A 57,671-nucleotide genomic window follows, 5' to 3' on the forward strand; every position below is an offset into this window, starting at 1 on the left:
CCCAGCCATACACAGATACACCCCTCTCATACGAGAAGTAGATTACCATATTTCGGTATTAGTGGGATAGGTTCGGTGTATACACAAGTCAAATTACCCCCCTTAATCCTCCCGATGCATTGGAGGGAAACCGGAAAATCTAGTTTCCTCCCCAATACATACGGGGAGGGTTAGGGAGGGGTAATTCAATGACTGGTAGTGATTCCATAACTTGTGTGTACACTGTAGCCATTTACGAGCATCGAACAGCGTCTTTGTCAAGCAATAGCCTCTTGCTTAGGCTTTCGCACCGGACGTTTGCGTTCGCTTCGACGAACGCCCCCCGCCATTTTGTACTCATCGCTATTCTTGCCATACTTTGCAGCTACACTGAGTAACATGTGTTCTGTTAGTTCCATCAGCGACTTTTCGGCAACTTCTAAGGCTCCCTGAGTCATATCCACGGTGGAGAGGCTTGAGTTATAAGCTTCCAACTTGTCTTGCGTTGTTTTGAATGACGGCTGCAAAAGAGTCAATTGTTACCCCATTGCCTAAGTCTAAGGTAGGACTGATCGATTTCAAAGCCGCAATCCGACGCTGTGCTTTATCAATTACTTTAAACCCGCGTTTTGGACGTGACATAAATCACTTTCTTGTTATTAATAATGCGTCAGGATAAAAACTGACTTCTACCCTGAACTGTACAGCACTAGGATAAACAGATTTAGGGTTATTTGACACCCGCATAATTCAGTATGCGTTGATTTATTTATGACAAATATATTGAATGGATTTATGTAAATTACCGGGGGTTGTCTAAATTCAATAAACGGCTACCCGAATTCAATAAACGACTGCCCGAATTCAATAAACGGCTACCCGAATTCAATAAACGACTGCCCGAATTCAATAAACGGCTACCCGAATTCAATAAACAACTGCCCGAATTCAATAAACGACTGCCCGAATTCAATTAACAACTGCACAAATCCAAAATTCGCCCACCCTGCGGGATCTTGCTACATCCCCCAACCCCTTCTCCCAATTTTGGGAGAAGGGGAGCCAAATTTAAAGTCCCTCTCCCAAGCTTGGGAGAGGGATTTAGGGTGAGGGCAAGGGATTCATGCAAGAAGTCTAATGTGAAGAATATGCTTTAGATGTGTTTTTAAGCAAAGACATCTAAGTAAATACGGTAGTATATGGTTAGTGTTAGGTTATTTAGGTATTCTGTATTTTCAAGGTAGATATGCACACAGAATTTCTCAGAACGAGGGTATAAAAATCTCATTATTTCTCAGTAGTTAACTATTGACTTGAATTTACACCCTGATTAATTTGTACAGTGCCATTCGACTTAGATAGGTTGAGAAAAAATCAGTACTACTGAAAAGCCTTTTCATAGGGTAAATCTTTGATAAATATTACTGCTCCTAATTCTTAAGGTATACGTCAACTTCGGTAAGTATTTTGTGCCCGAAAACAGCACTAAATTCAAGGTTGAGAACTGAAATTACTGAAAAAATGGAATCAGGTAGGTAAAAATTATGGCAAATATTATTGGAACCGACGGCTACGATTTACTACAAGGTAGTACTGGGAATGATACTCTCATTGGTGGTCAGGGGAATGATTATTTAACTGGTGGCGGTGGCAAGGATAAATTTGTTTACAACTTGGGTGATGGCACTGATACAATCACTGATTTCGGTGGCATAGGTAAAGGAACCAACCCGACAGCAGCAGTTATTGCTGAAGTGGATACCATCAAATTCCAGGGTGCAGGATTAACTGCTCAAAATTTATTGCTGATTCAGAATGGCAACGATCTAGAAATTACCTTTGAGGGGAATACTAATACCGTAGTTATTCTGCAAAACTTCAAACTAGAAAACTTGGAGAATCTGAAAGCTTCTGGAGGCAACCCAGCACTTGGTAATATCCTGTTTGATGGGCAAAATAGCATCACTGACAGCTTTAATGTCCTCGATTCCAACTCTACTGATACTAGCCTGGGCATTAAGAACACAGTAACTTTCCTCAATGATCTCAACAATAACATTACGGGGTTAGAGGACTCAAATGATGTAGTTAATGGTCAAGGCGGTAATGACAAAATCGATGGCTTGAGTGGAAACGATTTGCTGCGAGGTGGTGCGGGTAATGATACCCTCATTGGTGGTACGGGTAATGACTCCCTTATTGGTGGTACGGCTAATGACTCCCTTGTTGGCAATAATCTGCTTTCTGGAGGCTATGGCAATGATTATCTCTCCATCTCTGGCTACCGGAGCTTTAGCTACCCAGACTACGATTACAACTCTCGGTTGTCTGGTAAGAACACCCTCAACGGTGGCGCAGGTGACGATAACTTAAGTGCTAGCGGTTCAACAGGCAATAATTTGCTCTCTGGGGATGATGGCAATGATAATCTCTCCATCTCTGGCTACTACGAAGGAAGTAACTACGGCAACTACGACTCTCGCTCGTCTGGTAAGAACACCCTCAACGGTGGTGCAGGTAAGGATACCTTGAGTGCTGGCGGTTCAACAGGCGATAATTTGCTCTCTGGGGGTGATAGCAATGATTATCTCTCTATTTCTGGCTACTTCAAATACACTCCTAGCAACGACCCGTACTCACCCCGCGACACCTCCATCACATACGATTCTCGCTCGTCTGGAAAAAACACTCTTAATGGTGGCACTGGGGACGATAACTTGGATGCTACTAATTCAAAAGGTAATAACTTACTCGATGGTGGCGCGGGCAATGATTATATCTCTGCCTCTAGCGCCTCTGGCAAAAACACAATCTATGGTGGTAGTGGGAATGATACCCTTATAGGTGGCTTTGGTAATGACATCCTCTATGGAGGCACTGATAGAGATACCTTTGTTTTCAATACTTACAATAAAGGTGTTGACAGTATTTATGACTTCAACGCGACTAATGAACTGATTCAGATATCGGCTGCTGGCTTTGGCGGGGGGTTATCGCTAGGTTCACTTAAGACAAATCAGTTTACCCTCGGAACATCTGCAACGACAAGCAATCAACGATTTATCTATAACGGTGCTACAGGTGGACTGTTCTTTGACCTTGATGGCAGTGCGTCTGGGTTTACTCAGGTAAAATTTGCCCAACTATCTACTGGTTTGTCAGTCAGCGTAAACAATTTTGTGGTTGTTTAATCAGAATTAGCGCTCTTTGATTGCCAAGCGGTAAGGTTTGCGAGGTGATAGTTTTAGCGTCTCGCATTCGATTATTTAATGCAAGCCATTTTGTTAAGCGATCGCGATTATTGCAGAGATAATGCGATGTGCGACTCATTCTTGGAACCCCACTTCCATTCCTCTCCCCGAAAGGTTGAGAGGCTTTGATTCTTGCTCCCCTTCCCTTGTAGGGAAGGGGTTGGGGGTTAGGTTTGAGATCAAGTTTTACACGGCGTGAGATAATACAGCAGAATTCAGAATTCACAATTAAACTTGTTCTTGCTCGACTTGTGTCAGATCATTGGGTGCGCCGCAGGCAGAAATATTGCCTGTAAAATTTATATCCGCCACCAGTTCTGGATGTTCTTGCTTTTGTTGCGTGATTTGTTCGCGGGTGAAAATCTTCGATTCATCAAAACCTAGCTCAATTTCGGTGTGTAAACCTTTGTACTTAACTCGTTTAAGGTTGTAGAAACGTTTGTTGAGAGTGGTTTTTACGAAAGCCTTCAAGCAACCTAAAAGATACTTGCGTTTAAAGGGGTCTTTAACAAACCAATACTCAATGGTTTTGCGGAGGTAAAAACGGGCATAGTTTCGCAGTACTCCTTTGAGAACATCCTCCCGTTCCATTGCATCTGGTTTCATTATTGGGGTGACAAAGTTATATTGGGAATAATCCCGAACTTCTACGCGATCGCCTAATTCTTCAAATAACTCGGAAAATGGCCAAGGAGTAAACATATTCCAGTTAGCCATGTCTGTTTGCCAATCCAAAGCCATCTGATAGGTTTGCTCAATCGTCTCTGGGGTTTCGTTCTCCAAACCCATAATAAATTGAGCCTCAGCAACCATGCCGTTTTGCTTTAACAGTTGAATTGCCCGCTTGTTTTGTTCAATAGTCGTTTCTTTACGGAACAAATTCAACTTCAACTGTGCAGCTGCTTCTGTACCCAAGGAAACATGAACCAATCCCGCTTTCCGGTAAAGAGGTAATTCTTGCTCATCCCGCAATATATCTGTTACCCGTGTATTGATTCCCCAATAAACACCCAGATTGCGTTCGATCAACTCGTTACATAGGTCAATAAATTTAGGTTTATTAATGGTTGGTTCCTCATCGGCAAGAATGAAAAAACCAACTTTGTGCTGTTTCACCAAGATTTCTATTTGATCGACAAATTTCTTGGGAGTGCCAGAACGGTATTTGCGCCAGAATTTCCACTGGGAACAGAAACGGCAGGTGAAGGGACATCCTCTCGCATAGTTGGGAACCGCCACTCGCACGTTGAGGGGAGTATAGATATATTTATTCCAATCTAATAGGCTCCAATCTGGGGTAAGGGTATCCAAATCAGCGATCGGGGGATGGGCTGGTGTAGCGATGACTTGCCCATCTTCTAAGAAGGCAATGCCTAAAATATTGCGGCGCTCTGTACGATCTGTACCATTAGCGATCGCATTCAGCAAATTAACTGTAATCTCTTCTCCTTCTCCGCGAATAATGTAATCTACCCAAGGAGCTTCATTGAGAACTTCATTGTACATATAGGTAGGGTGAACCCCACCCATAATTGTCTTGGCTTGAGGGCAAACTTCTTTAACTATCTTCAGGGTTTTTTCAGATTGGTAAATCATCGGCGTGATTGCTGTTGCCAACACGACATCCGGCTGATGTTTAGCGATCATTTTTGCTAAAGCATCATCTGAAATATCATCAGTCATGGCATCAATAAAGCAAATATCGCTCAAGCCAGCCGTCTTTAATGCCCCACCAACATAAGGAACCCAAGAAGGTGGCCAATTACCAGCAATTTCTGCACCACCAGAATGATAATTGGGTTGAATCATCATAATCCGCATAATCTACCTCCTAATTCTTACTAGACTAGTACCGCAAGGCGGAATTAAAAATTAAAAATTAAAAATAAATACAGCATAAGGGTTTCGTTGATTTGGAATGATTGGTTTATTTCCGCCGTGTTGTAATAGAGGAATCAAAAATTGAAAATATCTTGCCTTAAACAACACAAAAATAAAAACAAAGAAAGACTGATGAATAAATTCTTGCTAATCGAGATGAAATAAATATGCAAAAACCTACCAATTGAATTGCTGGTAAAAATTTGTTATTTTACGATTATTATTTTTACCATTTAAATTGTTCACTACATAACTATACAGCTATGCAATCTTGATGACAAAGAAATTTTCTCAAAACTTAATCTTCATAAACCTTCTACTGAGTTGCATTTGCAATCAGGTATCATAAGGGATTAACCAGACTTCTAATGAACTGCGGTTAATTATTTCTTAATAGAGGAATCGCCAGTTAGAGACTTGATGTCAAAACTAAACAGTTAAAAATTCTTTTATGCTAAAAATTTCTAACCTCAACGTTTATTACGGCGAAAGCCATATTCTCCGCAACGTAGATTTGAGCGTACCATCGGGGCAAATGGTTTGCCTAATTGGACGCAATGGTGTCGGAAAAACGACCTTACTCAAAACTATCATGGGTTTACTCAAACCCCGTAGCGGTACTATTAATTTAGCTGAAGAATTAATCAATTCCAAATCCCCAGACCAAAGGGCAAAGTTGGGAATTGGTTATGTGCCCCAAGGGCGAGAAATTATACCTCGGTTGACAGTTAAAGAAAATTTACTGCTGGGGTTGGAAGCTAGACGCAAACCAGTAAAAAAAGCAGAAATTTCAGAGGAAGTTTTTAGCTTATTTCCGGTGTTAAAAACAATGCTTTCGCGGATGGGTGGTGATTTAAGTGGAGGACAGCAGCAACAATTAGCGATCGCCCGTGCTTTAATGGGAGAACCTCAACTACTCGTCTTAGATGAACCTACCGAAGGTATTCAACCCTCAATTATCCTAGAAATTGAAGCCGCAGTCCGTCGCATCGTTGAAACCACAGGTATTTCGGTATTATTAGTAGAGCAACATTTACACTTTGTCCGTCAAGCTGATTACTATTACGCCATGCAAAAAGGTGGTATTGTCGCCTCCGGTTCCACCACCGAACTTAGCCAAGATGTGATTCAGCGCTTTTTAGCTGTTTAATTTTTGATATTTCTATATCAATTGTGTCGGTAGCAATCAAGTCTGCCGCTTCTTGTAAAAGCTCATTTTGTTCCTTTTGAATTGCTTCCAAGCGATGAGAAATTTCTGCTAATCGTTGTTGTTTATTTGGTTGAAAATTTTCAGGTGGTAAAGTAGGTAGGTTATCGGTTGTTTTAGCACCTGTGATTCGTTGAACAGCAAAACTCCCAACTTTAATTAAAGATAGAAAACTAACTTTCATCAAAGCCTGAAGCAATCTTAATGGAACTTTGAGTATTGACCAACTAGCAGTTTCAATTAAGCGGACAATTGCTTTGATGATGCTCCACAGTAGAGCAAGTGCAAATAGCAAAATTACTATACTAATAATTGGGTGATTAGCTCCCCAAGCTAGTATTTGAACTAACCGAAAAAATATCGGGTGTTGTGTCAGCCAATCACTTGCAGAAGATACCATTGCATCTTTAACTGCTGCCGATGTTGTACTCTTAAATTTATCAGCAGTTTGCCAAGTTTGTTCTAAACTTGTCGTAACTGTATCAATTGCTTTATCAGTTGTTGTAGTGGCTGTTGTCTTCAAAGACTCACCAGCTTGTTGTGCTGAGTTACTTAGAGAGTTAACGCTTCCGCCCACAAAATCTTTCACATTTTGCCAGCGTTGTAAAACTCCATTAGGTAAATGTATGTTTATTTGGGATATCATAAAACATTTCACCGAGGTTGAAATCTAACCCGCAATCCATCTTTCGGGCGATTAGTGGGAACCACAACTTCCTCTAAACTTTGATTGGGTAATATCTCCCAATGATAATTGCGTAGAAGATGAGCAGCAACAATCTTCATTTCCATTTTGGCAAAGGCTAGGCCAATACAGATGCGTGGCCCACCGCCAAAACCAACTAAACTAAAAGGATACTTTTTATGTTCTTGGCGCTGGGGACTGAAACGGTCTGGCTCAAACCGGTCTGGTTCAGAATAAATTTCTTCAATTCGGTGAGTAACTCCAATTGAATAGTATAATTGCCAACCAGCAGGAACGTGATAACCTTTAAACTCAAAGTCTTTAATTACGCCACGAAACCCGCCTCCGACAGGTTGATGCAATCTTTCAACTTCCCACAAAACCTGCTCTAAATAGGGCATTTTCCCCAATTGTTCTAAATCCAAGTCACCTTTACTTGCAAGTTGCAATTGTTCAACTCTTGCTTGTTCGAATACTTCTGGATGACGGGCTAACTCTACACACAACCAAGTCAGCATCGAAGTAGTAGTTTCATGTCCAGCAAATAGTAATAATAACGCCTGAGCGATGAGTTCTTTTTCACTCATCCGGTTCCCTTCTTCATCTTGGGCTTGCACTAATAAACTCAGAGCATCTTTTGTTGGATTTTGCTGACGTTCTCTGACAACTTGAGTTAGATGCTCTAAAATCTGATTACGAGCAGCTATAGCTTTACCAAATGTTGTAAATGGCAAGGGCAACGGATTAATCGCAAACAGTCCATTTGTCATGGCTGCAAACAACTTGCTAAAACGTACACATTCAGGGCCAGAACGCGTACCCAACAATAATTGACTAGCAATATCAAACGTCAGTTGTTTAAATTCTTGAAACCAAGTAAATTCCTGCTGCTTCTCCCACTTTTGCAGATAACTACGTGTAATATCTTCCATTGTGGAGACATAATTTGCCAATGCTGGGCCATGCAATGCCGGCATCATCAAGCGGCGATTTCTGCGGTGTTCTTCTCCATCTTGCAGAAAAAGTGATTCACCCAGTAAAGTCTTAAAATTATCAGGCCATCCCTCACGCCAAGAAAAATTCTCCATTTGGCTTGACAAAACCAACTCTAATGCTTCTGGCCCGACCATCACTACAGTCGGTCTGCCAAGAAGATGAGTTTTGAAGATGGGCCCATACTGGCGATAGCGCTTTTTAGCAAAATCGCGGTCGAAAACAAAGGAGAGTGTTTCACCTAATACAGGCAAACCAAAGCTTCCAGGAGGAATTTGATGACTTTTCATATCTCTAAGGGTAGCTATGAAAAAGTTAACACGATATTTCAACTCTGCTGCGTTAGCAAAGCTCGCCGTAGGCATCGCAGCACCCCAAAATATTCTTAGTACTTTCAAATATCTTTGTCTCTTGCACTCATAGCCCAAAACCTGTCATCTGTCATTATATTTCCCAAGATTACATAATAACTTTACATAAATTTAATATTACTTTTTATTCAATAAAATTGCTGAACGTTAAGATGTTGTGGATCTATTGTTGAAAAGTAGAAGTTTTATGCATTTGGATTTGCCACAACTGATTAAATCACTTGGCTATTTTGGGGTCTGGGCGATTGTATTTGCTGAATCTGGCTTGTTAATTGGTTTTTTTCTGCCTGGGGATAGCTTATTGTTCACCGCTGGATTTGTTGCATCTCAGAATTTATTGAACATTTGGGTTCTAATAATTGGTGCTTTTATTTGTGCAGTCTTAGGTGACAATGTTGGCTATGTGACTGGGCATAAATTTGGCAGAAGACTATTTAATAAGGAAGATTCATGGCTGTTTCATAAAAAACATCTTGTGAAAACTCAAAACTTCTATCACCAGCACGGTAAAAAAACAATTGTTTTAGCACGCTTTTTACCCATTGTACGGACTTTCGCGCCCATTGTGGCCGGGATTGGTGCAATGCATTATCGCACATTTATGTCTTACAACTTAATTGGTGGCTTTCTTTGGACATTTGGCATTACCCTATTAGGGTTTTTCTTAGGAAAATCTCTGCCACCTGAACAGGTAGATAAGTATTTGTTACCGATTATTGGATTAATTATAGTAATTTCTTTGATACCATCGATTATTCATTTGGTACAAGAAAATAGAGCAAACAAAAGTTGAAATATTTTTTGTAGCTCCTTAGTAGATGTTTTATTGTAGAGACAAGTATATTGATTTACTGAAGCCATAAACATCAGAGCTTGATCATACCCTCATGAGCGACAAACAAAAGGATACAGAGCAACTAAATTTATTTATGGGAATTTTGAATTTTGAATTTTGAATTCGGAGCGCAGCGACGTGACTTCCTTAAACATCAACCTGTATCTGTTCCTAGAAAATCTCCTCTTTTTCCTTATTGCCACACTTTTCATTCTGGTTGTGAACTGGGGATGGAAAAACGCAAAGCCTTATACTCTACCTTTACCATTTCCCGGTTGGTATAAAATCTGGTTTGGCTCGGTGCAACTGCTAGCAGTAGTGCCGCCATTAGTGGTGATGCTATTGTGGGGTGTATGGTGGGGCGATCGCACGGTGTTAGCTGTGCTTGCTTGGTATTTATATCGTCTTAGGGTTGCAAATCATCTCTGAAAGAGTAACGCTTAGGCAGTTGCAAAATGTCGTCTGGGTGATGGTTCCTTATATATATCTCCCTTACCGCTTTTGGCAGTTGTATGAGGGTTTGACACTTTTGGATTCGACAAGCGAGTTGCAGTGGGTACGATATTTATTGATTTTTGAATTGGTGATGTGGATTGTTAACTACGCCATAGATGTATCTCAATTGCCGCGGCTGTTTCGTTGGGAAGTACAATCAAATGACCTGAGCTAGGGATTAATCGCAGAATTTGCCATTTTTACTAAAGAAGTGCGATCGCCTGCTTTTAATCCAAAAACATATTGCACACCCTGTTGTCTCCAAGTCAAGGTAGCATCTGAGCAACCAGCACCACAAGTAAAATCTACAAAATAGCCAGTAATGCCCTTAGCTAAGGATACACGTTTCCCCGTCAGGCTCGGTGTTTTGCGGGTTATGGCTTCAGCGGAAACAACGCCTAAACGACAGGCAGAAGCACCATTACAGTCTGGACTATAACCCAGTAAAATATCATACTTTTTTTGCGTAGCAGCTTCTATAGTTGCGTAAATTGGATTTTCCCCATCCGACTCAGGAATGAACTTTGGTAAAAGAATCCGAATTTGAGTTTTTTGCTTTAATTTAGGCAGAATAGATTTAAAAACTGGGTGTGACTGAGTTTTACTCTGCTGTGCTATCAATTGGGACTGGTTATTTATATTGGCTATGGCTGACTTGTGAAAACTGCTGACACTGACTAATAAAAATACGGCACACACAGCACTAGTATTTCTAAAGCTTAAAATCATCTTTGAAAACCTATTCGATCAAAAGTACTTATTTGTAATACCCAGTTTTAGTATAAAAATACGCATTGAACAGATGAAGCGATCGCTGGGAATAATAAATACAAAATTAATCAGCCAATACCAATATACAATTTAACAACTCTTATCCACCCACGGTCTAAATTACAGCAATCTTAAGTACTGACAAAGCCAACACAGTTAGTCCCTGGATGGCAGCAATCGACCCTAATTGTGTAGCTTCGAGATTTAATCCAGCAGTTTTGAGAGTGGTAAACAGTTGTTCAATTTGCCATGTGTACACCGTATCCCTTTAAGCTATTTAGCATACACAAGTACTAAAAACCTTGATCGCTTAAGATAATTTAACCGTTTTTATACCCAGATGAATATACTCTCTGCGTATTTTTTATGAAAAAAAGATTCATCCCAATGTATATTTCTGCATTCTTTTGGGAATCATAAATCGAGGAAGAACTATACACCATAAGGTATTACTTCCTGAAATATCACGTAACTTTTAGAGGATAATTATGTCTAAACGCAAGTTGCCCAAAGGTCGTAGTGTTAGTTCAGTTGCTCTAGAACCAGAAGTTGCGATCGCAATTCTTGGGTTGTTTTCCGCTGCGGCTGATGGTGAAGGTATTTCTTCCACAGAAGAATATGCTTTGAGTGAATTTCTCGGTCGGGTTGACTTATTTGAAGATTACTCTGAAGATGACTTTGAAGAATTGACCGAAAAAGTCGTCAGCTTGATTGAAGAAGAAGAACCAGAAGATTTAATCGCCCAGTCTATCTAATCCTTACCCAATAGAGGTTATCGCGAAGCTGCATACATCACAGCTATCTTAGTAGTAGGGATTGACGAAGAAGTACCCGAAAACGAACAAGATTATATCTCTGAACTTCAAGAAGCCTTAAATATTTCAGACGAACGCGCACAAGAACTTATAGACGCAGTGTTCGGAGAAGAAGAGGAAGAAGAGGAAGAAGAGGAAGAAGAGGAGTAATATTTTTTGACTTGCAACCTCATACCATTTTGGATTTTAGATTTTGGATTGTGAAACATCCATTGGATAAATGTTTCAGTTTTCCATCTGTCGTAATCATTTTTCAAATTGGTATCAGTCATGTACCATCTTTAATTTGGGGTTGCTAAATTTAGAAGATGAAATAATTTTGTTTGAGTTAAGTTGTTCAGATTCCCGACTTCATGAAGAAGTTGGGAATTTTGCATTGTATCAAAATTAACATTTTTCACATAAAAGTAAAATATCCTTGAGCGATCGCCATTCAACTTTCACATCACGTTATCATCGGATTTTGTGGAATTTCCGTGCGTAACTCGATAGCATCTATGACCGCCTCTCACTCTGAAACTCCATCTACCAAACCCGACGCGAGTACTTTTATTTCTGACCATCTACAGGTGGATCGCAGTAAGCTAAGTCAAATGTACTTGCATTATGTCGAGACGAAGGATAAATATCCTCACGCGGTATTGCTGTATCGGGTAGGAGATTTCTTTGAATGCTATTTCCAAGATGCTGTCAAACTAGCGCAAGAATTGGAATTAGTTCTCACTAGTAAGCAAGCTGGGGAACAGGGACGGGTGGCGATGTCTGGTGTTCCGCATCACGCTTGGGAACGCTACGCGACGATGTTAGTAGAAAAAGGCTACGCAGTAGTAATTTGCGACCAAGTGGAAGATGCTTCTGAAGCTGCTGGGAGATTGGTGCGGCGAGAAGTAACGCGCATTCTTACACCCGGCACTTTGCTGGAAGAAGGAATGCTCAAATCCAGTCGCAATAATTACTTAGCAGCAGTAGTAATTGCCGCAAATCATTGGGGTTTAGCCTATGCAGACATCTCCACGGGGGAATTTCTCACCACTCAAGGTAGTGATTTAGAACATTTGACCCAAGAATTAATGCGCTTGCAACCTTCAGAGGTGTTAGTTCCGACAAATGCGCCCGATTTGGGTAGTTTGCTGCGTCCGGGAGAAACTTCGCCACATCTCCCCCAGTGTTTGCCACCATCATTTTGTTATAGTTTGCGATCGCAACTTCCCTTTTCCCAAGGTGAAGCTAGACCTAGATTATTGCAGAAATTTAAAGTGCGATCGCTCGAAGGACTCGGTTGCGATCATCTTCCCCTCGCCGTTCGTGCGGCCGGCGGTCTTCTGGAATACCTGGAAGATACTCAAAAAGAAAACCCTGTCACCCTCCAGAGACTCCGCAGCTACACTGTCACCGATTACTTAATTGTTGACAATCAAACCCGCCGTAACTTGGAAATTACCCAAACCGTCCGGGATGGCACTTTTCACGGTTCCCTACTTTGGGCGTTAGATAAAACTAGTACAGCGATGGGTGGGCGGGCTTTGCGGCGGTGGTTGTTGCAACCGCTACTTGACATTAAAGGTATTCGGGCGCGGCAAGATACCATCCAAGAATTGATGGAAAATACGCCCCTGCGTCAAGATTTGCGGCATTTGTTAAGGCAAATTTATGATTTGGAACGTCTTACAGGAAGGGCGGGTTCTGGTACAGCGAATGCTAGAGATTTAGTAGCTTTGGCAGATTCCCTCTCACGTTTACCGGAATTATCCAACTTAGTAGTTGAGACGCGTTCTCCATTTCTCAAAGCTTTGCAGAAAGTCCCAAGTGTGTTGGAAGAATTGGCACAAAAGTTACACGCACATCTTGTAGAGTCGCCACCCATACTAATTAAAGAAGGCGGATTAATTCGCCCTAGTGTAAATCCCCTGTTGGATGAAAGAAAGGCGACTGTAGAAGCAGACCAGCAATGGATTGCCAATTTGGAAGTTGATGAAAGAGCTAAGACAGCAATTTCGACACTGAAGGTAGGATTTAACAAAACCTTTGGTTACTATATCAGTATTTCCCGCACCAAAGCTGACCAAGTACCCGCTCATTATATCCGCAAGCAGACTCTGACTAATGAGGAACGTTACATCACTCCAGATTTAAAGGAACGAGAAGCCCGGATTCTGACGGCGCGAGATGATTTAAATCAGTTGGAATATGAGATTTTTACGGCGTTGCGGGAAGAGGTAGCGCAAGAGGCGGAAGTAATTCGCAATTTATCTCGTGCAGTGGCGGCGGCGGATGTGTTGTGTGGTTTGGCTGAGTTGGCGGTGCATCAAGGTTACTGTCGTCCCGAAATATTGCCAGGGAGGGAGATAAACATTGTTGATGGTCGTCATCCGGTAGTGGAACAGTCTTTACCTGCGGGGTTCTTTGTGCCGAATTCGACGCAATTGGGAAGAGAGGAAACGAACCGCCAAGGCGCAGAGGACGCAGAGGAGAAGGAGAAGAGTTTCTCCTCTGCCGCTCCTGACTTAATTATTCTCACTGGACCAAATGCCAGTGGCAAAAGTTGTTATTTGCGGCAGGTGGGATTGATTCAGTTAATGGCGCAAATTGGTAGTTTTGTACCTGCGAGATTTGCCAGATTGGGAATATGCGATCGCATTTTCACCCGTGTCGGTGCAGTAGATGATTTAGCAACTGGTCAATCTACCTTCATGGTGGAGATGAATGAAACCGCAAATATTCTCAACCATGCTACATCTAGGTCGTTGGTACTATTAGATGAAATTGGTCGCGGGACAGCAACATTTGATGGTCTTTCCATAGCTTGGGCGGTGGCAGAATATATAGCAGTGGATATTCGGTCACGGACAATTTTTGCCACTCATTACCACGAGTTAAATGAACTGGCTAGCATTATCCCGAATGTGGCTAACTATCAGGTGACAGTGAAAGAATTACCCGACCAAATTATCTTTTTGCACCAAGTTCAACCAGGAGGTGCTGATAAGTCTTATGGGATTGAAGCGGGAAGATTGGCGGGTTTACCAGCCGTAGTTATTCAACGGGCAAAACAAGTGATGGGGCAAATTGAAAAACACAGTAAGATTGCGATGGGACTGCAAAATCTTGATGGGTAATACCAAATTTAATGTGAAAGCTGCACTAAATGAGTAACTCGCTATTCTTGGCGCTCTTCTCTAACGAGACGCTACGCGATGGCGTACTTGGCGGTTCGTTTAATATTCTGTGCATCTTCATACAGAATTGGTATAAGCGAGTTCGTAGTAAGGACTTTAGTCCTTATTTTCTAAACACTAAAGTACTTACTACAAACCGAGGTGTTAATTACTGCCGAAAAATTTCTACTTTTTGTAACACCACTTCTTGATTTGGACGATCTCTAGTCGTAGGCACATTAGCGATCTTGTTGACTATATCTAGACCTTGGACAACTTCACCAAAAACACTGTGTTTGTTGTCAAGGTGAGGCGTTGGTGCTTCTGTAATGAACCATTGCGAACCATTAGTACCGCGTCCGGCATTAGCCATCGACAGGATACCTGCACCAGTGTGTCTCAATTCTGGATGAAACTCATCCTCAAATTGATATCCTGGGCCACCAGTACCCCATCGATTGGCTGTATCTAGATAACGACTCAGAGGATCGCCACACTGAATCATAAAATCAGGGATGACCCGGTGAAAGCGAACCCCATCGTAAGCTGGAGTTCCCTTACCAGATTGACCAGTTTTAGGGTCTTTCCAGTCGATTGTTCCAGTTGCTAGACCGACAAAATTTTTGACGGTGTTGGGGGTTCGCTCTTCTTCCAAACGAACTACAATTTCACCCAAGGAAGTAATTAAACGAGCGTGCAGTGTTCCATCACCGGGAATATTAATTTCTGGAAAATTCATGAGCTATCCTATGAATGAAAACTAGCCAGTATTTGACCTACGATAAGCTTATCAGCATTCAAGTTATCTCATATCCACATAATTAGTTATGATTTCCACAGCCATTGCAACCCACCTCCAGCCTTGGTAAGGGGGGGGGAGACAAAGCGTAGCTTTAGCGGGGTAGGGTGATTCGGGTTTAATAAGTAATCAAGCGGACATAATATTACAGGTTTAGAGATTACGAAAAAACTGAACCAAGGAAACTTTAGAAAACGAATATTTTACTCTGGTAAATTTATCGCTGGATTCCGGCTAAAGAATCCTCTAGGGACTAGCTTAAAGCCAACTTGGTGAACAGGCATTACCGGCCAATCTTCCGATCGCGGAATATGAGTTACGCCCATTGTGTACCACAGTACGATATCTTCACCCAGCAAGGACTCATCGTCTGAGATATATTTTGGTAAACCCTGTCCAGGTTGAGTTTGGTTGGGATAATCGCCCCCAGCATAAAGTTCAGTAGGTTTATATTTTGTTACCCAGATGTGATGAGTCGCAAATTCTGCCCGTTGGCGGATTTTCGAGCCTTCTACAGGGAAAAATATAGAATTTCCTCCAGGCATCAGCATATATCCAGGTGCAGTTCCTAAAGCATTCTTTTTGTCTGCATTAACAATCATCCACTCCCGACTGCTTTTCATATCCAAATCACGCACCGCAGCAGTTTCTTTGGCTAGTGAGGTTTCTGAAAGTGCGATCGCATTTCCTAAAGGATTTTTCTCATCCATCGCCAAAGCTTTCACATTCATTTCCATCACAGAATTCGCCTGACCATCGACATCGAAATCTAGGCGATAGTTGAAAAAGTGCTGATGATTTACTCCAAAGATATTCTTAGCAATTAACCGACCAGATGAATCATCATCAGATTGCTTTTGAGCAGCCGTTCCCTGCGTCAATACGATACCCGTTAATTCATTTTGGACTTCCAAAGTCCCATCCTGGTGAAAGATCCAATTGATGCTGTAATCATAGTTATCAATGGCTACCGTCATCTTCATCACTAATTCTCGACTGCGACGGACATCATTACGCTGAGTATTATACTCATAGTGTTTCCACAGCATTCCGTTATCGCGTTCGTAGATACCGATAACCCCTGGTATTTGATAAGGTTCTCCCTGCTCATTAGCAAATACAGCATTTAGCAACAAGCCATTTTCGGGAATTTCTTTACCTAATTCCATCGTATTTGCTAGTAAACCTAAGTTGTATTCTCCAACATCAAAGGCATTTCTAAATGACCAAGTAGGCTTAGGATCGCCATAAGGTACTACCATTTCTGAGAGGCTAGCACGGTATAAAACTGGTCGAATATTTTCCCCGTCATTATGCGTCACTTGATACAGCATTAATCCATTACGAGGATGCATTGAATAGCGAAACTTCCAACCTTGCCAGCTAATTTCATTGTCTTTGATCTGGAAACTTCTACCATCAGGTTGGAGGATTTTCAATGCTTTGAGTGGTGACAGTAATTTGCCCAAGGACTTGACATCATAATTCCAATTTTCTTTAGAGAAAGGGACGTTTTCTCTATCAATAAAACTGGCAACTTTACCTGTGTTCAAATTGACTGTTGCTAAGACTCCTTCAATCGGACTACCGTAATAGTTCCAGCCTTTGCCTTTGTAGTAAGATAAGCCGCGACAAAGACGATTACCTGTTGCTTCTTCCTGTTCGCTGAGAATTCCTGGTGCCCACCAACTGATTTTAACTTGATCGAAATCGTTAATTCCCCGCCTTTGCATCGCTCTTTGCCATCGGGAATCGGCTTTAACTACCTGAGTTGCTAGTTCATATTCTGAATTAACGATCGCAGGTTGAACTGACGGTATTTCTTTCCAAGAACTTAAGGTTTTGCTTCTCAAATCAACGATACCTTCAAAAGTTTTGTTTTGCGATCGCTCATAGATTACTAAAAAAACTTTTCGCCCAAAAGCTTTACCAGGTGTAAAATTTATAACTTCTTCTTTATCTGGTTCTTGTAAGGCAATAAGTGTAAAAGCTGCCATTTCGCTCAAAGTTTTTTCTCTTTGGATAACCGAAACAGCGGTGCTAATTTCTACCTCAGTTAGCGAAGTGAGAGGATGGGAAATCGAAGGCTGTTGAGCCATCAATGTTTCCATTAATCCGATTGAGATAGAAATGACGGAAATGATCGCAATAGATAGCCATAAAAAACGCTTTAGCCGCTTAATCATCTTTTACATTTTTACAAAAGACTTATAGTTACCTATTTCCAAACCTAAGATTGAAAACCGATAAATTAAGAGGCTAAAGCGAAATTAATTATAATAAAATAACCCCACCCCGCTAAAGCACAGCTATTACGGGGTGGGGTTTCGGGTATTATGCTTAATTACCTGAACATTATTTTACGCAGAAACCAAACGACGTAAAGATTCAGCACGACGTTTAGCAATAGAGTTATTTGGAGCTAATTTGAGTGCTTCTTCGTAAGCTTGTAACGCCTGAGTAGTTAATTTTTTCTTCTCGTAGGCGTGACCAAGATTATTGAATCCTGTCACGTAGTCTGGTTTAGATTTGAGAGCTTCTTTGTACTGGCGAATTGCTAAGTCATATTGCTCTTGGGTAAAATAAATATAGCCGAGTCCGTTGTAAATGGGGGCGATATCTTCTTCTCCCTCTTCTTCGGCAGCTTTGAGAGCTTTTTGAAGTAGCGCGATCGCTTGAGAGTACATTTTTTTTTCTGAATAAATACTGCCTAACTCATAATATTCTTGAGTCGTACCCTTTTCTTTCTCTAATTTCTTTCGCAATCTTGCAAAAGAGCCTTCAACCTTGCGAGTTTTGAAAATCTGGCGAAAAACACCCACGGCTGCAATTGTGAGTATAACCACCAAAATTGAGAGATAAACAACGGCTAGACTGTTATCCATTACTGCAAATACAAATATTATAAAGTTTGTTATTTGTCATTTATCATTTGTCCTTGGTTATTTGTTAATGACCAATGACCAATGACGAATGACTAATGACCAATGACCAATTTACGGTAAACCCCAATATTGAGAGCGTTGCTGGAGCCAACCTTTTTCTAAATAACGAGCGATCGCTTGATTCACATTTCGTCTAAACTCATCGTACTGCAATCCCTTGGGCATTACTACACATAAGGGTTCAGTTGATAATTTTGTTGGCAGTAGCCGATATTGAGGATATTGTTGCACCCAACCGCTGAGAACACTAGCATCTGCGGCAAAAGCTACGGCGGTATTATTTTCTATTCTCTCTCGCGCTTCTTTATAGGAATCTACTCCTACTAACTCGGCGTTTGGCAGATAGTACCGCACTTGAGCAATGGTACTGGAGTTGTTGAGTACGGCAATCTTTTGTTTTGACAAATCGCTCAACTGCTGTACAGAGGCATCTTTTGTAACTAATACAGTGCCATCCAAATAGTAGGGAACACTGAAACTAACTATGCGGGCGCGTGACTCGGTTGCTGTGACTCTAGCGATCGCAAAATCAACTTTCTTGTCTAAAATTACAGACAGGCGATCGCGATTCGCTACAGGTTGAAATTTTACAGCTTCGGCTTTACCAACCAAGTCAACTGCCAAATGCTTGGCTAAGTCAATTTCTAAGCCTTGCAAATTTCCGTTGGCATCTTTAAATCCCAAGGGACGCAAGTTATCTTTAACGGCAACATTTAAATAGCCCCGCTGCTGAATTTCTGACATTTCGGCAGCAGATGCAGTTAATCCCGTTCCCACTAGAGAAAAGCAAAAAATCCAAAAGATAGTGGCGGATAATACCAGATGTAACCGAGTAATTGTTTGCCGTCTGTTACATCTGTTATACATCCCTCACCACCTTTATCCTTTAGCTTGAAGTGCCAATTCAGCAACTTTGCCGAAACTAGCTGGATCGAGGACTGCCAATTGCGCCAACATCTTGCGATTTAGTTGGATATCAGCTTTTTTCAAGTTACCGATCAACTGGCTGTAACTCAAGCCGTGTTGCCTGGAAGCAGCGTTGATGCGGGTGATCCAAAGGCGACGAAAATCGCGCTTCTTCTTTTTGCGATCGCGGTAGGCACTCCGTAGTGCCTTCATCACTTGTTGGTTGGCAGTTCTAAACAGAGTTGAATGGGAACCGCGAAAACCTTTAGCTAGTTTGAGAATTTTATTGCGGCGTTTGCGAGCTACATTACCGCGTTTTACCCGAGTCATAACTTATTTCCTAAAATACTTACAAATATGGGAGCATCAAGCGCACGTTAAGTTCATCGCGTTCGTGTACAAGCGCACTCTTACGCATACCACGTTTTTTGTCAGAAGATTTGTGTTCTAAAAGGTGGCTTTTGAACGCTTTGCGACGGACAATTTTACCGCTACCGGTGGCACGGAATCGTTTTGCCGCGGCTTTACGAGTCTTTAGTTTAGGCATGGTCTAGCTTTGATTCGACACGATCCATTATTATATACTATTAAAATTGCTATAACTGCAATTAAATAAAGGATTTAGCCAACGGCGATCGCTGTAGATAAACTTAGCTTCACTTATGGATGAGGTCAATATAGTTGAATATGACCCACGTTGGGCGACTTTGTTTACAGAAGAAGCCGAGCGGATTTGGCAGGCACTAGGCAATGACTTAGTTGTAGAAATTGAACATATTGGTAGTACCGCAGTACCAGGAATGTCAGCCAAACCAGTTATTGACATCATGGTGGGAGTACGTTCCTTGGTAGATGCAAAATCTGCTATTTTGGCTTTAAAATCTTTGGGATACGTTTATTGGTATGAAGACCCGCGTCCTGGACGAATGTTTTTTGTCAAAGGAATGCCACCATACGGAAAGCAACGTACTCATCATGTTCACATAGTCGAGATTGACAGCGAATTTTGGGAGCGTAAGTTATTTTGCGACTATTTGAGAAAGCATCCTGAAGAGGCGAAACGTTACCAAGCTCTAAAACGCGACTTAGCGGCAAGTTTTCGGAGCGATCGCGAAGCTTATACCAATGGTAAAAATGACTATATCCGTGCTTTGATGGTCAAAGCACGGAATCAGGATATGGGAAAAAGCCAAAGTCATTGATTTATTTAACTTTTTTCAGTGGCGTTGGCTTTGGGATCTAAAATTATTTGCGAAGTGGATTTATTCACATGGTAAGTCCAAGATTGCTCTTTAACCTTGACAATCACTTCCCATCCTTCTACGGGGTCGTACTGCTGGGTGCAGACTTCGCCAAAGTTGAATTGGCAAAGATTTCCAAAGGTTTTTGGTGTAGTTTGAGTAATTTTTAAATCAGTAATTCCCACCCCAGAACGGCTTGAGGCATCGCTCAAAATTGCATCTGCGATCGCCTTCGGCAATGTTTGTGAAGTACTCACTTTGGGATCTAAAATTATTTGCTTTCCAGATTTATCTACATGGTAAGTCCACGAATCTTGGCGGACTTTGACAACTACTTCCCAGCCTTCAATGGGGTTGTATTCCCTAGTACAAACTTCTCCAAATTTGAACACACAGGGATTACTAAAGGTTTTCGATGTGACTTGGGTAATCTGTAATTCCCGTTTACGTAGACCGGAATTATTGGACGCATTTCGTAAAATCTTATTAGCGATCACTTTCGGTAACTCGTTTGCTTGGGATTGGGATACTTGAGTGCCGTCTGGGTAAGGAATAGCACCAGCAGAATTGTTTTCAATGAGTCCAAATCCACAAGATAGCAAGCTTGTCAACACCAGCGTCAAGAAAATTCCTCTGGGTGACTGGAAGGTGCTTTTAATTATGGTAGATGTTTGGGTGATTGATTTCATATATATGTAATGTATTGATTGTTAAAAATTGAACAGATAATATTGCAATTGCAATCATAGTTTGTTTGACATTGCACCTAAATTCATCACACATTCAGGAAATTGGCGTTTTAATGCTGGAAACACCGGACAAGGCGCTTGTTCTTGTAAATTGTCCGGTTTACTCCAAGTAAAGGGGGCTTTCTGCGCCGCAGACATCCATAACAGAAGCTTTGCTCGTGTCATGGCAACATAGAGTAAACGATACTCTTCAGATGTTTTCAAATTTTTTGCCACCTCCCATGCCTGACTAACATCCGGTATGACAGATTCTTCGTGGAGAGTCGCGCGAATTTGGGCGCGTGCTACTTCTGATAAGGTAAAGTCGCCTAAAAATTGGCTTTGGGGAGGAACCCAAAATCTGCCAGGAATCAAGTTTTCGTGGAGAAAAGGAAGAAACACATAGTCCCAATCTAGCCCTTTAGCTTTATGCATAGTGATAATCGTCAGCTGACCGCGACGGGTATAACGTTCTTCCGAATCTTCGGTTTCCACTGGTTCAAAGCGTTCGGAACTAACTATTTCACTTAAAGCTGAAAGCATTCCCCCCATCGAACTATTGCCAGCTATCTGCTGGTTTACCCGTTCTGCGAGTTTATCAGCAGTTGCCAATTCTGCTTGGTCATAATTTAAAGTCAAGGCGAGAAAGGAAATTAGCTGGTAAAGAGGCAGTTCTAAACGAGCGCGGAGTAAGCTGCGACACAAGCGGGCAGCTTTTTGTACTGTTTCTGGCTGGGGTGCTGCGAGGGGGCCAGGATACAAAAACTCTTCTGGAAGACTAGCAAGGACGTTGAGGTCTTGGGTAGGAATTAATTGGCGCTGTACTAATGCTTCTAGGGCAGCTTTGAGGTAATCGGGGGAGTGAGGGCGATCACAAAATTGCAATAATGCCAAAATTTCTTGAGGAACATGGGAACGGCGATCGCGTTCTCCCACATCGTAAAGTGTAATTTTATGCTCTTTGCACAGAGGTGTCAGAGCTTCTGCTAACCATCGTCCTTGACGATTTTCTCGGACTAAAATCGCTGCACTATTTTTTGTTGGGTCTTCACCCAATAACTCAATCACCCTTTGAGATAACAATTCAACGGTGTGATGAATGTCACGCGGTGTATAAAGTTCTAATCCTTGTCCTACGGGTGCGGGGTTGGCGTTAGCTTGCGGATCGCCAACTTCCACAGGATGAATTGTCTGCAAGCGAAACGGTACTTGTCGGTTGTCAGGAGTCTGTTGTTTGTTGTTGGTTTTGGTTGTTGCTAACCACTGATTATTGATCCATTTGAGGGTAAAGTTAGCAGCTTCAATGATAATTCTAGTACTGCGACCAGCTCGATCCATCGTTGCCAATCGTTCGATGCGATCGCACTCTTCGCAAAATTGCCGGAAATAAATCGGATCGGCTGGAGTAAAGGTAGAGTTAATCGCCTGGTTAGGGTCGCCAACTCTGACTAAATTGAGTGGGGAGTGTTTAGAGAAGCGATTCATCCCGTCTGTATTCATCCCCTCATATTCCCGATTACTCGCCAAAATTTCTAATAACTGCGTCTGAAGAGGGCTAGAATCTTGGGCTTCGTCTTCAAAGACGGCGAATATTTGGTTTTGCTCAATGTGGCGGGCACTGTCGTTTTCTAAAACGCGCAGTGCGGCTAAAATCATATCGTCGTAATCTATAAAATCACGCGATCGCATCAAGTTTTGATATTGCTCGTACAATCCTGCTGCTACGCTCAAAATTGCATATTCGTCTGTGGTTTGTTTACTCCACTCCCGCAACAATTCTGGCGATATCCCAGAACTTTTTGCTTCATGAATTACTGTATTAGCCAATTCCGGTAATACTTCTGTTCGCAGCACCGATTGACGACGCAACCTTTCTGTCTCTTCTCCATCAAATTGATGACCTTCCAATAACCGCAAATATACATCTGGATTATTTGTAATCCATTGTTCTACAGCAGTTCTGATAAAGCGGTGACTTTGGGTTGGTGTAATTAATATGACATTTTCTAACTGCAAACCCGACAAATCAGAATGACGGTTGGCAATGTTCAACGCTAGACCATGTAGGGTATAGACAAAAAAGCCTGTCTGAGGTAAAGATAAATCATCTCGTAAAAATTTACGAATCTTCGCTTTAATATTGGCAGCAGCGGAGCGAGTAAAAGTAACGACTACCAACTGACGGCGGGAGGATGAACGCTCATATTGACGGGCGATTGCGATCGCTGCTGCCGCCGCCATCCCAGTAGATTTGCCTGCACCAGGAACGGCTGAAATAGCCAAAGGCCCAGATTGCCAATCAGCCATTTGCTGCTGTCCAGGGCGGAGACTGTTGCGGATTGCGAGAATTTTCTTCTGTAAAGAAGGAATAGGCGATCGCTCAGACAATTCTGAGTCAAGTAATTCTTGAACAACAGGAGTAGTAAATTTAGAGTCGGACATTATCAAATTATATATTTTAAATAGATATTGAATTTAATTCCCAAACCACAGAGTATGAATAATCTTTGGTAATTCTTAATCCCAAATTATTAAATAAATTACTCCCCTGTTCTTGCCCTAATTATTCTAGGACACAAGCTATATCAAAAATATTATGTCAATCCCCTGACTGAAGATATAACGCTTGGTTGATTTGTTCAGTTAGGGGATTTTTAACAAAGTTAGACTAGTTCTTTAATACTTTGCCGTTCATCCACAGTTGATTCACTAAAGATCGCTACATACAACCATCCTGCTAAAATAGCCCCAAAGATCGGAGCTATCCAGAACAGCCAGACTTGTGAAAACAGTTGTACACCTGCAAATAGAGCAACTCCAGTACTACGGGCAGGATTAACCGAGGTATTGGTTACAGGAATGCTAATCAGGTGAATTAAAGTGAGTCCAAAACCAATTGCCAGCGGTGCAAATCCTTTAGGAACACGGCTATCAGTCACACCCAGAATAATCAGCAGAAACATGAAAGTCATTACAACTTCAGTAATGAAGCAAGCAAAGAGTGTGTAACCACCTGGAGAATGAGTACCGTAACCGTTGGTAGCCAGTGGATTGGAGCCAGTCAGGGTAAATCCAGTTTTGCCGCTAGCAATCAGGTAGATAATGCCCGCACCAACAACTGCACCGATTACTTGAGAGGCGATATAAGGTAGTAAGTCAGATCCCGGAAAGCGCTTACCTGCCCACAGTCCAAAGGAAACAGCTGGATTGAAATGACCACCAGAAATATGACCAAAAGCATAAGCCCCTGTGAGGACAGTAAGCCCGAATGCCAAAGATACACCTACTAATCCAATACCCAATGGAAAAGAAGTATTCTCGCTGATTTTTGCAGCATCTGCTGTGTAGGCTGCGGCTAAAACAGCACTACCACAGCCACCTAAAACAAGCCAAAATGTGCCGATCAATTCTGCCAAACAACGTTTTGTGAGAGACATTTTTGGAAAATTCCTTGTTCCGCTACATAATGAGTAATAGTTACGTTACACAATGTTTAAGTCATTGCTGTCAACAGAAAATCTATTGCCTTTTTTTTGTGATGAAACTAAATTGAAAAAAATAGGGATTTTTTTCTCAATAGTTAATTGTGGTGATAAGATATGAAAATACAGGAAAAGTTGAAATAACAGAAAAAACACTTAATTTCTTAATAATTTTGCTCTCATATTGAAGAAGAAGTCAGAAGTCAGAATTCAGGAGTCAGAATCAACACGCGACGCTCGTGACGCTCGTTCGCCCTTGGCGTCTCCCCTTGGCAGAATACTCGCTACCGCTTCTCTGCGAGACGCACTCGCGTTCGTTTGTGTAGCCGCGATTTCTAATCGCCTGGTATATTTGCTTAAATTGCGTAACTTGCTTATTTAGTAATCGTATCAAGGCAAACCCAACAAATCACCAAAAAGGTTGGGTTTAGTTGTTCAACCCAACCTATGATTTTCCTTAACTCAACCGTATTGAGATTTTTGCTCCAGTTAGTTTAATTTTCAACACTCCCACACTTTTAGGTGTGGGAGTGTTACGCAGTTAGCTCATCTAAAATTGAATTTATTCATCAATCTGCCATGAATCTTTAGTTAATTCTTCATCCAGAATTTTCTTAGGACGCACAATGATAATAATTTGTCCTAGTAGAGGAATTTCTGGCTCAGTTTCAAACCATTGAAAATCTAATTCACCACCATTTTCAACGACAAAATAGCTGGAGGCATCCCATTCTCGTTGGGCACGATCTATGACAACTACGACTGGCCCTATTTGGCTTTGGGTTTGGATGGGGAAGCGATCGCTATTCGCTAAAATTACTACTGGATCTTCTGCCGCCAATAGCACTTGCCAACCTGGTAAGGGTATCCAAGCTTGTTCTCCAGAAAACTTGACCATCCGAAATGGTTCGATTTCTGTCAGTATGGGCACAGCTTGCAAGTCTTGGCGTGATAATGGCAACTCGCCTACTACGGGCAAAATTCGGGGTAACTGTTCTTCAAATTCCAGGCGGTAAAACGGTAAGATTGGCGCTGGACGCTGGGGAACCGTAGTAAAATCAGTTAGTAACTGTTCGATTTTTTGCCTTGCACCTGGCGTATGAGCAAAACGCAAACCTTTGGCGATTAGGCGCGATCGCTGTTGTAAATCTGCATTTTGGCGTGCCAGTTTCCAAACTTGGTGAGCAACAGCATCCCCAGGATGGGCAGAAAACCCTTCTGGTAAAGTGCGGAAATAGGAGAACTCTTTAAGTGCTTTTGCTATATCCCGTGCCTCATCAGCATCAACATTGTGGACGAAGATTAGTTCGGCGGCAGCGGCGCGTTCTTCTTGAGTAAGTAAACGTAGCTCGTACAAAACATCGCTGCCGCGTGTAGTATAGTGCGATTGCGTTTCTGCCGATACTCCAAACTTTTCCAAAGAATTGTAAACTTGAGAACCAACAACCACCTGGTTTTGTTGAATCGGCTCAAATCCAGTCGCCTCAAAAATTTCTTGGGGGTTGTAACCGATTTTTAGCAACGAGGCGATCGCGGTTCCCCATTCCACCCAGTTGCCTTGTTTTTGCCTCAGCTTTCGGAGTAACTCTTGTGCTACATCATTGTTAGCATTGTCTTCGGGATTCTGAGTGTTGGGTGGTAGATCAGTCATAATCGGAGTGCGAGCTTCAACTTGAGAGGTTAATTAACACCTCATGAGCAAGTATTATTCTAATCTATACCCAGACCTACACCTCATCCACGATCAAAACTGCCATAGTTTTGCTGATTTAGTTAGTTTTTCTAGTGCAACATTTTTAATTCAGATATTTGGGCAGATAAATTTCCTCTGTAGCGCTCACTATTAGCGTTCTAAAATATGCAAAATAACTCCGTATAAACCCTTGGCGATTTTCGGCTATTCTCAACTAAACTTGGTATGGAATATAACAAGAGAGTAAATATTTAAAGGAAAATCTTATGGATAAACCTAATCTCGAAATTGATAAAGTCCAATCTCAAGTTATGACTCTCGAACGACCAAAAAAGCTGAAAATACTGGTAGTTGACGATGAGCCAGATAATCTCGATTTACTTTATCGCACATTTCGACGCGACTTTAATGTTCTGAAAGCTGATAGTGGGGTGAATGCTCTACAAGTTTTGGCAACAGAAGGGGAGGTAGCGGTGATTATCTCCGATCAACGGATGCCAGAAATGAAAGGGACTGAATTTCTCAGCAAGACTGTACCTCAGTTTCCCGACACAGTAAGAATAATTCTCACTGGATTTACTGATATAGAAGACTTGGTAGAAGCAATTAATGCCGGACAAGTCTACAAATATATCACCAAGCCTTGGGACCCAGGGGAACTAAAGGCAGTGGTGCAAAGAGCAGCCGAAACCTACGACTTGCTGAAGCAACGTACAGAAGAATTACGCCGTGCTCATGCTCAAATGGCGCTGCTGAGTGTTTTGGTACAGGTAACTCAAGCCGCTTCTAGCTTAGAAGAAACCCTCGCTCCCATTGCTAGAGCTGTGAGTGAAACTTTTGGGGCAGACGGCTGTATTTTACAACTTACAGATGGAAATACTCTGGTTGCAACTCAAGGAACTTACAGCGACACAGGTACAATAGAAAATTGGCTATCTCTTGACCCACTAACCAGGGAAGCGATCGCCACGGGAGAAATGCAACTTTCCTTAAATGTACTTAAAGACACTAAATTAGTTGATGCGATTCACTACCAAAATACTGGTGTGCAAGCACATTTAGTGATCCCAATTAGCTACCGTAATCAACTTTTGGGTGTATTGTCGCTACAGTGGAAACAACCTTGCACTTTGCGAGAAGATGAATTGGTGCTAATTAATTTATCAGCACAACTGGTGGCGATCGCTCTGACTAGTAGTCACTCTCATTAAGGTATTGTGTAGTTGTCATTAGTCATTTGTCCTTTATCCTTGGCAAATGACGAATGACTAATGACCAATGACTTATTGACCAATGACTAACGAAATTCAATCCATTTTTAACCGTATTGCTCCAGTTTATGACCAGTTAAACGATTGGTTGAGTCTGGGACAGCATCGAATCTGGAAGGAAATGACAGTAAAATGGAGTGCAGCTAAACCAGGAGATACTGCATTAGATTTGTGTTGCGGTAGTGGTGATCTAGCTTTACGTTTGGCACGGCGTATAGGAGCAACAGGACAGGTGTATGGAGTGGATTTTTCCCAAAACCTTCTAGAAAAAGCTCAAGAACGCTCACATTGGCAGTACCCCCAACCAGCTCCTAGCTGGGTTGAAGCTGATGTCCTCAATTTACCCTTTGAAGATAACCAATTTGATGCTGCAACAATGGGCTATGGTTTAAGAAATGTTAAAGATATTCCCCGCAGTCTCCAAGAGCTATACCGGGTTTTGAAGCCGGGAGCTAAAGCCGCAATTTTAGACTTTCATCGACCGATTAATCCTCAGCTACGCGCCTTTCAGCAGTTGTATCTGGACAGTTTTGTAGTGCCAGTTGCCAGTTATTTAGGCTTAAAAGAAGAATATGCTTACATCAGTCCCAGCTTAGATCGGTTTCCCATCGGCAAAGAACAAATAGAGTTAGCTCATCAAGTTGGTTTTGCAGTTGCCACACACTACCCCATTGCGAACGGTATGATGGGAGTGCTAGTGCTTAGTAAGTTAGGAGTTATTAGTTAAAAGTTATGAATTATGAGTAGTGATAAATTCTCATTTAAAATTTATCATTCCTAACTCCTAACTCCTAACTCCTAACTCCTAACTCTAAGCTCTAACCTCCTAACTTTTTAAATTCTTCCCTTGGACTGGTCTCATCTTTGGCTTTATGTGTCTCCCCCGGTACTGGGTGGAATTATTGGCTATTTCACAAATGATATAGCCATCAAAATGTTGTTCCGTCCTTACCGAGCAATTTATATCGCTGGACGAAGAGTACCCTTCACCCCTGGATTGATCCCCCGCAATCAAGAACGTCTAGCTAAGAACATTTCTAATACAATCATGGGGTCACTATTGACACCACAAGAATTGCAAAATCTGGCACGGCGTTTGTTGCAAACAGAACGCGTGCAATCAGCAATTCTCTGGTTGTTGCGGTTGGCAATTGAACAAATCAAGACAGATAAAAATGAGAAAAGTGCCAAAATTGTAGCGGGAATTTTGCGGGATTTACTAGGGGAGTCCTTGCCACGATTGCTCAAGGTTTTAGCGCGGCGTGAAGATTTTTTAGAAGCGCAGATAAATCAAATTTTTGACCAGATATTGCTGGAATTTCAACTTAGTGAAGAACAATCTACGCGGCTTGCTGATTGGTTGTTGCAAGTAGTTTTACCGCCGGATATTTTACGCCAAACGATAGTTGATTTTTTGACCGATCGCACCATTCAAATTATCGATGAAGGCTTCCGCGAAAAAACCAGTGGGACTTATTGGGTAGTAGCAAATTTGTTTGGCTTACGTAATACTCTTACACGCCTACGAACTTTTTGCTTGGATGAAAAAGAGGCTGCTAATAGTCGTTTACAGGAATTGACTCAAGATTTGCAGATCCGCGATCGCATTCGGAAATTACTGCAAAATTTATCATTACAAAACTTGCCAATGGGTACGGTGCGCCAACTCCGAAAAACCACCCGTGAAAGTGTCCGCCATTACCTGCAAAATAGTGGCAGCGATTTTTTACAAGGATTAACTGATTCTGTTGATTGGGAAAATATTGCTGTAGTGCTGCTGAATCGTGTTAGTGCTTCACCAGTTGTCAGTACTTCTTTAGAAGTCATGAGTCAAGAGTTGGCTCTAATTTTAGAGAAATATTTGGAAAAAGATTTAGAAGCAATTGTGGCGCAGGCAATTCCAATTTTATCGATAGATGAAGTGATAGTTGACCGGGTAAAATCAACTTCACCTGCTGATTTGGAAGCTGCCATTGAAGGAATTGTGAAAAATGAATTGCAAGCAATTGTGACTTTAGGTGGTGTTTTAGGTTTTGTTATCGGGTTATTGCAGGCGGTATTTTTAATATTAAGTCAATATTAATTTTTTGTTTTTACCTGTAAAATTTTATCAAATTATAGTTGCAATTTCGTCAAATCATGAAATGAGAGGAATTTGCAGATGTTATCAAACATCCAAAAATCCTACCACTCCAAAGCTTTCAACTGGTCGTGGTAACAAAAAAACCGTTTTTAATCACGCAAAAATTGGAATTTTGAAACAGCGATCGCTTAACTCAATATCTGTGCTAAATTCAGCACAAATCCTGGTAATACATCTTCTCCTGATAAGCTAGTAGGCGATCGCAGAATCTCAACATCCTGTCCTGGGCGATAAATTTCCACCTGTTGGTTCTGCGGATCAATCAGCCAGCCTAAACGTACACCGTTGTCAATATACTCCTGCATTTTTTGTTGCACAGTCTTTAAGCTGTCTGAAGCAGAGCGCAATTCTACCGCAAAATCTGGAGCCATTGGTAGGAATCTTGCAGGGTCTGGATTCAGGGCTTCTAATCGCTCTCGGCTCACCCAGGATGCATCAGGAGAAGGATTTGCACCATTAGGAAGTTTGAAACCTGTAGAAGAATCAAAAGCCAAACCTGTGCCATCAGCGTCAGCCCAATTACCTAAGCGCTGTGTCAGTTTACTATTGCGATTTCCGATTCCCCATCCAGTTGGTGGCATGATAATTAATTCTCCCTCTGCCGTGCGCTCAAGTCGCAAATCTCGATTATTTTGACACAGTTGGAAGAACTGCTCATCTGTTAGTTCAATGGTGGGGCTGAGGTTCAGAATCAGGGCAGTCATAGTTGCCTCTCAATCTTGCTAACTGTAGCGTAGCATTTGGTTGACATACTAGGCTGACCATCTAAATAACTACGATGCTTACTAGAGAGCTATTTTCAGTTATGTAAAAATTTGTTTCATTGTTATCTGTCTGATAATAGCAGATGAGAGTTGATGTTTTTCTCTCAGCTTATACTAGCAGGATGCTGTATTCAATCACACCCTCTTATTATTCTGTTGACTTAGCAAATTTATTCTAAATTTCAGAAGTTGCCTCGCTCAAAATTAAAACAGAGAAAGCGTTATGGCTCTCGTTGAATACTTATGTCATCATTTTGCTACGCCATCAGTTTTTTGGTATTAAATTTTACATATCCTTTAAAAGTATCTGGGTTAAAAGCTTATATTGTAAATCTGATTAATATTAGAGAGTATGTTAAATGAAAGAAAGACAAAAAATCACTAGGTTTAACGGAATATCAAACTGGTTATCTAACTCAGTTAGCGAATCTGAAGATAAGCGGTACACACATCGTCTGCTCAAAGAAGATAAAAACCAACGAGATATAATTCTCAATGAATTAATATTAATTGTTCAAAAAGCCCATGAAGATGCTCGATATCGCCTTCGGAAATTAGCAGGAAATTCTCTTTTTCCATTTGGGGATTTTTCAGAAAGCGATCCAAGCTATGGCTATCCTGAACGTCTTAATATTATATCCCGTCAGAGTTATTTTGGAGATATATTTTCAGGAATTATTGCCGAAAATTTTGCTCATTTTGGACAGGATGATTGGGAAGTTCCTGCTTTTCTTTTCCGATTTCATCTAGTTGAGTTTCAACATTTAGAATTTCTAAATCAAACTGAAGAGATTGCAAAAAAGCGACCTGGACGTACAGGTGATGATTGTCTTGCTTTTTTACGCAACAGCGAAGGAGTAATTATTGCTTCTCTATTTTGTGAAGCTAAATGCACAACTAATCATTACACAATAATGATAGCTGAAGCACACAAAAAGGTAAGTGAACCACATATAAAGCCTGTTGATATCCCACAAATAATTGAGATTTTTGGGGATTACAATGATCTTTATTCATCTGAATGGGTTGATTCTCTAAGAGTTTTATGGCTAGAAAAAGTTGATATAAATTATGAACGCTACGATTTAATTAGTTATATTTGTGGTAAGCATCCTGTCGAAAATCCAACCTGGATATCTCCTGAAAAACCACACGAACAATATACAGCAGGAAGAAGACTTGAAGCAGTTGAAATTCATCTTCATGAAGTTGAAAATCTTGTTACAACTGTCTATAGTCAGCCAGCAATTGCAACACTTTCAATAGATATTCCTACCCAAACAGTTCAACAACCAGATGATGCAGAGATTGCAAAAGCCAACTCTGATGTCATAGTAGAGGGTGAAGTTCTGCAAAATGAGATGACTCAACCAAGTAACGAAGTCATTGCTTTAGCGAAAGAACTACAAAATAGTCTTGCAGGCAACAGACTAACGCCAGCAATTGCAAAACTTTATAGCCAACATACCAGACTTCGCGCAGGAGGAAAGGGATTAACTGGGTGGCGAGAAGATGAAGCAGGTGAAAGATTAAATGATGCTATGCGCCTTATTGAGGCTGCATTTATCCAGCGAGAAACTGGAGACACTAACTGGCGTAATGGAATGCTACGGGCTGGTGAGTTATTTGAATGGCTATCTCATCCCCAACTAAACCCGGATATTTTACCAATTCGTTTACTTGCAGCAGCTGTATATGAACTTGCTGGTTATCCTGCTAGGGCTGCGGGTTTACTCAATGAAGATATAAGTGAGGGAGTAGAGTCAGAAATTTTACGTTCTTTGCTAAAAGCTGATTTTCCTACTTTATTGCAACGACTGACAGAATATTGGGCAACTGTAACATCATCAAATTTCCAAACTGAAACAAGTCTTCTTTGGGATGACGCTGATACAGGTGCTGACAGATTTAACAAGTTGATTGTTAAAGAAACTGCTAGTTCTTTAGGAATTTTATGTGCAAAAATGCGCTGGGGAAATGAACCAAGATTAGAAAGAGCTATTGAAAAGCTTTCTGATATTGCTAAGGTGCTTCTTCATGGACACGACACTTATTCTTGGCTTTTAGGAAAATTGTGCGCTGAAGTTACATCTGTATATATACAAACTTCTCTACGACATCATCTAGAATTGCTTTCTCAGATGATTACTCCAAATGGTAGAAATTTCTTAGAACGTTATTTACGTCAAAGTTATCAAAAGTGTAAAGCTTTAGCATGGCGTTCTCAAGTTTGTGGAATCGAACGACTAGCAAGAGCAGAATCGTTTGCTCTTTGTACCCCTACAGGTTCAGGAAAAACAACGATAGCTGAAATTGCAATTCTGCAAAGCTTGTTCTTGGAAACAACAAATTCTAACAATTTTAGTAGTTCGGCTCCTTTAGTAATTTACTTAGTGCCAAGTAGAGCGCTTGCCACAGAAGTTGAATCAAATTTATCTCGTGTTTTAAAGCGTTCTACTAATAACAATGTCATAGTTACAGGTTTATATGGAGGTACTGACTGGGGGCCAACAGATGTATGGCTGACATCAGAACAGCCAACAGTTTTAATTTGCACTTACGAAAAAGCAGAAGCTTTGATGAAATTTTTAGGATCTCTATTTATCCGTAGAGTATCGCTTATTGTACTTGATGAAGCCCATGCAGTTCAATTTGATGGTAATAAAGATTCTTTGCAAAAAGCTGAGAATAGATCCTTACGCTTAGAATCACTAGGGGCAAGACTGTTTACTTATGTAGAACAAAATCATAGCCGAATTATTGCACTATCCGCTGTTGCATCACAAACAGAAAACGCATTAGCAAGCTGGATAGAAAATTCAACTGATGCTAGCCCAGCAAAGACAAATTACAGAAGTACACGTCAATTAATAGGGCGGCTTGAATGCTTACCAGGAAGAAGATTTGAAATACGCTATGACTTACTTGACGGCAGAAAATTAGAATTTCAAGAAGGTGGTCAAGCTGACACACCTTTTATTCCAAATCCTTTTCCGACATATCCTCCTGTGCCAAAAGGGAAAAATGAAGGAGCTGAGAAGAGGTTACGCCCTTATCTTTTCTGGGCAGCTATGCACTTAGCTGCACCAGATGAAAAAGGCCAAAGGCGTGCTGTTCTTATTTCAGTCACACAGCAGCCTGGCGGTTATGCAGAAGACTTTCTGAAATTGTTGAAAACATGGTCGCAAATAGAAATGCCTTCATTTTTTCAAGAACCTATAGAGGCAGAAAAACTTGAGGTTTGGCAAAAGTGTTTACGTTCATGTGAAGATTATTTCGGTACTAAATCCCGCGAGTATCAGCTGTTAGAGAAAGGAATCATAGTACATCATGGAAAAATGCCAGGTTTGATGGCTCGATTACTTATCGATGTCATAGATGAAAAAATTGTACATTTAGTTTTAGCAACGTCAACTCTTTCCGAAGGGGTTAATCTTCCTTTTGAAACAGTATTAATTCCAACTTTAAGACGTGGTACGGGAGAACTAAATATTCGTGAATTTGGTAATTTAGTTGGACGTTCTGGAAGACCTGGATTTGGGACAGAAGGACGTAGTTTAGTATTACTTAATAATCAATCGACAGATTGGAGTGACAAAGAAGCACGAAAAAGATACTTATCTTTAATAGGAGAATTAGAAAATCAAACACAGGCAATTAACCAAAATGCAAATCCTCTAAGTCCTCTAGCAGAATTACTGCTACGTTTGGAAGAACAATGGCAGCTAATTTCTAGTTCTAATAGACAGGATAATTTTTTAATATGGCTGGAAAAAACTGCACCACTTGACCCTGATAACAATCTTTCTGATGCACAATTATCAGCTATTGAAACTCTCGATTCGCTGGATAGTATTTTATTGTCTGCCATTGTCGAAATTGAACAGCTAGTAGCTAAAGATTTAAGCCCTAATGAATTGGAGGAGCATCTGCAAAAAATTTGGCATCGAAGCTTTGCTCATTACGCTAGCCGCGAACAAGAACGATTAGAAAATTTATTCATCAGGCGAGGTAGAGCGTTAAAAACAGAAATTTATAAAGATGTTTCACAGCGTCGGCGCTTGTATCGTACCAGCCTACCACCACGCGCTGGAAATGAGCTTTTAACTCTCTATCCTAAACTTAAAGAACAATTATCTGTGAGTGGAGATTATGCTATTTGGACACCAGAAGAACGCTTTAACTATGTTCAAGATATAGTTAGCAATTTAACCAGTCTGTCTAAATTTAGACTCAGTGACCCATCAGGAAATATTTCTTGGAATGAAATATTATGCTGGTGGCTTGACCCCAATAAAGCAATGAAAAAACCAAACCTAACTCAAATTTCAAAATGGCATTCATACATTAGTCAAAATTTTGGATATAGATTTAATTGGGGTTTGGGGAGTGTTATTGCATTAGCAATGGATGAAGCTTTTCGTGGCGAGTTAGTTGAATCCTCATTGGAAAACTGGTCACAAATTGGGCTACCTTGGATTGTTTTCTGGATGAAAGAACTTATTGTATGGGGAACTTTAGACCCAGTAGCTGCATACTTGCTTGCTAAAGTAGAAGATGTAACAACTCGTAAGCAAGCTGAAGAACTAGCGCAAACTTACTATCACTACATTAGCGAAAGAGAATCGGAACCAAATGAATATCTTAATGCAGTTAATATAAAAAACTGGGTAGAACAATCATTTTCCAGTGTTGAACGACATTTACCAACTCCCAAACCTGCTAATCAAATTAACGTCAATTTGCTGAAAGATTTCAGTAAAGCTCCAAGTAAAAATTGGAGAGTAGTACCAGTAGAAATTGGAGATGAAATTCAATGGTTTGATTTAGCAGGATTTCCACTCGCAATTTGCCAAAAGCCTGAAAAGTGGCAGTCTGATTTTCTAAATACCTACGATTTCATGCTAGATGCAGAAAATCGATTTGTTTCATCAAAGATTTATGTTTGACTTTTCAAAGGATGCTTGATCGCCAAAGGTTCAATATATGCTTGTAGAGTATCTTTAACTTTAGAAGGTTGACGAACTGGAGCGATCGCAGAATAATCCGGTTTTACTGTCCAGTCGTAATGGCGAAGTAGTGCGGAAAGCACGATTTTCATTTCCATCTGGGCAAATTCCATACCTAAACAACTGTGCGAACCATGACCAAAACCCACTAATGCTAAAGGATGTTTCTTATCTTCTTCGTGAGGTGGTGCAAAGCGATCGGGGTCGAAGCGATCGGGATCGGTGTACAGTTCTGGTAAACGGTGAGTCAGCATCGGCGAGATAGTCACAAACCAACCAGCAGGGATACGATAACCTCCATACTCAATATCTTTGAGGACGCCACGATTATAGGCATACACTGGCGGATAGAGCCGTTCTGCTTCTTTTAGGACGTTGGTTAACTGTGGAAGTTGTTTGAGATGGGACAGGTTAAAGGGATTATTTCCCACAACTGCTAATTGTTCTTGGCGCAGTCGTTCTCGCCACTCTGGATGATTACCTAATTCAAAGATTACCCAAGTCAGCAAAGAGGCTGTCGTCTCGTGTCCAGCAAATAGTAATAATAGTGCCTCATTGATTACCTGTGCTTCGCTCAATTTATTGCCGTCTTCATCAACAGCGGCTAACAGCAATCCCAAAACATCTTTTGATTCTTCCAAGTTACCCTGTTTGATACGTTGGGCGATCGCTTCACGTAAGAAAGCCACTAACTTACCCCTAGCATTTTGACCGCGACCATATAAAGTAAAAGGGACATTCCATTTCAATATCGCCATACTGCTATCTAGCAGTTGTGTAAACCACTGACTGGTTTGCTCAACTTCGGTCTTGTTCTGACTTCCCAAGAACAGGCGAGTCGCAACCATTAGGGTAAGCTGACGGAAACTAGAATTTAAGGGAATCGTTCCTCGCTCTCCCCAATCTTTGAGGAAGTCTTGCACAATATTTTGAATGGTATCGAAGTATGTAGCGATCGCTTTTCCGTGAAATGCTGGATACATCAAGCGACGGGTTAGGCGATGTTCTTCCCCATCTTGTAATAAAATATTGTTGCCAAATGTTGATTCTAAGAAATACCAACCGATCCGCGACGACATATTTTCAGCTTGTTCTACCAGCACCAGCCGATTAGCATCAGGGCCAATTAAATAAGCACGTTTGTATCCCATGACGCTCGTCTTAAAAACTGAACCATGCTGCTGGAATCGTCGCCATAGATACAGTTCTAAATCCCGAAATATTTCTAAAGTCTCCCCCAAGATGGGCAAGCCATAACTACCAGGCATTTCCTCGGCTGATTTTAGCTGCCGCATATTTGAGTACCTCCAGCAGTAATTAGCTACAGTTTAATTGTAAAGGGCAGTTAGGCTTTGCAAATCAAAATTACCAATTGTGGTAGAGTTTTTCTGCGTAGAACATAATGTCTTCGGCAATCTAATTTTTGGTTTTTGTCGAGGATATAAACTTTCGACAGCACTTGTATCTTGCTCAATAACAGTGGCTGCTGCTTGTAAAACTGAATTTTTAAACAGAAATTTCATCACAGGATTGACGATTTTGGCATACATCAAAATAAACGTCTTGGTAATTTTTTCTGTTTCCGGGTAGAGAATATGAATTTGAGCAATATCACCAATAGGGGTTTCAGCCAACAAAGCTGTAGTTGAAGGAAAAGCGTATTCGAGTGTGTTAGCAAGCGTTTTCGGGAATATTCCCAAAATAGGATTTTTGATAATTTCTCCTAATGTGTTGCTAGCTCTTGTCAGTTCTTGTTTGACTGTAGCAGAGTATCCTTTTTCTTCAAAATGACTTACATTACAAGATGTAATTTTGAATAGTTCTTTATGAGTACCATTTTGGTGATTATAGTCATAGTTAACCATTAGGTTACTCAAAAATTCACCTTGAATACTTTTTTCCCCAGTTACTCCAATGAACTCGTATTCATCGACAATTTTCTGATGCAAATCTGGGATGGGCAATCTTGGTTCAAATCCAGCATAAGTCCAGATGCAGTCATTGCTAATAATTAACTCTAATGGTTTGGTAATTGGCTGAGTGTCTTTTTTATCTCCTTGCTGTAGTCTGCCTTGCCCATCAAATTCTAGTGCATGAAAAGGGCAAGTAATAGTATCTCTATCTTGACAAATCCAGCCGTTTGATAAGGGTGCTTGCATGTGCGGACAGATGTTATCAAGGGCAAACACTTCGCCTTTTTGGTTTTGCCAAATAACATAATCCTGTCCATTTAATGTGATTTTATTTGGTTTATTCACTCCCAATATAAATTTGTGCGCGATTAACCAAGGCGCACCAGGTAAAATTGGTTCCATTTTTCCTCCAAAATCTTGATAATTTTTTGAAAAGTTGCTAGATGCGTTACCTTTTGCTAACGCAATCTTGAAACTTCAAAGTTGTAGACAAGCTGGTGTCGCCTGTTCTACATCACTCTTTTGAATGTAAATTGGGATAACTAAAGTCTTGTCTGCAATGGACGAAATAATACTACCGGGCATTTGCTCGGCTAATTTCGGCTACTGTATGGACAAGTTATGTAATTAACTAATTTTTTAGTTAGTGGATATTAATTTAATAAATTTCATCTTCTATGTCAACTACTAACCAAGTTTTTAGTTAATATATTTTCGTTATGCTGATGGAGCAATGTGAGTCGTTCAACGCAGTCAAAATTTTCATCTAAAAAGCCGCGTCAGGTGCGCGATGCAGAAGCGACGAAAAAGCAGATTCTCGATGCGGCGGAAGCGGAGTTTGCCAGAAATGGACTTCAAGGGGCGCGGACAGGGGCGATCGCTAGAGGTGCAGGTGTCACTACAGCGATGATTTACTACTACTTCCAGAGCAAGGAAGGACTATATCAAGCAGTTTTGCAACGTCCGGCGGTAGAAATGCACGAAGGGTTTGAGCAGCTAAATTTGGATCGGTTCCCACCAGAGGAAGCCTTGAAACTACTTGTCAAAGAAGCGATCGCTTATGAAGCTGCTCACCCACACAGGGGAATGCTTTGGTTCCAAGAAGCAAACCAAAATCAGGGAAAGTATTTCAAGCAGGGGAATTGGCAAGAAAATTTTAGCTATCTCATCAAGATTTTAGAGCGGGGGATGGCGGAAGGTTGTTTCCGTCAAATCGATCCATTTTTCACCACCCTGCATATTATTGGAGTTTGTAATTTATACTTCAACGCTTACGAAAACATTAAGCATACTAGACCCGATTTGCAACTGCTAAGTTCAGAAATGATTGAGCAGCATACTCAAGCAGCAGTTAATTTTATTTTGGCTGGTGTGCAAGCAATTAAAGTTAAAAGTTAGGAGTGAAGAATTATTATATCAAATTGCTAAAAATTCAGGTAGTCGGTCCAATTAACTCACTCCAGCGACTATTAAGCGATCGCATCTAAAACTGGGATGTGGAATCAGCCAGGATTAAGGAAGTTTTGGGGCAGCATCTCACTTTTATAAAAATATATTTAGCCCTAGCGAATAGAATTAGCGGCTATACAGACAAAAACCAGCGCAATGGATGCAGGAAGTGTCTGAAGTACAAGAGTTGTTCGTTTTAGAGTTAACGCACCAAATATGCCTGCAATCACAACACATACCAGAAAGAAGACTCGAATTGATAGAAAATCGCTTTTAGTGAATGCTCCCCAAATTAAGCCAGCAGCAATGAAGCCGTTATATAACCCTGCATTTTTGACAATAGGAGCTACTTGACTTGCAACGTCGGCTGTAAAACCAAGTCTCTGATAAACAACGGGATTTTTCCAAAAAAACATTTCCACTATCGAGATAAGAATATGTACAAATGCAACAAATGTAACAGTGATAGTGGCAACAATTTGCACTCTAAAACATCTCCATGTCTTGATTTTTTTTCTGATAAATAGAATCTTACAATACAAGCGACTCTAATTATTCTCATTTTGTGAATCTCAAGATTCCGCGCATATAAATCTCTTCTAAATTGTGGTGCTGCTCTAAAGCGGCTGCATGAATCGTAAAACAAACTGGTGTACCAGTATGCACATAGTCTGGCATTCTTCTTTTATGGTCATTCAATATTTCTCCGCTTCTGTTGTACATTGCCTTAAAGAAACCAAAAAGTGGATTGGGATTTTTTGGTTTTCCATCTTTTGAAGTCACTTCTCCACTTCCAATTGCCTTCTCTTCTTCATCTTTTGGTAGCTTTGCTGTTGCCTTGAAAACATTTCCTGTTGGAAACGGAATCATAGTTACAAAATCTTCAGTGTTAGCAATCCGCCAATGTCTTACCCCCATAGCTTGAAACTTAGTCGCAAATTCCCTGTCACCACATCGAGGACTGGCAAAAGTGTACAAGATAACTTTTTCAGGCTTAAAGTCGGTATTTGCAAGGATATCCGGGATTGCTAGTGTTGCCAATGCACTACCAAGGCTGTGTCCTGTCACAAAAATCCGAGAGTTCGGAGCACAATCTTTAAGCGCATTAATCATTGCATCTCGTAGACTGATATAGATTTGTCTAAAACCTACAGTGACACGACCAAAATCGCCAACTTTTGGAATCTCAATTGGGGACTGAATTAGCTGTATTTTTTCTCCAACGACTCTCAATATACTTCCTTGTAGATTTCTACCGTCACTATAAGAAACAAGCGGAATATTTACATCCTTAAACCACTCAGCAAAAGTTTTTGTGCCACGAAAAACGACAAATACATCATTGCTACTGTTTTTAGACGCAACGAAGCCGAAAGGAAGACCATTTTCCTTTAGCTCACTTATTAAGTGGTAATCCCCACCAAGTTTTGGTTTATTTATTTCATCAAATGGCTCACTCAGTTTTGGTTTATTTATTTCATCAAATTGCTCATATACTTTTTGGATTAAAGCTGCTAATTCTTGAGCTATTAAAGAGTCAAATTCTTTGTAATTAGAGTCAAAAAAGGCTATGTCTGCTCTTTCTATTTGGTTATTAGCATCCGGTAATGAAGTCATCAGTCCCACCCTATGGATTATTATACGGCGATGAAATATACAGAACTTCTATAATATATATACTAATGGATTATACTTAATGTGTACGTATATGTACTATATTTTGGACAGATTAAGAAAAATTTCGGATAACATTGATTTTTATTAATCTGCCCTGCCTGAATTCTCAGTATTGGTTTATTTGGACACTCAGCACATATTTAGATCGCATCCCAAAAAAACCTCCTATTCTATTAATTAACCTCAGTTCGGGTTAAGGAGGTTTATTTACCTCTAACTAGCTGAAACGACACAAGCACGTTAATATATCCCAAAATCAAGTAACGGTGTTATGAGGGTTTCAGCTTATCCCGAACTCAGGTTAATTAATCTTATTAGCAGATATGCGTAGGCGTAGCCCGTAGTAAAGATCACATTACAAATTCCGCACAGCACTACTAGCCCTCAACTTCGGATAAGCAATCCGTTTGTGATGAAATTGCTGCCAAACATCCACAAATATCTGGGCAATTTGTGACATCTCTTCCCGTTTTAGTCCTGAATCTACAAGTTGATTGTCTTGCCATTTGGCACGTAGAATATTATTCAGCATTGCTAAAGCTTGTTCGCTGGAGACATCTTTGAGCGATCGCTTCTCTCCCGCAGATTTAGCCGATGCTTGCAGCGATCGCAGCGCCGCTTCACAAGAATCTGCTAACATTACAATTCCGGTTTCCCGTGACTGGGGAATTGGCCCATCGTAGCGAAAATCTGCGTCGTCTACAGTTAAACTTGGATCTGACTGAGCCATTTGCTGGGCTTGGTGATGGAAATAAGCAATCAGCATCGTTCCCTGATGCTCTGGAATAAAAGCTTGAATTGCCGTAGGTAAAAGGTGTTTACGCGCCATTACCAACCCTTCCGTTACGTGCTTTTTGATAATTTCTGCACTCTTCCAAGGATCTTTAATCTCAGTATCGTGTTTATTCGGCCCTCCCATTTGATTTTCAATAAAGCCGAGAGGGTCGTGCATTTTGCCAATATCGTGATATAATGTTCCAGCCCTTACTAGTTCAACATTGCATCCTAATTCTTTAGCAGCAGCTTCAGCAAGAGTAGCCACAAGTAAGGTATGTTGAAAAGTTCCGGGAGTTTCAGTAGCAAGTCGTTTTAATAAAGGGCGGTTAGGGTTTGCCAATTCTGCTAGGCGAATTGGGGTAACTAAATCAAACACTTTTTCTAGATAAGGACTCAAACCTAAAGCTACAATACTCCAGCCTAAACCGGATAAAGCAAATAATCCCGCTTCTTGGAAGACAATATACCAGGTTGAACCAAATATTTGACCAATTAAAATTTTAACAAGAAGGTAAATGCCGCCTTGAGTTAAGGCGATCGCAACGCCTAATAATGCTAACTCTTCACGCGATCGCAATCGTTGGGCAATGTAACTACCTAATATTCCTCCCCCCACACCAGCTAAAAGCGCAGCCTTGCTCATATCCAAGCTAATGCCTAATATCGGCCACAGCAGCCCGACAACTGTCAACCCCAAAGTGGGGCCGTAAAAGCTTCCCAACAATAAACCAAGGGCGCTCCAGGTAGTATAGGGCAATCCGATGACGATTACTCCTGGCACACTTAGAGTTAGCAGTAACACCAACAGGCGATCGCGTTGTCGCAATTCGTAATCAATATGGCGTTCTACCCAGACAAAAATGCCAATAGCGATCGCAATCACGCCTCCTAACTTCACCAATTCCTGCCACTTAACCTCCCGGCGAATCAGGCGATAATGCTCCAGCACCTCAAAGTTCCATGCAGTAATCTGCGCTCCTTTTTTGACAATTACCTCACCATGCCGTATCTTCACCATCACGGGTGGCACACCAGCCGCCGCCTTTTGAGCATTTTGTCTGGTTTGTTCTTCATCTTTTTGCAGATTCGGCTTGAGTACAGCTAACAACAGATTTTTTGCCAAAGTTTCAGCGGATTTTGGTACAAAGGTCTGTAATTGTAAACTCACCGCATCTTGCAAGATATTTTTTGGCAGTCCTTGTGGGATGCCTTGGGTAAGAATCCGCTCTATAATTTCATGGATTCCCATTTGGGTTTTTTCCCATTCCACATCTGATAAATCTAAAAGTAGAGATTCTTCATATACTGCTTCGGGGCTAACAGTCTCTAACTTTAAAAGTTTGGCAGTGGCTTGGATGTATCTTTGACGTGTTTGGGAAATTTCGGCAATCACTAAGGACAAGCTTTTCTCAGAAGTTGTGAGGCGGTAAGATTCTAGTTCTGCTACAGCTTGAGTAAAATCAGTGTTTTGAGAAAAATCTACTGGCTGTGTCTTCTCTAGATTCTGAGTATCAGATTTGGATGTGATGCGCGGCTGGCGTTTTTGATTGGGTGCAGCTGGGGTGGTTTGTCCGATTCTCTTCTGCTGCTGATTTTTAGTATTTTCTACAGCCGATAGCAATGCTTGCCATTCCAACTCAGAACAAGAGCGGAGGTAACGTTGGGTAGAGATGGATAAAACTACAGGATCAAAAAAAGGAAAAGCTCCAGCAACAGCACGAATTTCGTTGCCATCATCTAGAAGTTGTTGCAAATTTTCGTTGATTGTTTCGTTGATTCGCGCATCAAGCATTAACACCTGTAAGGATCTTTTACTGACAGCTTTGCGCTCGGCTTCGGTTTTTTTATGATCTTCGATGCTAGCTGTGTAAGGCGCTGTAATCGTTTGGGGTGCGGGATGTCCTATTTGGATTTGAGTCTGATTGTATAATTTATGCCCAATAATACCTGTGAGGGACACTACAGCGATCGCCAAAATCACCGAGTAACGCTGTTTATATGCCCAATCCAAAGCAACTGCATAAATACTACTCTTAATTTTGACCGATTTTGCCTTTGACCTTAGCGCTCTTTCTTGTTTTCGGCGTTCGCTTTTCTCATTGGTTTTTGATAAAAACAGGAATACATTCTTGAGCATAGTCCTTAGAAGTTCCCTTCTATGGGTTTTACCTTTGGGACTTCTCATTAACTTTCCCTTACGGCGTAGTGTTTTGTACTGTCGCCGCCAGTGAGTCAATTGCTGGTTCAAGAACTGCAAAAATTGATGCATTTTCATTATCTCTGCCTGCAATTGCCAACTTTGATAGTTCAAAAAAGACAATCATCAGGAAAGTTTGATCTGCGGCGGCTGCAAGTCGGTTGATTTGCCACAATAGCTAGCTACAGAATCAGTCCAAGGGTTTACTGCAAAAATTCTAGTATATGAGACTAATACACTTTGGCGGAAGTTTGCCTACCTTTAATCCCTTATCTGGTTAATTTGAGATTAACGCGACCGAATAACGCGAGGAGCTGCGTAAACTGAAAGCGGAGCTAACTCACATTCCTCTTCTGTTAACTCTTTTGGGTTTAAGGTAAGATTATACACTCCTGACCACACTCCCACAAATGCATCGGTCAATTCTAACATTTGGGAAAAGCTAGTTAGTCCCCATACTGGAGAATTGCTCTGCAAGAGCAGAACTTGCCAATTTACGGGAATTCCGCCTGTCCCGTTATACGCTCCCGACAAAGCACCAGTAATTGCACCTGTAGCCTGTGAGCTTAGAAACGTAGCATCTTGCACTTGAGAATTGTCATTGTGAGTAGCCTGCAAAACTGTCAGGCGAAAGTCTTCTAAGGTACTTAAAAAGCAGTAGAATGCCATAGCAATAATGTTACTGAGCTTTTCTTCCTTAGCAAACTCAGCTTGTGCCGTTGATAATCCAGCCCCTTGCTCTAATAAATTCTGGATTCTTAATAATTTTTTTGGTATTGATGTCGGTGTTTCTCCGATAAAAGAAATTGTTTGGGGGATAAGAGTTAGAGGGTCAAGTTTTTCATTTAGGGCAAGAGCGATCGCATACCCTACTGCTAGTGTTCCATCCCTGACTACTGGATCATCCTCCCAGATTTTCAGCACACGCAGCAAGTTTTGTCGGAGCTTAATTGGATTTTCGTGAAAAAAAAGTGCTACTGGTAATGTGGCAATAATTATTTTTATCGAGATGTCATCAGTTGCGGCTGAATGAGCAGATTCTTCTTGCTGACGCTCTATCCAATCATCTAAATCTAATCTACCCAAGGCAATTAAACTCTGGATACCCAGAACCGCCATTCTGCCTAAATCTAGGTAACTCTCAAACTGTACTTTACCACCACAAGCTAAACTTCCCCCCAGCAATGCTCCGAGTAAAGTTCCTTTAAACCGACTTATAGGAGAGTAACGCATAAATTATGTAGTTAAAAGTGAGGAGTTAATGAAATATTACTAATTCCTAACTTTACTACCAACTACCAATTCCTAACTTCTAACTCCTAACTCTTAAATGATCTATCAAAGCTTGTAAGCCCAATAAGTAACTTTGAACGCCAAAACCACTTATTTGCCCGATCGCAACTGGGGCGATATACGAATGATGGCGAAATTCTTCCCGGCGGTAAATGTTACTCAGATGTACTTCCACTGTGGGCAAATTAACAGCAGCGATCGCATCTCGCAAGGCCACACTTGTGTGGGTGTACGCTCCTGCATTAATCAGAATTCCCTGATGTTGCCCTAACGCGCCATGAATACTATCTACCAAAATTCCTTCATGATTTGACTGCAAAGGAAAAACTTTCGCCTGTAATTTGAATGCTTCTGCTTCTAACAGGCGGTTAATTTCAGCTAGTGTCAACGAACCATAAATTCCTGGTTCTCGCTGTCCTAGTAAATTTAAGTTTGGCCCATGCAGTGCCAGAATACTTAAGGGTTGCAACGTCGAATTTGCCACTTTGGGGTTAGTGGCGACGGCGCGAGCGATCGTTCACAGGAATCGGAATCAGTTCCGGTTCCGGTTCAGCCTCTGGCCCTAATAGGCTTTCAATTAGCCTACGAGCTAATTCCTTAAGCTTTTCCAGCACCTTTTCTATATAGTCCATGAACTGACCGCTCCTGAGATACTACCTCAATTTTTGATTAACAGGTACGCAGAAAATAACATACTTTCGCACTTCTGCTTCCACTCCGGCTGATACACAATCCCGTATTTGGGATATAAGCCACTTCTAAAATTTAGCGTTGTGTTTTCCCTTACTTTTTAGAGTATCACATTTGAATCTACAGAACTGTATCCTATCAAGGATGGATATCAAGGGTCAAGAGTTAAAAATCGGACTTTAGATAGACTATTGAGTACGAATTTTAGATTTTAGATTTAGAGAGTTTTGAGATTCATGCCTTGCCCGTTATCGGCGAAATAAATCTCAAAGACGCTACGGACAGTTGCTAACGCTACCGCTAGCGTAAATCTAAAATCCAAAATTGTTTGACTTGCCACTAGCTTTCTGTGCCCTTTTTCTTTGCTGCGGTCGTTGAGGATTTAGCTGTTGACTTAGATTTGGAAGTCGTTGATTTACTCGTTTTGCGAGTCGATTTCCCAGTCGATGCCTTAGCTGCCAACAAGTTCAGCGCTGTCGCCAGAGTTACATCTTCTACCGTTTGACCTTCTGGGATACTTACATTAGTTTTGCCATGCTTGATGTAAGGGCCATAGGGGCCATCGTAGATGTTAATTGTTTCTCCGTCCTCTGGATGCGTACCCAATTCGCGTAAGGCTGCTTTGGACTTGCTGTTGGTAGAACTGCGCCCTTTTTTTGGTTCGGATAACAGTTCCAATGCACGTTCTAGGCTAATTGCCAATACATTATCAGCAGCTTTTAGGGAGCGGTAGTCTTTCCCCTCCTTACCCTGGTCATGAACCACATAAGGGCCAAAGCGTCCTAAACTTGCTTGAATTTTGCCGCCAGTAACTGGATGAACTCCTAATGTCCGGGGTAGTGCCAACAGACCAACAGCCATCTCCAGGGTAACGGTTTCTGGGGTGACACCTTTGAGTAGGGAGGCTTGTTTCGGTTTGGGGTTTTCGTCGGTTTTGTCACCCAATTGGACATAAGGCCCGTAAGCACCAATTTTTACATAAATTGGTTCGCCAGTTTCGGGATGGCGACCTACCTGGTCAGGGCCTGTGATTTTTTGCCGCAGCAATACTTCTACCTGTTTGGGGTCGAGGTCAGCTGGTGTCAGGTCTTTGGGAATTGAAGCGGTGATAACTCCTTCACCATTTTCGACTTCAATATAAGGGCCATATTTCCCAATGCGGACTTTGGCATCTAAATTTTCAAGTTCTACAGTCCTCGCTTTGGTGGCATCAATCTGACTTTCCCGTTCTTTTACCAGGGTTTCTAGCCCTTTTTCTCCCAGATAAAATTGTTGCAAATAGGGCAGCCATTTCGCTTCACCTGTGGCAATGTCATCGAGGGTTTGCTCCATTTTCGAGGTGAAACTAGGATCAACAATGTCTGGGAAATGTTTTTCCAGCAAGTCGGTGACGGCAAAAGCGGTGAAGGTGGGAATGAGAGCATTAGTCACCAAATGGGCATAACCCTTATCGATGATTGTGCCAATAATGCTGGCGTAGGTACTGGGACGACCAATACCTTCGCTTTCTAAGGTTTTCACCAAAGAAGCTTCGGTGTATCTAGCTGGCGGTTGAGTTTCGTGCCCAACGGCTTCTAGCTCTGTACAATTTGGACGATCTCCCACTTTCAGATTCGGCAAAATTACTTCCTGGTCTTCCAGTGCTGCTTCCGGGTCGTCTGAGCCTTCGACGTAGGCACGTAAGTATCCAGGAAATTCAATCCGTTTGCCAGAAGAACGGAATCCAGCATCCTCGACTTGTAATTGCACGGTAATTTGAGTTTGGCGAGAATCAGCCATTTGACAAGCAACAGTCCGCTTCCAAATCAAATCGTAAACGGCAAGTTCCCGACCGCCCAAAGCAGTTTCTTGGGGGGTGCGGAAGGTGCTACCCGCTGGACGAATTGCTTCGTGCGCCTCTTGTGCGCCTTTGGATTTAGTGGTGTATTGCCGGGGTTGAGGACTGAGGTATTGTTGACCGTAAAGCTTTTCTACACAACTGCGAGCAGCTGCGATCGCTTGATCTGACAAATGTACCGAATCTGTCCGCATATAGGTAATATACCCTTGCTCGTACAAATTCTGGGCAACCCGCATTGTGTCACGAGCTGAGAGGCGCAGTTTCCGGTTAGATTCTTGCTGCAACGTCGAGGTGGTGAACGGTGGCGACGGTTTACGCGTCACAGGGCGTTCCTCAATGTCGTTAACATTCCAGGTTTTCCCAGTTAGGCGTTCCTTGAGTGCTACCGCTTGTTCTTCGTTGAGCAACAAGACATTGCGACCTGCGGTAATTTGTCCGGTCGTTGCGTCAAAATCGCTGCCGTTAGCGATTTTTGTTCCTCCCAGTGTCACCAACTGGGAACTAAAGGGGGTTTTTTCCTTTGACAAACTAGCTTTCAAATCCCAGTACGTACCCTCATGGAAAGCGCGGCGTTGGCGTTCCCTAGTGACTAAAAGTCGCACGGCTACAGATTGCACCCGCCCAGCAGATAATCCCCAGGCGATTTTTTTCCATAACAGGGGAGACAGGGTATAGCCGACAAGCCGATCTAAAATCCGCCGGGTTTCTTGGGCGCGAACCAACTGCTCATCAATATTGCGGCAGTTTTTCAACGCTTTTTTAATCGCCTCTTGGGTAATTTCGTGAAACACCATCCGCTTAGTCGGAACTTTCGGCTTCAGCAATTGGTATAAATGCCAACTAATGCTTTCACCTTCCCGGTCTTCGTCCGTTGCCAGAATCAGTTCATCTACATCCTTGAGGGCATCTTTGAGTTGGGTAACAATTTTCTTTTTGTCTTTCGGGACAACATATACCGGTTCAAAGTCGGCGTCCACATTTACCCCTAGCTGCGCCCATGATTCCCCTTTGACGGCAGCGGGAATTTCACTAGCCGACTGGGGTAGGTCACGCACATGACCCATAGACGCCTCCACCCGATAGCCTGCTGGCAGGTAGTTGCGAATGGTACGAGCTTTGGTTGGAGATTCGACGATGACGAGAGTTGACATGGAAATTTCAATAAAAAGAAGAGCTACTAAGCTAAACAGTCAAATTGAGGTAACTTTTGCAAATTGTCAAGATAAATGGTCACGCTTAGGGCGGTGATTTAATCCTCACATAAACTGCCTGCTTGGGAGAAAATCCGCTGAACTTAATGCCCAGTCTGTCCCAGAGGATAAATGAGGGTACGCTGGGTCTGAATTTCCAGCTATTTCAATCTTTAACTTATCTAACGCATAATTGGCGACTACAGTTTTCAAAATATTCCAATTGGGTATTGGGTATTGGGCATGGGGCATGGAAGATGAGAAAGCAAGGAACAGGGAGACAAGGGGACAAGGTGACTTGACGTGAGTACTTGTAACAAGTCTTTCTCCTTGTCCTCTTGACAACGCCCAATCCCCTATGCCCAATGCCCATTTAATAGAGCTTGTGCCAAAATTAAATCAAACTTGAGAGCAAAAGCGAAGTGGGATTTGTACCCATGTCAGGAAAGCAAAACCATGAAACCAATTCGTCAGGGTGATGTTATCTTACTACCTGTGCAGCAGGTTGAAGGACAAAAAATACCTCACTTAACTTTGGCAGAAGGCGAAGTTACGGGGCATAAGCATCGCATTACTGAGGGAAACGCCGAATTATACGAGAAAGATAGCACACTTTATTTACGTGTGTTTTCCGAGTCGGCATTGCTAGCTCATGAAGAGCATAAAGCTATTTCTATTCCTCAAGGTGACTGGATGGTGAAAATTCAACGGGAATACGAGCCTGAAGGTTGGCGATATGTCGCTGATTGAAAAGTTAACGCCTGAGCAAGAGGCTTTGATTCCAGTTTATCGGGAAAAGTGGCGAGCGATCGCGCTTTCAACTGAGCGAATTGATAGAGAGAAGGCGGCGAAAGCTGTAAAAGTTGCCTATGCTGCTTTTGGCTTTGAAGAACCTGATATTATTTTTTGCGATAGTCCGTATGCTGCTTTCAGTGAGATATTTCTGGATAAAATTGACCAATTAAGACGAAAATTTGATTTTTCAAATATTATTAAATTAAATAAATCATTTAGAATTAGAATAAAAAATCAACAACAATTTCATCAGCCTGTACCAAGAATCATAGGAAAGCAAATAAATTTTTATAATGAGTTAATAAAATCGCCAATATTTCAGGAAATAGTAGATATTACAACATACGATTGTCTTTATTGGAAACTAGATAGCAATGGTTGGGATGATGGATATAGACTATTCTATGGATATCTCATGCCCGAATTACTTATCGAAATTAATGAAGAATTACTAAATAAATTCTGGAAATAAGTAAAAAATCGTATTGGACAGCAATTATGGGTTTCTCTAAAAAAACGTTTAGAATCTTACATAGAGAACATTTATTTTCAATGCTGGCAACCAAATAGAAAAACAACAGAGGCTAGTATACATGATTTCTATTTTCAGGTTTTAAATTTTGATTATGATGTCAAAAAATTCCAGGACTATCAATCATTAATTACAGAATGTGGCTGGATTTTTGCTTTTGAAAAAGTAACAATTATCTGTGATCGCCCTCTTCACCTACGCTTCGACAATCAAAATCGCCTCCACGCGGAAGGCAAACCAGCCATTGAATTTATTGATGGATATAGCCTGTACTCCTACCACGGCGTAACCTTGCCGGAAAAATACGGTAAAATACACCCGCAGCAATGGCAAGCTAAATGGCTTTTATCAGAGGAAAACGCCGAACTACGGCGAGTACTAATTCAGGGTATTGGTTACGCTAGAATTTGCCAAGAGCTACAAGCTATTGAATTAGATAATTGGCAAGTATATACACTATTAAAAATTGATAACAATGTGGATATCGAGCCGATTTATTTATTAAAAATGACTTGCCCCAGTACAGGGTTTATTCATGCCTTACGAATTCCACCAAATACCAACTCAGCCCGTGAAGCGATTCGCTGGGTTAATTGGGGTGTAGATCCAGAAGAATTTGGCGTGCAAACATAATTGATTAAGAGACTTTCCCACTTTTGAAATTGTTCAACGATCGCTACCTAATTTCTTGATAAAATCCCCATGTTCAGCAGACTGCAAACCTGCTTGCAAAACCTTCAACACACTCTGCATATTACCTTCTAATAACTCCGTCGCCGCTAACCACAACCCTGGAAATACGCGACTTCGCAAAATGCCTTCATTGTCAGGTATTAATTCCAGATATTCACCCTGTTCAAGAGAAAACCAAGTCAATTTTTGGTCTAAAACTTGCCAAACAATATATTCTTTGACACCGTTGCGACGATAAGCCTGTTTTTTGCCATGAAGATCGATAGCCACACTACTAGCAGCAATTTCCACAACTAACTCTGGCGCACCTTCAATATAATCATCTTCACTCAGCCGCGTTTGACCTCCTGCTTCCGGTACAATCAACAGAACAACATCGGGTTGAGGTTCGTTATCTAAGTCTAAGCGGACGGTAGGTTCAATTCCCAACGCTACACCAGGAGTTGCAGCTTCGTAAGTACCAAGGCATGTCAAAATCCAACCATGCGGTTGACCATGACTTCGGAAACGCAGAGCAGCTGGCATAATATAGACAATCCCTTCGATTAATTCAGCTTTTTTCAGGTTAGGGGTGGCATTATAGCGACGCTCAAATTCGTAGCGGGTGAGTTTGTCGCCATTTTCCAAAGGAGGAATTGTCCAAAGGTGGGAGGGTGTTTTCACCATAATTGTTGTGAAAATGAGCTTGTGTACATCTTAGCGAATTAGATAAAACGCAACCGACTAGGGAATGAGGGACTTCTGATCTCTCTCCTAAAAGGCTACGGTGTACACATAAATAGAATCACCCCCCTTAATCCCCCCGATGTTTTGGGGGGAAACCGGAAAATCTTGTTCCCTCCCCAATGCATCGGGGAGGGTTAGGGTGGGGTAAAACCTTGCTTAATCAGCTATTTCAGATTTGTGTGTACACCGTAGCCTTTCTAAGGGGAGGGTTAGGTCTAATTTCCCGAAACATTAAGATTTTTTTACAAAATCACCAGCAATGTTGTTTAAATTGATAGCTGCATCCCAAGCAGTAACTATATTTCAGCTATATCGTCTCTCCTAAAACCCGCAACAAACCTTATTTTTTTTCAGCCAGTATGTTTGAGAAAATCAGAAACGATTTAATAATTAAAGACTTATAAGTAGATCGGCTGAATTAAATGTAAGACCTCTCTCCAAACATCTCTCCTTGGCTTTAATCCTACTCCCCTTTCCCTGCCAACGACACGCTGGGCGATGCCTACGGTGGTAAACTACGCACCGAAGGGGTTGGTGGTAAGCTCTATCTTATATTTTTTACGCCCACTTACTTAGTTATTTGAGTTTAAAAGGGAGACACAAACATGAAATTGGCTTACTGGATGTATGCTGGACCAGCCCACATCGGCACTCTGCGAATCGCTAGTTCTTTTAAAAATGTTCATGCGATTATGCACGCTCCCATTGGCGATGACTACTTTAACGTCATGCGCTCCATGCTATCGCGGGAGAGAGATTTTACTCCGGTGACAACCAGTGTTGTCGATCGCAACGTTTTGGCACGCGGCTCCCAAGAGAAGGTAGTAGATAACATCGTCCGCAAGGATGCCGAGGTACACCCAGATTTGATTGTGTTAACTCCCACCTGCACCTCTAGCATTTTGCAAGAGGATTTACACAACTTTGTGGAACGGGCGCAGTTGGAAGCGAAAGGAGATGTAATGCTGGCGGATGTGAACCACTACCGCTACAACGAATTGCAAGCCGCCGATCGCACTTTGGATCAAATCGTCCAATACTACATTGAAAAAGCCCGGAAGCGGGGCGAATTGGCTGAGGGCAAAACTGCGAAGCCCTCGGTTAATATTATCGGTACTACCACCCTGGGTTTCCACAACAATCACGACTGCACCGAACTGAAACGGCTGATGGCTGACTTGGGAATTGAGGTAAATACCTTAATTCCTGAAGGTGCTTCGGTAAATGACTTGAAAAAGATGTCCCAAGCCTGGTTTAACTTGGTGCCTTACCGCGAACTCGGTTTGACTACAGCCCGTTACCTGGAAGAACAATTTGGCACACCTTATATAGACATTACTCCAATGGGGGTAGTGGAAACTGCCCGTTGTATTCGCAAGATTCAGCAGGTAATTAACGCTCAAGGTGCAGAAGTTGACTACGAAAACTTCATCAATGAGCAAACCCTCCATGTCTCTCAGGCTGCTTGGTTCTCCCGTTCGATTGACTGTCAAAACTTGACTGGCAAAAAAGCTGTGGTTTTTGGTGACAACACCCACGCCGCCGCCATTACCAAGATTCTGGCGCGAGAAATGGGGATTCATGTTGTTTGGGCTGGAACCTACTGTAAATATGATGCAGACTGGTTCCGCGAACAGGTGAGCGAGTATTGCGATGAAGTGCTAATCTCCGAAGATCATGGTGCAATTGGGGATGCGATCGCTCGTGTCGAACCCTCTGCCATTTTCGGTACTCAAATGGAACGCCACGTTGGTAAGCGCTTAGATATTCCTTGCGGCGTAATTGCTGCACCAATCCACGTCCAAAACTTCCCTATTGGTTACAAACCATTTATGGGTTACGAAGGCACTAATCAGATTACAGATTTGATCTACAATTCCTTCACTTTGGGAATGGAAGATCACCTATTAGAAATCTTTGGCGGTCATGATACCAAAGAAGTTATTACTAGAGGAATTTCTGCTGATTCTGATTTGAATTGGACAAAAGATGGTCAAGCAGAATTGAATAAGATTCCGGGATTTGTTCGCGGGAAAGTGAAGCGTAATACAGAGAAATTTGCTCGCGATCGCGGTTTCAAAGAAATCAACGCTGAGGTATTGTACGCCGCGAAGGAAGCTGTCGGAGCTTAGTTCAGAGCTAGGCTAAGAAGAGTAGGTAGTGAGGGGTAAGGTCTACTTTCACTACTTTTCACTACTTGCTCTTTGTGCTATTGACACTTGTGTACGCTAGTGTTACATTAAAGACGTGCGTTTGGACGCATTGTATCTCCTTCAGAAGTCAGAACTGCAAACAGAGTCTAGTCAAACTAGGTACTGTTCTATCCAAGCTACTGAATAGGAGATTACAATGAAAATAAGTGTACCAGCCTGTTTTATACCTGTGTTTGTGTGTACTTTAATGAACTACTACAATCCAGGGACTTCTAGCATTCCTTTACTACCCTGCCCAGGAAATATAGTTATTGAGTGGCAGGAAAAAGAGAAAAAAGGAAATCTGAAAAAGAAGTGAAACATTCTCAAAAAAGTGTACTAGGGATAAAAATAAAAGCTCGCACTAAATTAACCTAAACAAACTAAATTAACCTAAACAAACTAAATTAACCTAAACAAACTAAATTAACCTAAACAAACTAAATTAACCTAAACAAACTAAATTAACCTAAACAAACTAAATTAACCTAAACAAAAAAGCGAAAGAAGCTCAAAAATTTAAACCCTAGTATACTTAAGCCCCCTTACTAAAGTGAGGAGGGCTTAATTTTGATCACGCCTCCAAGCAGTCAAGCTATTATGTTCTGTAAAGCCTACAGCATTAGGAAAATCTCCCACCTCGAACCAGACAAACTTGACTGATGCTCGTAACAACCTAGCCGAACTCTGCGCTCAAGTAGTTGCAGATAGAGAAGTGGTAATTATTAATCGACAAGAAGGTGAAAGCGTCGCCCTAATTGCTGTTGATGAACTAGATAGTTTACTAGAAACATCTCATTTACTTCGTTCACCTAAAAATGCAGTCCGTCTGTTAACTGCTTTGGAAAGAGCAAAAGCTAGAACTTTAAAACCTCAAAATATTAACGAACTACGTCAGGAGTTGGGAATTGACGAAGAAGGATAAAACGCAACCCAAGAAAACAAACTTCTAGATGCTGTATTTCATCCAGAATTTGGTTCATAGCTACCCATATTTGATATCTCTTGCAAAAACTTAGTGCGATCGCTTGTATTTTTCTCGCAATTATAGCGAGTAATCATAACCGATCACATCAATAAATTTAATAATGTTAGTTCGGTTTTGTAACAAGACTGAAAAGCAAGAAGCTTTTCAGTCCGTGAGAATTTGTTGCACAGTTGGGTTAAGTGAAGCTTAATTTAGTTTTTGTTTTTGGATTTGTTCCCATTCCCCTTGAATACTTTGTAATGCCTTCAAGGTGCTATTTAAACGAACTTTCTTTAACTCAGGAGTCTCTTTTTGAAATAAACTCGGAGAATTTATTACTTTATATAGTTCAGATTGGGTGGAATGCAAGCGATCGCTCAAACAGCGTTCAAAAATTTCATTATTAGCACTGCTTACATTTTCTACTAATTGGCGATATGTATACTCTTTAGAACTGATTTGACCGTTGAGGGCAGTATTAACAATATCCTCGATTAGCTTGTGGTATGAGTCAGATAATAAATTAGATGCTGTCGCTGGCGTAGGTTCTGCTGCTAGATTATTTGTTTCAGAACTAGAGGGATCAGATATTTCTTCTTTAGTTGGCGTTACGAAAGTTTCTTCAGAAGTAGGGGATTCTTCTTTAGTGGGTGTTGGTAAAGTTTTCCGAGAATTTGTAGGTGAAGAATTTGCTTTAGAATTAGATAAGTAATAATCTGCTAAAGAACCGCAGAGAAACTCTTCACGAAAGCGGTTTATTTTGGCACGTGACTGGATTTTGTGGTAACGACGTTTCTGATACCATAAACCAGAAATCAGTAACCCTGCAATGGCTCCTATGCCAACTCCTGCCATAGCAACCTTGCCATCTTCTAAAGCTTGATTTTGTTGCTCAGATTCGACAGTCGGATTGGAAGATGCACTTTGAGCAATAGCATAGTCACTCGCTGAATTTAGCTGGACGCTAGTGGCGATCGCTGCAACCGACAGTATAAATCTAAATATTAACTTTGATTTCCACATAATTTTACAGTTTAAAAATATGTTGTCTATTTTTGGAGACTAATCGCCTCCCGAAGGAGTGAATAGTTAAGAATCAAATTAACTAGATATCTCTTTTACCAAGGAAGTTCCACTCCACTCATATAGAAAATAAACTTTGTCAACAGTAGTTTACGGAAGATGTTCTTATTTTTTAACATTATTTTTGCGTCTAGGAATCTTGACAAAGCCAGATATTAATACCATTTCTCAAAGTATCTGTATGAGGTGTTTCGTAGAATGGTTATGATTTATAGCGATCGCATTATCAAACAGCATTGAGTCCGGTAGGCAATAGTCGAGGATGTGCGATCGCTGCTAGGTTCTCCGTTGGTATCGCATATTGCTGGGTATAAAATCTATAATGACCTTAAATTGCAAGTGCTGTAACAAAAGCTGACATAAATAGCACCAGTACGCCACCGATAGCGCAGTGTTAGCGATCGTCATAGTCCATTGTAGACATCGCCTCTTGGATTTGGAACGTATCAGCCAATAAAATGTAAACTTTCAGAGAATTGCACCAAGTTTTTAACTAAGTAAGTGGGTGGGAAAAATTATAAGTATGTAACGAAAAGTTAACCTGAAGGGTTTGAGTGAAATTTAACACGTTCCGTACTGTAGTTACCTCTTTCTCCCCTAGCTTGAATACCATCAATTACAGCGTAAGCAAGGTCTAGCTGATCATCAAATATTTGCCCACATAGTTCATCTTTTTTAAGATGCTGCCACTCTAATTCAATTGGGTTCATTTCAGAGCAATATTTGGGTAAAAAGAAGATGTATAAGCCCTGGCTCTCCCATTTCGACCACAGATTTTGCACCTCTTTGCATCGATGGATCGGCCCGTTATCCTGCACAATTACCCTTGTACGTCCCGTTTTTTCGGCTGACTCCGCTTCCAGTTCCATCATTTGGATATAAGACTTGCGGTCAACACCCCCAATAACTAAACCGTAAACAAAACTGATTATTGGTTGAAGAAATCCGATAATGCTTAATCTACGACCACGACGTTTTTTTTGTTCTAAACGTTTTTGTTCACCTCTGAAGTAATAGGTGTAACCTGGCTCGCTCCATACACAAAACCCTGACTCATCAAGATACTTTAGATCGATTTCTCCCGCCGCTGCGGCTAATTCCAGCATATCTAAATCTGCTTGCTTCTTAGCTCGGGCTATCGGGTCTTGTTTTCCTCTGTGGCTCTTCCTTGCCCGCTTCCATTTGATCCCCTTTTTTTGAGTACCCGTCTTAATCTGTCAGGACTTAGTTTCACGTTGCGATCGCAATAAAGTTTTTTAGGTAATTGAGGACTGTTGTATGTGCGTGCTTCTTTGTTAAGACATTCTTCCAAAAACACTATATCCTCTTCTTTCCACTTGGTCTTCCCCCCTCGACCAGGTAGCTCCCAAAGCCCTTCTAGACTATGCTTTTTCCATTTGTGCAAAACCTCTCTTACTGTCTGTGGAGTCCAATTTAAATGACCCGCTATTTTTTCCACATACCAGCCATGTGCGTTTAATCTGATTACTTCTGCTCGGTCTTTGACTTTTTGTGGTACATCTGCTGTTCTTAGGATTAACAGAGTTTGGTCTTGCTCACGAGTCAGGAATACCCTTAAACGAGCGCCCATGTTTTAGTTACCTCGATAAATATATTCTCCGTATTTACTTATCTTCACATAGTTTGGTTTTTCCATACCTACTTACTTACCTTGCTCTTTAATTTCTCTGTGTGTAGTTCTATTTATAGAATAGGTACTTCCCCGAAAGCTCAACTTATGGGTTACTGGTGGTGTAATGATTCCATTCGATTGGGCATTGGGATTGGCGCAAACAAAATAAGTACATCCTCGAAAGCTCAACTTATGGGTTACTGATGGTGTGGTTTCCCCATCTAATTTGCTATTGAGGTCATGACGATAGCAAGCCCCACGGTAGATTAAGTTATAATCTGGTTCCGATTTGGGAACAGGTTGTTGTGTATATTGTGTTTCCCTGCTCACTAGTTTGCTTGTATAATATTCGGAGCTTGTACTGATAAGAATAAGAATTAATAGTATAAGTAAAATCTGCCAAGGAGCTAACATTAAACCCAAAATCAGGCTGATAGCTGCAAATACAGTTACTAAATGTGAGATTTCATTATTTCTATTTTTGAATAAAAAATAGCCAGTGATGAAACAAACACACGGTAGAATCAAAAAGTACAAAGCCATATTTCCTAGATTCGGAACTAAAAGCAAGGGTTTATAAAGCAGATTGAACTTATTTGAAAAGT

The 57,671-nt window shown here is 41.3% G+C and carries 49 protein-coding genes and 2 pseudogenes; 17 read left to right on the top strand and 34 right to left on the bottom strand.

Annotated elements, in window-relative coordinates; all coding sequences use genetic code 11:
• Positions 1–257: 257 nt before the first annotated feature.
• Together HWQ43_RS24615 and HWQ43_RS24620 are read right to left on the bottom strand one after the other, a co-directional pair.
• Entirely contained in the window at positions 258–473 is a 216-nt protein-coding gene (locus HWQ43_RS24615) for a hypothetical protein (protein ID WP_292738586.1), read from the bottom strand.
• On the bottom strand, positions 460–621 hold the full coding sequence (locus tag HWQ43_RS24620; protein WP_292738587.1) for a hypothetical protein: 162 nt from the start codon (positions 619–621) through the stop codon (positions 460–462). Before HWQ43_RS24620 ends, HWQ43_RS24615 begins: the two co-directional genes overlap by 14 nt.
• A 908-nt stretch (positions 622–1,529) precedes the next feature.
• Between HWQ43_RS24620 and HWQ43_RS24625 the strand changes: the two are divergent.
• Positions 1,530–3,170: pseudogene (locus HWQ43_RS24625) on the top strand (calcium-binding protein); the annotation flags it as partial.
• On the opposite strand, the gene HWQ43_RS24630 reads toward HWQ43_RS24625, so the two are convergent.
• Together HWQ43_RS24630 and bchE are read right to left on the bottom strand one after the other, a co-directional pair.
• Positions 3,142–3,309: a hypothetical protein gene (locus HWQ43_RS24630; RefSeq protein WP_292738588.1), complete on the bottom strand. Its 168-nt coding sequence runs from the start codon at positions 3,307–3,309 to the stop codon at positions 3,142–3,144. The pseudogene HWQ43_RS24625 and the gene HWQ43_RS24630 overlap by 29 nt on opposite strands.
• A gap of 149 nt (positions 3,310–3,458) precedes the next feature.
• The gene (gene bchE, locus HWQ43_RS24635) at positions 3,459–5,051 is read right to left on the bottom strand and encodes a magnesium-protoporphyrin IX monomethyl ester anaerobic oxidative cyclase (RefSeq protein WP_292738589.1); all 1,593 of its coding nucleotides are present in this window, start codon (positions 5,049–5,051) and stop codon (positions 3,459–3,461) included.
• A 511-nt stretch (positions 5,052–5,562) separates the two neighbouring features.
• Here bchE and urtE point away from each other — a divergent pair.
• Entirely contained in the window at positions 5,563–6,261 is a 699-nt protein-coding gene (gene urtE, locus HWQ43_RS24640) for an urea ABC transporter ATP-binding subunit UrtE (protein ID WP_099101646.1), read from the top strand.
• On the opposite strand, the gene HWQ43_RS24645 is transcribed toward urtE, so the two are convergent.
• Both HWQ43_RS24645 and HWQ43_RS24650 read right to left on the bottom strand, forming a co-directional pair.
• Positions 6,224–6,964, bottom strand: a complete 741-nt coding sequence (locus HWQ43_RS24645; protein WP_292738590.1) for a hypothetical protein — start codon at positions 6,962–6,964, stop codon at positions 6,224–6,226. The genes urtE and HWQ43_RS24645 overlap by 38 nt on opposite strands.
• Before the next feature lie 8 nt (positions 6,965–6,972).
• Positions 6,973–8,286: a cytochrome P450 gene (locus HWQ43_RS24650; RefSeq protein ID WP_292738648.1), complete on the bottom strand. Its 1,314-nt coding sequence runs from the start codon at positions 8,284–8,286 to the stop codon at positions 6,973–6,975.
• A 268-nt stretch (positions 8,287–8,554) separates the two neighbouring features.
• Here HWQ43_RS24650 and HWQ43_RS24655 point away from each other — a divergent pair, with 268 nt between their 5' ends.
• The 3 genes from HWQ43_RS24655 to HWQ43_RS24665 all read left to right on the top strand — a co-directional run bounded on the left by HWQ43_RS24655 (position 8,555) and on the right by HWQ43_RS24665 (position 9,872).
• A complete protein-coding gene (locus HWQ43_RS24655; protein WP_292738591.1) occupies positions 8,555–9,160 on the top strand; it encodes a VTT domain-containing protein in 606 nt (201 codons plus the stop codon).
• Between the two features lie 180 nt (positions 9,161–9,340).
• Positions 9,341–9,631, top strand: coding sequence for a hypothetical protein (locus tag HWQ43_RS24660; RefSeq protein WP_292738592.1), 291 nt, complete (start codon positions 9,341–9,343; stop codon positions 9,629–9,631).
• Between the two features lie 19 nt (positions 9,632–9,650).
• The gene (locus HWQ43_RS24665; RefSeq protein WP_292738593.1) at positions 9,651–9,872 is read left to right on the top strand and encodes a hypothetical protein; all 222 of its coding nucleotides are present in this window, start codon (positions 9,651–9,653) and stop codon (positions 9,870–9,872) included.
• Here HWQ43_RS24665 and HWQ43_RS24670 read toward each other — a convergent pair.
• Both HWQ43_RS24670 and HWQ43_RS24675 read right to left on the bottom strand, forming a co-directional pair.
• Positions 9,869–10,426 carry a hypothetical protein gene (locus HWQ43_RS24670; RefSeq protein WP_292738594.1) on the bottom strand — a complete coding sequence of 186 codons (558 nt, stop codon included), beginning with the start codon at positions 10,424–10,426 and terminating at the stop codon, positions 9,869–9,871. The two genes, HWQ43_RS24665 and HWQ43_RS24670, sit on opposite strands and share 4 nt — an antisense overlap.
• Before the next feature lie 157 nt (positions 10,427–10,583).
• Positions 10,584–10,727 (bottom strand): hypothetical protein, encoded by a 144-nt coding sequence (locus HWQ43_RS24675; RefSeq protein WP_292738656.1) that lies wholly within the window; start codon positions 10,725–10,727, stop codon positions 10,584–10,586.
• 229 nt (positions 10,728–10,956) lie between these two features.
• On the opposite strand from HWQ43_RS24675, the gene HWQ43_RS24680 reads away from it, so the two are divergent.
• Together HWQ43_RS24680 and mutS are read left to right on the top strand one after the other, a co-directional pair.
• Complete coding sequence (locus HWQ43_RS24680; protein ID WP_292738595.1) at positions 10,957–11,223, top strand: hypothetical protein; 267 nt, start codon at positions 10,957–10,959, stop codon at positions 11,221–11,223.
• Between the two features lie 557 nt (positions 11,224–11,780).
• Positions 11,781–14,399 (top strand): DNA mismatch repair protein MutS, encoded by a 2,619-nt coding sequence (gene mutS, locus HWQ43_RS24685; protein WP_292738650.1) that lies wholly within the window; start codon positions 11,781–11,783, stop codon positions 14,397–14,399.
• A gap of 208 nt (positions 14,400–14,607) precedes the next feature.
• On the opposite strand, the gene HWQ43_RS24690 is transcribed toward mutS, so the two are convergent.
• From HWQ43_RS24690 to rpmI, 6 genes are all read right to left on the bottom strand, one after another.
• Positions 14,608–15,177: a peptidylprolyl isomerase gene (locus HWQ43_RS24690; protein WP_292738596.1), complete on the bottom strand. Its 570-nt coding sequence runs from the start codon at positions 15,175–15,177 to the stop codon at positions 14,608–14,610.
• A gap of 263 nt (positions 15,178–15,440) precedes the next feature.
• Complete coding sequence (locus tag HWQ43_RS24695; RefSeq protein ID WP_292738597.1) at positions 15,441–17,423, bottom strand: primary-amine oxidase; 1,983 nt, start codon at positions 17,421–17,423, stop codon at positions 15,441–15,443.
• A gap of 174 nt (positions 17,424–17,597) precedes the next feature.
• A complete protein-coding gene (locus HWQ43_RS24700; protein ID WP_292738598.1) occupies positions 17,598–18,122 on the bottom strand; it encodes a tetratricopeptide repeat protein in 525 nt (174 codons plus the stop codon).
• A 111-nt stretch (positions 18,123–18,233) separates the two neighbouring features.
• Entirely contained in the window at positions 18,234–19,049 is an 816-nt protein-coding gene (locus HWQ43_RS24705; protein WP_292738599.1) for a transporter substrate-binding domain-containing protein, read from the bottom strand.
• A gap of 12 nt (positions 19,050–19,061) precedes the next feature.
• Positions 19,062–19,418, bottom strand: coding sequence for a 50S ribosomal protein L20 (gene rplT / locus HWQ43_RS24710; RefSeq protein WP_289795542.1), 357 nt, complete (start codon positions 19,416–19,418; stop codon positions 19,062–19,064).
• Between the two features lie 19 nt (positions 19,419–19,437).
• The gene (rpmI, locus tag HWQ43_RS24715) at positions 19,438–19,635 is read right to left on the bottom strand and encodes a 50S ribosomal protein L35 (RefSeq protein ID WP_094350284.1); all 198 of its coding nucleotides are present in this window, start codon (positions 19,633–19,635) and stop codon (positions 19,438–19,440) included.
• Between the two features lie 115 nt (positions 19,636–19,750).
• Here rpmI and HWQ43_RS24720 point away from each other — a divergent pair, with 115 nt between their 5' ends.
• Positions 19,751–20,290, top strand: coding sequence for a GrpB family protein (locus HWQ43_RS24720; RefSeq protein WP_292738600.1), 540 nt, complete (start codon positions 19,751–19,753; stop codon positions 20,288–20,290).
• Between the two features lie 5 nt (positions 20,291–20,295).
• Here HWQ43_RS24720 and HWQ43_RS24725 read toward each other — a convergent pair whose 3' ends face one another.
• From HWQ43_RS24725 to HWQ43_RS24740, 4 genes are all read right to left on the bottom strand, one after another.
• Positions 20,296–21,018, bottom strand: coding sequence for a hypothetical protein (locus tag HWQ43_RS24725; RefSeq protein ID WP_292738601.1), 723 nt, complete (start codon positions 21,016–21,018; stop codon positions 20,296–20,298).
• A 54-nt stretch (positions 21,019–21,072) separates the two neighbouring features.
• Positions 21,073–23,499 (bottom strand): ATP-dependent helicase, encoded by a 2,427-nt coding sequence (locus HWQ43_RS24730; protein WP_292738602.1) that lies wholly within the window; start codon positions 23,497–23,499, stop codon positions 21,073–21,075.
• Positions 23,500–23,720: 221 nt separating this feature from the next.
• Entirely contained in the window at positions 23,721–24,494 is a 774-nt protein-coding gene (gene aqpZ, locus HWQ43_RS24735; RefSeq protein ID WP_292738603.1) for an aquaporin Z, read from the bottom strand.
• A gap of 607 nt (positions 24,495–25,101) precedes the next feature.
• The gene (locus HWQ43_RS24740) at positions 25,102–26,190 is read right to left on the bottom strand and encodes a RuBisCO accumulation factor 1 (RefSeq protein ID WP_292738604.1); all 1,089 of its coding nucleotides are present in this window, start codon (positions 26,188–26,190) and stop codon (positions 25,102–25,104) included.
• A gap of 308 nt (positions 26,191–26,498) precedes the next feature.
• On the opposite strand from HWQ43_RS24740, the gene HWQ43_RS24745 reads away from it, so the two are divergent.
• The 3 genes from HWQ43_RS24745 to HWQ43_RS24755 all read left to right on the top strand — a co-directional run bounded on the left by HWQ43_RS24745 (position 26,499) and on the right by HWQ43_RS24755 (position 29,586).
• Complete coding sequence (locus HWQ43_RS24745) at positions 26,499–27,443, top strand: response regulator (protein ID WP_292738605.1); 945 nt, start codon at positions 26,499–26,501, stop codon at positions 27,441–27,443.
• A gap of 82 nt (positions 27,444–27,525) precedes the next feature.
• On the top strand, positions 27,526–28,230 hold the full coding sequence (gene ubiE / locus HWQ43_RS24750) for a bifunctional demethylmenaquinone methyltransferase/2-methoxy-6-polyprenyl-1,4-benzoquinol methylase UbiE (RefSeq protein WP_292738606.1): 705 nt from the start codon (positions 27,526–27,528) through the stop codon (positions 28,228–28,230).
• Positions 28,231–28,350: 120 nt separating this feature from the next.
• Positions 28,351–29,586 (top strand): DUF445 domain-containing protein, encoded by a 1,236-nt coding sequence (locus HWQ43_RS24755; protein ID WP_292738607.1) that lies wholly within the window; start codon positions 28,351–28,353, stop codon positions 29,584–29,586.
• A gap of 188 nt (positions 29,587–29,774) precedes the next feature.
• Here the strand turns inward: HWQ43_RS24755 and HWQ43_RS24760 are convergent, their stop codons facing one another.
• Positions 29,775–30,350 (bottom strand): Uma2 family endonuclease, encoded by a 576-nt coding sequence (locus HWQ43_RS24760; protein WP_292738609.1) that lies wholly within the window; start codon positions 30,348–30,350, stop codon positions 29,775–29,777.
• Between the two features lie 419 nt (positions 30,351–30,769).
• Between HWQ43_RS24760 and HWQ43_RS24765 the strand changes: the two genes are divergently transcribed.
• Positions 30,770–35,359, top strand: coding sequence for a DEAD/DEAH box helicase (locus HWQ43_RS24765; RefSeq protein WP_292738611.1), 4,590 nt, complete (start codon positions 30,770–30,772; stop codon positions 35,357–35,359).
• Here HWQ43_RS24765 and HWQ43_RS24770 read toward each other — a convergent pair.
• On the bottom strand, positions 35,350–36,714 hold the full coding sequence (locus HWQ43_RS24770) for a cytochrome P450 (RefSeq protein WP_292738613.1): 1,365 nt from the start codon (positions 36,712–36,714) through the stop codon (positions 35,350–35,352). The two genes, HWQ43_RS24765 and HWQ43_RS24770, sit on opposite strands and share 10 nt — an antisense overlap.
• Positions 36,715–36,747: 33 nt before the next feature.
• Positions 36,748–37,734, bottom strand: a complete 987-nt coding sequence (locus HWQ43_RS24775) for a Rieske 2Fe-2S domain-containing protein (protein WP_366932902.1) — start codon at positions 37,732–37,734, stop codon at positions 36,748–36,750.
• 333 nt (positions 37,735–38,067) lie between these two features.
• Between HWQ43_RS24775 and HWQ43_RS24780 the strand changes: the two genes are divergently transcribed.
• On the top strand, positions 38,068–38,730 hold the full coding sequence (locus tag HWQ43_RS24780; RefSeq protein ID WP_292738615.1) for a TetR/AcrR family transcriptional regulator: 663 nt from the start codon (positions 38,068–38,070) through the stop codon (positions 38,728–38,730).
• Positions 38,731–38,894: 164 nt separating this feature from the next.
• Here HWQ43_RS24780 and HWQ43_RS24785 read toward each other — a convergent pair whose 3' ends face one another.
• The 9 genes from HWQ43_RS24785 to topA form a co-directional block, all read right to left on the bottom strand.
• Positions 38,895–39,266, bottom strand: coding sequence for a DUF1304 domain-containing protein (locus HWQ43_RS24785; protein WP_292738617.1), 372 nt, complete (start codon positions 39,264–39,266; stop codon positions 38,895–38,897).
• 73 nt (positions 39,267–39,339) lie between these two features.
• On the bottom strand, positions 39,340–40,398 hold the full coding sequence (locus tag HWQ43_RS24790; RefSeq protein ID WP_292738619.1) for a lipase family protein: 1,059 nt from the start codon (positions 40,396–40,398) through the stop codon (positions 39,340–39,342).
• Positions 40,399–40,813: 415 nt separating this feature from the next.
• Positions 40,814–43,510, bottom strand: a complete 2,697-nt coding sequence (locus HWQ43_RS24795; RefSeq protein ID WP_292738621.1) for an HD family phosphohydrolase — start codon at positions 43,508–43,510, stop codon at positions 40,814–40,816.
• On the bottom strand, positions 43,431–43,607 hold the full coding sequence (locus tag HWQ43_RS24800; protein ID WP_292738658.1) for a hypothetical protein: 177 nt from the start codon (positions 43,605–43,607) through the stop codon (positions 43,431–43,433). The genes HWQ43_RS24795 and HWQ43_RS24800 overlap by 80 nt, the downstream gene beginning before the upstream one ends.
• A gap of 113 nt (positions 43,608–43,720) precedes the next feature.
• Complete coding sequence (locus HWQ43_RS24805) at positions 43,721–44,665, bottom strand: ADP-ribosylglycohydrolase family protein (RefSeq protein ID WP_292738623.1); 945 nt, start codon at positions 44,663–44,665, stop codon at positions 43,721–43,723.
• Positions 44,666–44,744: 79 nt separating this feature from the next.
• Positions 44,745–45,194, bottom strand: a complete 450-nt coding sequence (aroQ, locus tag HWQ43_RS24810) for a type II 3-dehydroquinate dehydratase (protein WP_292738652.1) — start codon at positions 45,192–45,194, stop codon at positions 44,745–44,747.
• A 22-nt stretch (positions 45,195–45,216) separates the two neighbouring features.
• Complete coding sequence (locus HWQ43_RS24815) at positions 45,217–45,357, bottom strand: hypothetical protein (RefSeq protein WP_012410890.1); 141 nt, start codon at positions 45,355–45,357, stop codon at positions 45,217–45,219.
• A 275-nt stretch (positions 45,358–45,632) separates the two neighbouring features.
• Positions 45,633–45,755, bottom strand: coding sequence for a hypothetical protein (locus tag HWQ43_RS24820; protein ID WP_292738625.1), 123 nt, complete (start codon positions 45,753–45,755; stop codon positions 45,633–45,635).
• Positions 45,755–48,406, bottom strand: coding sequence for a type I DNA topoisomerase (gene topA, locus HWQ43_RS24825; protein WP_292738627.1), 2,652 nt, complete (start codon positions 48,404–48,406; stop codon positions 45,755–45,757). The genes HWQ43_RS24820 and topA overlap by 1 nt, the downstream gene beginning before the upstream one ends.
• 495 nt (positions 48,407–48,901) lie before the next feature.
• Between topA and HWQ43_RS24830 the strand changes: the two genes are divergently transcribed.
• Together HWQ43_RS24830 and HWQ43_RS24835 are read left to right on the top strand one after the other, a co-directional pair.
• On the top strand, positions 48,902–49,195 hold the full coding sequence (locus HWQ43_RS24830) for a hypothetical protein (RefSeq protein ID WP_094350307.1): 294 nt from the start codon (positions 48,902–48,904) through the stop codon (positions 49,193–49,195).
• Positions 49,182–50,405 (top strand): annotated as a pseudogene (locus tag HWQ43_RS24835) (DUF6745 domain-containing protein). Before HWQ43_RS24830 ends, HWQ43_RS24835 begins: the two are co-directional and overlap by 14 nt.
• Positions 50,406–50,438: 33 nt before the next feature.
• Here the strand turns inward: HWQ43_RS24835 and HWQ43_RS24840 are convergent.
• Positions 50,439–51,131, bottom strand: coding sequence for a Uma2 family endonuclease (locus HWQ43_RS24840; RefSeq protein WP_292738629.1), 693 nt, complete (start codon positions 51,129–51,131; stop codon positions 50,439–50,441).
• A 665-nt stretch (positions 51,132–51,796) separates the two neighbouring features.
• Between HWQ43_RS24840 and bchB the strand changes: the two genes are divergently transcribed.
• Positions 51,797–53,323 carry a ferredoxin:protochlorophyllide reductase (ATP-dependent) subunit B gene (gene bchB, locus HWQ43_RS24845; RefSeq protein ID WP_292738631.1) on the top strand — a complete coding sequence of 509 codons (1,527 nt, stop codon included), beginning with the start codon at positions 51,797–51,799 and terminating at the stop codon, positions 53,321–53,323.
• Between the two features lie 715 nt (positions 53,324–54,038).
• A complete protein-coding gene (locus HWQ43_RS24850; protein ID WP_292738633.1) occupies positions 54,039–54,308 on the top strand; it encodes a type II toxin-antitoxin system Phd/YefM family antitoxin in 270 nt (89 codons plus the stop codon).
• Positions 54,309–54,557: 249 nt separating this feature from the next.
• On the opposite strand, the gene HWQ43_RS24855 is transcribed toward HWQ43_RS24850, so the two are convergent.
• The 3 genes from HWQ43_RS24855 to HWQ43_RS24865 all read right to left on the bottom strand — a co-directional run bounded on the left by HWQ43_RS24855 (position 54,558) and on the right by HWQ43_RS24865 (position 57,396).
• The gene (locus HWQ43_RS24855) at positions 54,558–55,373 is read right to left on the bottom strand and encodes a hypothetical protein (RefSeq protein WP_292738635.1); all 816 of its coding nucleotides are present in this window, start codon (positions 55,371–55,373) and stop codon (positions 54,558–54,560) included.
• 596 nt (positions 55,374–55,969) lie between these two features.
• Positions 55,970–57,024 (bottom strand): IS630 family transposase gene (locus tag HWQ43_RS24860; RefSeq protein ID WP_292738637.1). Its coding sequence is split into 2 segments (ribosomal slippage): positions 55,970–56,629 and positions 56,632–57,024, totalling 1,053 coding nucleotides; the frame shifts between segments, so codons are not numbered across the junction.
• A 72-nt stretch (positions 57,025–57,096) separates the two neighbouring features.
• Positions 57,097–57,396, bottom strand: coding sequence for a DUF4278 domain-containing protein (locus HWQ43_RS24865; RefSeq protein WP_292738639.1), 300 nt, complete (start codon positions 57,394–57,396; stop codon positions 57,097–57,099).
• Between the last annotated feature and the right edge of the window lie 275 nt (positions 57,397–57,671).

Origin of the sequence: Nostoc sp. JL31 (assembly GCF_017114965.1) — a bacterium.
GTDB classification, from domain to species: Bacteria; Cyanobacteriota; Cyanobacteriia; order Cyanobacteriales; family Nostocaceae; genus Nostoc; species Nostoc punctiforme_A.

Coding starts and splice junctions, on each gene's coding strand:
- HWQ43_RS24620 (WP_292738587.1), bottom strand. CDS start 621: ATGTCACGTCCAAAACGCGGGTTTAAAGTAATTGATAAAGCACAGCGT.
- HWQ43_RS24630 (WP_292738588.1), bottom strand. CDS start 3,309: ATGAGTCGCACATCGCATTATCTCTGCAATAATCGCGATCGCTTAACA.
- bchE (WP_292738589.1), bottom strand. CDS start 5,051: ATGCGGATTATGATGATTCAACCCAATTATCATTCTGGTGGTGCAGAA.
- urtE (WP_099101646.1), top strand. CDS start 5,563: ATGCTAAAAATTTCTAACCTCAACGTTTATTACGGCGAAAGCCATATT.
- HWQ43_RS24645 (WP_292738590.1), bottom strand. CDS start 6,964: ATGATATCCCAAATAAACATACATTTACCTAATGGAGTTTTACAACGC.
- HWQ43_RS24650 (WP_292738648.1), bottom strand. CDS start 8,286: ATGAAAAGTCATCAAATTCCTCCTGGAAGCTTTGGTTTGCCTGTATTA.
- HWQ43_RS24655 (WP_292738591.1), top strand. CDS start 8,555: ATGCATTTGGATTTGCCACAACTGATTAAATCACTTGGCTATTTTGGG.
- HWQ43_RS24670 (WP_292738594.1), bottom strand. CDS start 10,426: ATGATTTTAAGCTTTAGAAATACTAGTGCTGTGTGTGCCGTATTTTTA.
- HWQ43_RS24680 (WP_292738595.1), top strand. CDS start 10,957: ATGTCTAAACGCAAGTTGCCCAAAGGTCGTAGTGTTAGTTCAGTTGCT.
- mutS (WP_292738650.1), top strand. CDS start 11,781: ATGACCGCCTCTCACTCTGAAACTCCATCTACCAAACCCGACGCGAGT.
- HWQ43_RS24690 (WP_292738596.1), bottom strand. CDS start 15,177: ATGAATTTTCCAGAAATTAATATTCCCGGTGATGGAACACTGCACGCT.
- HWQ43_RS24695 (WP_292738597.1), bottom strand. CDS start 17,423: ATGATTAAGCGGCTAAAGCGTTTTTTATGGCTATCTATTGCGATCATT.
- HWQ43_RS24700 (WP_292738598.1), bottom strand. CDS start 18,122: ATGGATAACAGTCTAGCCGTTGTTTATCTCTCAATTTTGGTGGTTATA.
- HWQ43_RS24705 (WP_292738599.1), bottom strand. CDS start 19,049: ATGTATAACAGATGTAACAGACGGCAAACAATTACTCGGTTACATCTG.
- rplT (WP_289795542.1), bottom strand. CDS start 19,418: ATGACTCGGGTAAAACGCGGTAATGTAGCTCGCAAACGCCGCAATAAA.
- rpmI (WP_094350284.1), bottom strand. CDS start 19,635: ATGCCTAAACTAAAGACTCGTAAAGCCGCGGCAAAACGATTCCGTGCC.
- HWQ43_RS24720 (WP_292738600.1), top strand. CDS start 19,751: ATGGATGAGGTCAATATAGTTGAATATGACCCACGTTGGGCGACTTTG.
- HWQ43_RS24725 (WP_292738601.1), bottom strand. CDS start 21,018: ATGAAATCAATCACCCAAACATCTACCATAATTAAAAGCACCTTCCAG.
- HWQ43_RS24730 (WP_292738602.1), bottom strand. CDS start 23,499: ATGTCCGACTCTAAATTTACTACTCCTGTTGTTCAAGAATTACTTGAC.
- aqpZ (WP_292738603.1), bottom strand. CDS start 24,494: ATGTCTCTCACAAAACGTTGTTTGGCAGAATTGATCGGCACATTTTGG.
- HWQ43_RS24740 (WP_292738604.1), bottom strand. CDS start 26,190: ATGACTGATCTACCACCCAACACTCAGAATCCCGAAGACAATGCTAAC.
- HWQ43_RS24745 (WP_292738605.1), top strand. CDS start 26,499: ATGGATAAACCTAATCTCGAAATTGATAAAGTCCAATCTCAAGTTATG.
- ubiE (WP_292738606.1), top strand. CDS start 27,526: ATGACTAACGAAATTCAATCCATTTTTAACCGTATTGCTCCAGTTTAT.
- HWQ43_RS24760 (WP_292738609.1), bottom strand. CDS start 30,350: ATGACTGCCCTGATTCTGAACCTCAGCCCCACCATTGAACTAACAGAT.
- HWQ43_RS24765 (WP_292738611.1), top strand. CDS start 30,770: ATGAAAGAAAGACAAAAAATCACTAGGTTTAACGGAATATCAAACTGG.
- HWQ43_RS24770 (WP_292738613.1), bottom strand. CDS start 36,714: ATGCGGCAGCTAAAATCAGCCGAGGAAATGCCTGGTAGTTATGGCTTG.
- HWQ43_RS24775 (WP_366932902.1), bottom strand. CDS start 37,734: ATGGAACCAATTTTACCTGGTGCGCCTTGGTTAATCGCGCACAAATTT.
- HWQ43_RS24790 (WP_292738619.1), bottom strand. CDS start 40,398: ATGACTTCATTACCGGATGCTAATAACCAAATAGAAAGAGCAGACATA.
- HWQ43_RS24795 (WP_292738621.1), bottom strand. CDS start 43,510: ATGAAAATGCATCAATTTTTGCAGTTCTTGAACCAGCAATTGACTCAC.
- HWQ43_RS24805 (WP_292738623.1), bottom strand. CDS start 44,665: ATGCGTTACTCTCCTATAAGTCGGTTTAAAGGAACTTTACTCGGAGCA.
- HWQ43_RS24815 (WP_012410890.1), bottom strand. CDS start 45,357: ATGGACTATATAGAAAAGGTGCTGGAAAAGCTTAAGGAATTAGCTCGT.
- topA (WP_292738627.1), bottom strand. CDS start 48,406: ATGTCAACTCTCGTCATCGTCGAATCTCCAACCAAAGCTCGTACCATT.
- HWQ43_RS24830 (WP_094350307.1), top strand. CDS start 48,902: ATGAAACCAATTCGTCAGGGTGATGTTATCTTACTACCTGTGCAGCAG.
- HWQ43_RS24840 (WP_292738629.1), bottom strand. CDS start 51,131: ATGGTGAAAACACCCTCCCACCTTTGGACAATTCCTCCTTTGGAAAAT.
- bchB (WP_292738631.1), top strand. CDS start 51,797: ATGAAATTGGCTTACTGGATGTATGCTGGACCAGCCCACATCGGCACT.
- HWQ43_RS24855 (WP_292738635.1), bottom strand. CDS start 55,373: ATGTGGAAATCAAAGTTAATATTTAGATTTATACTGTCGGTTGCAGCG.